Source organism: Xenorhabdus hominickii (genome assembly GCF_002632725.1).
In the GTDB taxonomy this organism is placed as follows: Bacteria; Pseudomonadota; Gammaproteobacteria; order Enterobacterales; family Enterobacteriaceae; genus Xenorhabdus; species Xenorhabdus hominickii.
Genome location: NZ_NJAI01000007.1, coordinates 31,734 through 89,404, shown reverse-complemented (window position 1 = coordinate 89,404; position 57,671 = coordinate 31,734). Strand labels below are relative to the sequence as shown.

29 protein-coding genes and 2 pseudogenes are annotated in these 57,671 nt (G+C 43.3%); 13 read left to right on the top strand and 18 right to left on the bottom strand.

The features are described 5' to 3' along the window. Positions 1-270: 270 nt before the first annotated feature. The gene (locus Xhom_RS49610) at positions 271-2,229 is read right to left on the bottom strand and encodes a pyridoxal phosphate-dependent decarboxylase family protein (protein WP_069315721.1); all 1,959 of its coding nucleotides are present in this window, start codon (positions 2,227-2,229) and stop codon (positions 271-273) included. 500 nt (positions 2,230-2,729) lie between these two features. Then, on the bottom strand, positions 2,730-3,614 hold the full coding sequence (locus tag Xhom_RS49605) for a dimethyl sulfoxide reductase anchor subunit family protein (RefSeq protein ID WP_069315720.1): 885 nt from the start codon (positions 3,612-3,614) through the stop codon (positions 2,730-2,732). A 260-nt stretch (positions 3,615-3,874) separates the two neighbouring features. Here Xhom_RS49605 and Xhom_RS49600 point away from each other — a divergent pair, with 260 nt between their 5' ends. Both Xhom_RS49600 and uspE read left to right on the top strand, forming a co-directional pair. Beyond that, complete coding sequence (locus Xhom_RS49600; protein WP_069315719.1) at positions 3,875-4,630, top strand: FNR family transcription factor; 756 nt, start codon at positions 3,875-3,877, stop codon at positions 4,628-4,630. Between the two features lie 127 nt (positions 4,631-4,757). Continuing rightward, complete coding sequence (gene uspE / locus Xhom_RS49595; protein WP_069315718.1) at positions 4,758-5,705, top strand: universal stress protein UspE; 948 nt, start codon at positions 4,758-4,760, stop codon at positions 5,703-5,705. Between the two features lie 97 nt (positions 5,706-5,802). On the opposite strand, the gene Xhom_RS49590 is transcribed toward uspE, so the two are convergent. The 6 genes from Xhom_RS49590 to Xhom_RS49565 form a co-directional block, all read right to left on the bottom strand. Beyond that, positions 5,803-6,669 carry a 2OG-Fe(II)-dependent halogenase WelO5 family protein gene (locus Xhom_RS49590; RefSeq protein WP_232326282.1) on the bottom strand — a complete coding sequence of 289 codons (867 nt, stop codon included), beginning with the start codon at positions 6,667-6,669 and terminating at the stop codon, positions 5,803-5,805. Positions 6,670-6,819: 150 nt separating this feature from the next. Next, positions 6,820-7,446: a fatty acid desaturase family protein gene (locus Xhom_RS49585; RefSeq protein WP_232326281.1), complete on the bottom strand. Its 627-nt coding sequence runs from the start codon at positions 7,444-7,446 to the stop codon at positions 6,820-6,822. Between the two features lie 442 nt (positions 7,447-7,888). Continuing rightward, positions 7,889-8,980 (bottom strand): amidinotransferase, encoded by a 1,092-nt coding sequence (locus Xhom_RS49580; protein ID WP_069315716.1) that lies wholly within the window; start codon positions 8,978-8,980, stop codon positions 7,889-7,891. A gap of 239 nt (positions 8,981-9,219) precedes the next feature. Next, positions 9,220-10,086 (bottom strand): DMT family transporter, encoded by an 867-nt coding sequence (locus Xhom_RS49575; RefSeq protein WP_069315715.1) that lies wholly within the window; start codon positions 10,084-10,086, stop codon positions 9,220-9,222. Positions 10,087-10,278: 192 nt separating this feature from the next. Continuing rightward, the gene (locus Xhom_RS49570; RefSeq protein WP_232326355.1) at positions 10,279-11,202 is read right to left on the bottom strand and encodes a tyrosine-type recombinase/integrase; all 924 of its coding nucleotides are present in this window, start codon (positions 11,200-11,202) and stop codon (positions 10,279-10,281) included. 549 nt (positions 11,203-11,751) lie between these two features. Then, the gene (locus tag Xhom_RS49565) at positions 11,752-11,889 is read right to left on the bottom strand and encodes a hypothetical protein (protein WP_157104603.1); all 138 of its coding nucleotides are present in this window, start codon (positions 11,887-11,889) and stop codon (positions 11,752-11,754) included. A 570-nt stretch (positions 11,890-12,459) separates the two neighbouring features. Here Xhom_RS49565 and Xhom_RS49560 point away from each other — a divergent pair. After that, complete coding sequence (locus Xhom_RS49560; RefSeq protein WP_069315713.1) at positions 12,460-14,190, top strand: acyl-CoA dehydrogenase family protein; 1,731 nt, start codon at positions 12,460-12,462, stop codon at positions 14,188-14,190. A 141-nt stretch (positions 14,191-14,331) separates the two neighbouring features. On the opposite strand, the gene Xhom_RS49555 is transcribed toward Xhom_RS49560, so the two are convergent. Continuing rightward, positions 14,332-15,303 (bottom strand): helix-turn-helix transcriptional regulator, encoded by a 972-nt coding sequence (locus Xhom_RS49555; RefSeq protein ID WP_069315712.1) that lies wholly within the window; start codon positions 15,301-15,303, stop codon positions 14,332-14,334. Between the two features lie 294 nt (positions 15,304-15,597). On the opposite strand from Xhom_RS49555, the gene Xhom_RS49550 reads away from it, so the two are divergent. From Xhom_RS49550 to Xhom_RS49510, 9 genes are read left to right on the top strand one after another with little or no spacing between them, the layout of a single operon-like run. Then, positions 15,598-17,604 carry a TonB-dependent receptor gene (locus Xhom_RS49550; protein ID WP_084023025.1) on the top strand — a complete coding sequence of 669 codons (2,007 nt, stop codon included), beginning with the start codon at positions 15,598-15,600 and terminating at the stop codon, positions 17,602-17,604. Further along, positions 17,601-18,866 (top strand): MFS transporter, encoded by a 1,266-nt coding sequence (locus tag Xhom_RS49545; protein ID WP_069315710.1) that lies wholly within the window; start codon positions 17,601-17,603, stop codon positions 18,864-18,866. Before Xhom_RS49550 ends, Xhom_RS49545 begins: the two co-directional genes overlap by 4 nt. Continuing rightward, complete coding sequence (locus tag Xhom_RS49540; protein WP_069315709.1) at positions 18,859-20,673, top strand: ABC transporter ATP-binding protein; 1,815 nt, start codon at positions 18,859-18,861, stop codon at positions 20,671-20,673. Before Xhom_RS49545 ends, Xhom_RS49540 begins: the two co-directional genes overlap by 8 nt. Further along, positions 20,558-22,453, top strand: coding sequence for an ABC transporter ATP-binding protein (locus tag Xhom_RS49535; RefSeq protein ID WP_232326280.1), 1,896 nt, complete (start codon positions 20,558-20,560; stop codon positions 22,451-22,453). Before Xhom_RS49540 ends, Xhom_RS49535 begins: the two co-directional genes overlap by 116 nt. Before the next feature lie 51 nt (positions 22,454-22,504). Next, complete coding sequence (locus Xhom_RS49530; RefSeq protein ID WP_069315707.1) at positions 22,505-28,705, top strand: non-ribosomal peptide synthetase; 6,201 nt, start codon at positions 22,505-22,507, stop codon at positions 28,703-28,705. Then, a complete protein-coding gene (locus tag Xhom_RS49525; RefSeq protein ID WP_069315706.1) occupies positions 28,702-40,503 on the top strand; it encodes a hybrid non-ribosomal peptide synthetase/type I polyketide synthase in 11,802 nt (3,933 codons plus the stop codon). Before Xhom_RS49530 ends, Xhom_RS49525 begins: the two co-directional genes overlap by 4 nt. Then, entirely contained in the window at positions 40,500-41,597 is a 1,098-nt protein-coding gene (locus Xhom_RS49520; protein ID WP_069315705.1) for a Gfo/Idh/MocA family oxidoreductase, read from the top strand. Before Xhom_RS49525 ends, Xhom_RS49520 begins: the two co-directional genes overlap by 4 nt. Continuing rightward, positions 41,597-42,400 carry a thioesterase II family protein gene (locus Xhom_RS49515; RefSeq protein ID WP_418384822.1) on the top strand — a complete coding sequence of 268 codons (804 nt, stop codon included), beginning with the start codon at positions 41,597-41,599 and terminating at the stop codon, positions 42,398-42,400. Before Xhom_RS49520 ends, Xhom_RS49515 begins: the two co-directional genes overlap by 1 nt. 35 nt (positions 42,401-42,435) lie before the next feature. Then, positions 42,436-45,345 carry a salicylate synthase gene (locus Xhom_RS49510; protein WP_335673759.1) on the top strand — a complete coding sequence of 970 codons (2,910 nt, stop codon included), beginning with the start codon at positions 42,436-42,438 and terminating at the stop codon, positions 45,343-45,345. A gap of 99 nt (positions 45,346-45,444) precedes the next feature. Here Xhom_RS49510 and Xhom_RS49505 read toward each other — a convergent pair whose 3' ends face one another. The 3 genes from Xhom_RS49505 to pntA all read right to left on the bottom strand — a co-directional run bounded on the left by Xhom_RS49505 (position 45,445) and on the right by pntA (position 51,489). Further along, positions 45,445-48,102, bottom strand: a complete 2,658-nt coding sequence (locus tag Xhom_RS49505; RefSeq protein ID WP_069315703.1) for a non-ribosomal peptide synthetase — start codon at positions 48,100-48,102, stop codon at positions 45,445-45,447. A gap of 455 nt (positions 48,103-48,557) precedes the next feature. Next, positions 48,558-49,946 carry a Re/Si-specific NAD(P)(+) transhydrogenase subunit beta gene (pntB, locus tag Xhom_RS49500; RefSeq protein ID WP_069315702.1) on the bottom strand — a complete coding sequence of 463 codons (1,389 nt, stop codon included), beginning with the start codon at positions 49,944-49,946 and terminating at the stop codon, positions 48,558-48,560. Between the two features lie 10 nt (positions 49,947-49,956). Next, positions 49,957-51,489 (bottom strand): Re/Si-specific NAD(P)(+) transhydrogenase subunit alpha, encoded by a 1,533-nt coding sequence (gene pntA, locus Xhom_RS49495; RefSeq protein WP_069315701.1) that lies wholly within the window; start codon positions 51,487-51,489, stop codon positions 49,957-49,959. Positions 51,490-52,538: 1,049 nt separating this feature from the next. Here pntA and Xhom_RS49490 point away from each other — a divergent pair. Continuing rightward, the gene (locus tag Xhom_RS49490) at positions 52,539-53,516 is read left to right on the top strand and encodes a tail fiber protein (protein ID WP_069315700.1); all 978 of its coding nucleotides are present in this window, start codon (positions 52,539-52,541) and stop codon (positions 53,514-53,516) included. A gap of 25 nt (positions 53,517-53,541) precedes the next feature. Here Xhom_RS49490 and Xhom_RS49485 read toward each other — a convergent pair whose 3' ends face one another. The 6 genes and pseudogenes from Xhom_RS49485 to Xhom_RS49460 all read right to left on the bottom strand — a co-directional run. Next, complete coding sequence (locus Xhom_RS49485) at positions 53,542-54,156, bottom strand: tail fiber assembly protein (protein ID WP_069315699.1); 615 nt, start codon at positions 54,154-54,156, stop codon at positions 53,542-53,544. Beyond that, positions 54,156-55,154, bottom strand: coding sequence for a hypothetical protein (locus tag Xhom_RS49480; protein WP_084023023.1), 999 nt, complete (start codon positions 55,152-55,154; stop codon positions 54,156-54,158). Before Xhom_RS49480 ends, Xhom_RS49485 begins: the two co-directional genes overlap by 1 nt. Positions 55,155-55,205: 51 nt before the next feature. Then, positions 55,206-55,802: a YmfQ family protein gene (locus Xhom_RS49475; protein WP_069315698.1), complete on the bottom strand. Its 597-nt coding sequence runs from the start codon at positions 55,800-55,802 to the stop codon at positions 55,206-55,208. Continuing rightward, complete coding sequence (locus Xhom_RS49470) at positions 55,799-56,935, bottom strand: baseplate J/gp47 family protein (RefSeq protein WP_069315697.1); 1,137 nt, start codon at positions 56,933-56,935, stop codon at positions 55,799-55,801. Before Xhom_RS49470 ends, Xhom_RS49475 begins: the two co-directional genes overlap by 4 nt. Beyond that, a pseudogene (locus tag Xhom_RS49465) lies at positions 56,925-57,335 on the bottom strand (phage GP46 family protein). Before Xhom_RS49465 ends, Xhom_RS49470 begins: the two are co-directional and overlap by 11 nt. Beyond that, positions 57,299-57,671, bottom strand: a pseudogene (locus tag Xhom_RS49460) (hypothetical protein); the annotation flags it as partial. The pseudogenes Xhom_RS49465 and Xhom_RS49460, both read right to left, overlap by 37 nt.

The following is a 57,671-nucleotide window of genomic DNA, read 5'->3' as shown; positions in this document are numbered from 1 at the left end:
TTGATTATGCCAATCAACTTTAATGCCAAAGAAAACAAATATGCTTATGTTGGCCGTGAAGCCCAATAAGAATGGTACGATCTGATTCAGAAGCTGGGAACGCTGTCGGATTTTATTGTTGAAAAAGATTTTTGGACTGTTTGGGTAGGTATAAAATAAATAATATTGAAATATTCGAGGTAATGAAAAGAGCCTGAAAAGCTTTTCAGGCTCTTTTTGCTGGTAGTTATTTAGGTTAATGAAAATGTCAGCGACGTCATATTCAAATTATCATGACCGGACAGCAATAAACGGTTTATCTATACTGGTTGTCCGTCGTACTTTTTTCTCTTCTTCATCAACCAACTGATTCAGTTTACTAACAAAGATAGCTTGAAGTTTCTGCCAAAACTCTTCGAAATGTTCTTCATTACGCAAACAACTAGTCATTACCGCAGCTCGTAATACATAAATGCGGCGGGTTTTCTCCCATTCACTGCGGCTAAAACCACATTTTTCTGCATAATGCTGCGGTGTATCACCATACTCTTTGTAATCCAGTATGGTGGATGATGTAAGAAAATCGTTGGCATAAGCACGCCCTGTATAATATGAACAAAGTTCATAAAGGCGTTTATTGAGGGCATTGTGGCGGGTCAAACTCTCGTTGCCAACTTCTTTGAATGTGAAGTTAATCATATGAAAATCAGGGAATGGCATAATATGCACTTCAAACCGATGCATACCTACTTCTATTGGCGCTAAATTCGCGAGCTTATCCAATAGACGGTGAGCGGTGACAATACCGGCAGCGATGATTTTTCCATATCCATTGATATTCAAAGGTAATAATCGATGGGCAGCCCAGAGAGCCGCTGCTGTCGCTCCTGCTTTTGAGCCTTCCATGATAGATGAACCTAGAATTCCTCTATTGATAGCTGAGGGATTCGTATTATCGTTTTTCTCTTCAAAGACATAAGCCGCCCGGGAAGAAATCAGGTCGAGAATACGTTTGTCTTTCATACAGATGGCACCAGCCGCGTATTGAATAAATCCAACCTTATGCGGGTCAACTGTAATCGAATCAACTTCTTTCAATGCCTTGAAACTTTGGTAAACCTCCGGTTTCGGCCAGCTAATGCCTTCAGGCATAATTCCTATCGTACGATGATGATTAACCAGATCATCATATTCTACAAACTCTCCTTGTTCATTCAGGAGCATAGAACAAGCGTATCCTGCATAAGCTGCATCAACATGGATATAGAATGATTCACCATAAAGCTCCTCACATTCCTGCCTCAATGCGATGACTTTATCAATTTGATCTATCGCCCCAACCTCCGTTGTTCCTACCACAGCAATCATTGCCAAAATTGACTCGCCTTTTTCAATTAAATCAAAAACTATCTTCCTCATTTGAACAATGTCAGTTTGATAGTTTTCATTAACAGGCAATGAAATAATGTTTTCCTGACCGATACCAAAAATATCTGCTGCTTTCATCCAAGAGTAATGCTTGGATTGTGGAACCAGTAGTTTGCCCAATATTTCTGGTTTTACTCCAATGCCACGACACGTCATATCGCGGACTTCCTCGAAAATTCCACGCTGTTGCAGTTCACTGATTAAATCTAGAGTTTCAGCCGTTGACATGTTTCTCAATTGCTGAGGAGATTTATGATTGAGCAGATCTTTTGCTTTTGGATGTTGGGAAATTGCAAAAGGTAACGTTTTTACATTTCTGGCAACCCATAATCCTTCATAGTTAGCTACAGTACCGCCAGAAGTGATGTGTCCCCAAGATTGCTGAGGATCATAACCAAACATGCGGCAGAGATCTAACCCGGATTCAAGTTCCAGCTCTGTTGTTGTAGGAGAGGATTCATAGCTACAGTTGTTTGGGTTGTACATCATGGCCATAACATAAGCAAGGTTAGAAACCATCAACGTATCACTGCTAATATGGCCAAGATAACGGGGAGAAAAGAAAGGGATTGACGTGTTTTTCAGTTTTGCTGATAACTGATTTAAGATCCCTTCTGTCTGGTAAAGTGTTTCTCTGTAATTGTGTTCATAACGGTCAACAGATGTGACCAAGGCCGAATCTTCGGGATGAAAACCTGAGCGCCAATGTATGTGTTCGCTAACTGCATAGTCCATCATCTCTCTAAAAAAAACCGCATTTTCTGATTTTGGGCCCAAAAACAACGCATCTATATTTAAATTTGGATGAAATGGCTTGGTCATAATTTGCGCAACCTTTTAACTGATTTTTTGTGTTTTATAGTAAAGTTAAATTTTATAAATTTATTAATAAATTTTTTTATTTTCTATATGAATGAAGGATTCCTTGTGATGCTGATAAAAAGCCCACAATAACTGTTTGAAAGTATATTGTTTGATTTTTAGGTAATGCACAAAAATCACTCTACTACCTGTGCCAGGTTAATCTATTTTTGTAGATATAAGACATTATTCTATGAATATTAATAATAAGTTAATAATTAACTTTAAATTTGTGCGCTACTACAAAGAAATGCGAAGAATGTCTTAAGGTGTTATGGAGTAAAGATTTATATATGAACTATACAAGCCATACCATTAGGCTCTAATGATGGCGTTCACACATAACAGAAAGCGTGATTTTTTCACAAATTCTGTTATGCAGAACAAAACATAGATAAGTTATGCGATTGGAGTAAGTGAATACAACCAACAAAGCTGTAAATTGAAAAATAAAGAGTATGTTATATATTGCACATAGCAAAAAATGTATATTGATTAGCTAACTCAGCGATAAACATAAAAATTGCACCAAGTAAAATAGAATAATTATTATGCAATGATAAGCTATATTTCTCCTTCCATAAAGCATACGTCCAAACTGTCATTGCAATGATATATAAGCACCATGAAACCATCCTCAGTCCAAAGGCACTTTTGATATTAAGTTCAACTTGGTGTGGAAAAATAGCATTATCATTCACTGTTATGGCTTCCGCTAACCACCCCATATAGGCTGGGTGTTCAATCAAGCGCACTGTTATACTGATAAACACAACCAACAGTGCTGTCATCACCAATTTGATAGGCAATGGTCCTTGAATGTGTTTTCTTAACGGACAACCAATAAATGACAGTGCCAACGCAGGCCCCAATGTAAACACCGCACTGTAGAACAGAAAATAAGTATTAATGTTTGTCCAAGTGACCATCTCACTGTTAACGTAAATAATCGCCATATAATGAAGGCTGATTAAACCAATGATACCTATCCCCAGAAGGATATAAGCATGTACTTGTTTTATGATTACGATAAAAATCGTATATAAAACCAGCAGACCAAAATAGATGGCAGCAAAAGTTGTTTCTGTGTTTACCCATTCCGGCATAACATGACGGAATGAGTGATAAACATTCAACGGGTACTCTAAAATGTTTAGGGAGGCCACTAACTTGATCCCTGCCAACACATTGCTGACTAATAAGGTTCTTTGCACAATGATAGTCATCGAATTGTGCCATGTGTTTAATTTATGCTTAAACCAGTAAATATAAAGTGCACTCATCAGCACAAGCCCAATGGAGCCTTGTACTGCCATTGTAAATGCAATCAACAGCCATTCACTCATGTCAATTCTATTCCATTTCTCTGTAATCAAAAAACATCATCGACGCGTATTACATCCATATCTTATTGATTCAATTTTAGTTTGATTGAGATATTATATTGAATGGGCAAAATTTTACGCAAGTTCAATGTTAATCCAAAAAAAAATTTACTTTTTTTCGATAGTTATGCCGTGATTAATAGGAGTATCTACCTCTTATCAGAGCTACCTAAATATGTTAAATTAGCTCTCATATCAATCACTTCTAATGAGCATTCCCTATGATCCCGGAAAAACGTATTATTCGTCGGATTCAATCTGGTGGTTGCGCAATCCACTGTCAGGATTGTAGCATTAGCCAGCTCTGCATTCCTTTCACCTTAAATGAACACGAACTTGATCAGCTAGATAATATCATCGAGCGCAAGAAGCCTATCCAGAAAGGGCAAACGTTGTTTAAGGCGGGTGATGCATTGAAATCACTCTATGCCATCCGTTCTGGGACAATCAAAAGTTATACAATTACTGAAGAAGGCGATGAACAAATTACAGGATTCCACCTTGCGGGTGATTTAGTTGGGTTCGATGCCATTATTAACACCGAACACCCAAGTTTTGCCCAAGCTCTCGAAACATCGATGGTATGTGAAATTCCGTTTGAAACTCTGGATGATCTCTCTGGAAAAATGCCTAATCTGCGTCAGCAAATGATGCGCTTGATGAGTGGCGAAATCAAAGGTGACCAAGAGATGATCCTGTTGCTCTCCAAAAAGAATGCGGAAGAAAGGCTGGCCGCCTTTGTCTACAACTTGTCCCGCCGCTTTGCGCAACGAGGCTTCTCACCTCGTGAATTCCGTTTGACCATGACACGTGGCGACATTGGCAATTATCTTGGTTTGACTGTTGAGACAATTAGTCGCTTACTTGGCCGTTTCCAGAAGAATGGCATTTTGGCGGTCAAAGGCAAATATATCGCGGTCGAAGATATGGCTAAATTGACGGAATTGGCTGGTAAAGCTCCCGCTACCGCATCCTGATGTCATCTAAATTTTAAGCCAGATCACTATATTTTCCTGATCTGGCATTTTTTTACCCTGTTATAGTTGGTTATATTGGTTTATCTTCTGTATGAAGGGGGCATTCAGCCTCTGCGAGGAACTCAATATGGCAAACTACCAAAATATCTTAGTTGCAATTGACCCCAATCAGGATGATCAGCCCGCATTAAGACGTGCAGTTTATATCGTGCAGCGTAATGGTGGTCGAATTAAAGCCTTTCTACCTATCTATGATATTTCATATGAAATGACCAGCCTTCTTTCTCCCGAAGAAAGAAATGCCATGTGCAAAGGTGTTATTGGGCAACGAGCCGCTTGGATAAAGCAGCAAGCCTATTACTATCTTGAGTCAGGGATTGATATTGAGATCAAAGTTGTTTGGCACAATCGCGCTTACGAAGCCATTATTCAAGAAATCATCACTGAAAATCATGACTTATTATTGAAAATGGCACATCAGCATTCTCGACTGGGATCCATCATTTTCACTCCACTTGATTGGCAATTGCTACGTAAAAGTCCCTGTCCTGTCTGGATGGTAAAAGATCAAGTATGGCCAGAAAGTGGCTCTGCGGTTGTTGCAGTCAATTTATCCAATGAAGAATCTTATCATAATGAACTAAATCTTAAATTAGTGCGAGAAACACAAGATCTTGCCAATCGAATTGTAAAAGAACCACTGATTCATCTTGTTAGTGCTTATCCGGTTGCACCTTTAAATATTGCCACAGAGCTACCTGATTTTGATCCGAATGTGTATAACCAAGCATTGCGTGGTCAACATCTTGTTTCTATGAAGGAATTGCGGCAAAAATTTTCGATTAGTGAGCAGTACACCCATGTTCATGAAGGTATACCGGAAAAAGTCATTCCGGAAGTATGCGATGAATTAAATGCAGGAGTCGTTGTTTTAGGCATTCTAGGCCGAACGGGGCTATCCGCTGCGTTTCTTGGTAATACTGCTGAGCATGTTATTGATAAATTAAAATGTGATTTGCTTGCCATTAAACCAGATGGATTTGTTTGTCCTATTAGTGTGGATGAAGAGCCATAAATTGAACAATTATCGCCAGAAAATGATTGCCCGAAATCAAAATCATGCTTATTTCGGGCAATTTTATAATATACGCTAAATAATATTGTTCCAAAATCTATGTCCACCAAATAAGGTCACCATCTTTGTGGATACCCATAAAGCACGTAATAAGCAACCGTTTTTCCTGCAACTGGTTGGCATTTCCCGTTAAAACAGCATGTACCAAATTGCCATTGAGCAGGATTAAATCCCCTGGAGTTATATCGATAACCATACTTTCATGTTCTTCGAGTAACTCTGCTGGATAAGGAAAACCACTATGTGTTAGCCCAAAAGCTGAACGAGAAGCAACATCTGGATCTATATTCCATACTTTTAATTGTCCACCACCTTGTGGAACTTCTGCGTAAAAATTCACAGCCATCACACGCTGGACACATTGAATTTCAAAACCACTTTGTAATGGGTCGCTAAGTTGAGCTAAATCATCATGAGGTAAGAGAAGAAATTCTCCGGAATTATTCCAGTAAACCGCTTTAGCATTACCAGCAGGAATTCCTTGATATGTAGCTGGCCGAATATGCAATAAGTTCTCTGACCGTGACTCATTTAGTTGATCCACAAACCGCTCCAGAGGATTAATTGCTCCTTGAAATAATTCATCAATTGCAGAGTGAAAATACTCAGCTTCTTTTAGATACTCAAAAGTCGTTTTCTCTATGTGAGAAGCACCAAGAAAATACCCCTCTACCCCATCTATTCCTTCACCATAGCGAGGTTTTCTGGCTGAAGATCGCCAAAAGTTATCAATGATTTTCTTTCGTTGTTCCCATGATAAAAAGTTACGGATTCGACATGCAGCTAGATGACCATTTAAAAGAGCATCAACTGTATCTATTGCTATATGACCTTCAGTCTCATGTATAACAAATTCTGATGCTGTCAGTTTTATTCCTGTTAGTGATAATTTTTTAGGCATCATGGCTATTCCTTTATTTTTTTAAGTAATATGTTATTTATCTTCACCTATTTACGAGGATTACCGTGTCTTTGTTTCTTGCTTTTTATGCAGCAAGCTTCTTTTTCTGTGTAAAAAACCTAAAATTGCTGGCACTGGGCTGATAATTCTTTCCTACTCTTTAAATTTGTCAATGTATCTTTCACGTAATTTAGGTAGAAGGCTCCAATGCGTACCACCTGAAATATGATGTTCCTGATGATATCCATCATTAAAAGTCAATAAATTATATAGTTTCCCATAATGACTGACTGAATTGGTGAATTTACTTTCCGGATTAGCCCCATGATGCTCATAATAATTTTGTAAATTCACTAAAATAAAAGCGAATAAGAGTGAAGGTAAATAACAAAGTAATGTCCATTGCCAAGATATACTGAATAAAATTACTAGACCAATAAACATTGTAATCCTATCCAAACGCAATTGAGCAAATTCTTTCTTTTTATTGATTTCATTTTTTGAAACCAATTTTTCAAAATGATGGTCACGCCCACTAAATGGTTTTGCCCATAAAAATAACGCCCATAATATGTGTGGAATTATACTGTACAAGGTGCTGAAACCTCCAAGAACAGCATAATTCCACAATGTGTTGTGTTCACCGCCTTTACCACCTAAAAAAGTTGATGACCTATCGTTGATAGGATTTCCATTATCATTATGATATTTATGGTGATTCCTGACATGAGTAAAGTTATAAGCTTGAAGGGATTGTCCTATGTTGATGGAGTTCAACATGGAAACGAAACTATTCATAGTTGGTGATATAAACCACGGGGTATGAGTAAAAAATGTGAAATAACGATAATATTATAAGTTGTCATGAATGACAGAATGGTAACATTAACTGACCAAGCTGAAATAGATAAATTACTCCAAGATAATGCCAGTGTTATACTGACAATAATATTTAATAAGCTTAGTATAAACATGATGGAATCTTTAGTTGAATATCTCCAGATTTTCATATTTACCTCACTGCTAATATTTCCGGTAGAGAATATCTCTGTGCTCTTCATCTTTCTAATTACCGCTTTTTTTTCCGCGCTGCAATTTGAAACCTATTGAGTATCAAACTCAATAATTCTATAAAATAAATGAATGATCTCATCACAAAATAAAATTACCTGAATTTTTCAGATACTCACTACCGATGATTTTAAAATTTATTGATGAATAATTAGAAATAAGACTGTAAACTACCACAACGTCTCACATCTAATGTTGCACAATGAAAAGATCCACCAAAGCTATTGAAATTTCTGAAATTACATGGAATAGGCGTAAATCCCCAACGTTTCATTGCTGCTATCATGGGTTCATCTTGTTTTTCAACAATTACCCTATTTTCATCCAACATCAGGATATTCATATTGATCCATTTACTGGTCATATATAAAGGGTGATTGTCCGGAATAATCGGTGCTGGCGCATGTAATACATCCCACCCTTTAAATAAATCAGGAATTTTTGATACTTTTTTAGGATTAATTAGCAGTTTTCCAGGTGAAATAGGAACAAACGTCGCATCAATGTGCATGGGGTTTGGATCATCAAATTCAAATACATGTATTCGATATTCATCACCAATATGTCGTTTTAACCATTCAATCCCAAAATCATTTGTTACATGACTTTTTTGAGCAATAATATCTCGGCCACAACGATAAAAATCAGCCGCATCAAAAGTGGGTTCGAATTCTGTAACAGCAAGAGCGACTTTCTGCTGTTCATTACTCTCTTTTCCCCAATTAAAATTATATTGTTCATCAGTCAGTTGAGGTTTCGGTGCAGCATTCCATTTAGCACCTGCTCTGAAATATTCTTTCAATAAAGACTTATAAGCGGCTGTTTCAAAATAACGAGATCGCCATGCCAATGGACATTCAATAATGTTATCACCAATAACCAAAAGTACATCTCTAGGCATGGCACAATATAATCCTGTACTTGTCCATCCTGGGGCCCCAAATACTAGTGATTGATCTTGTGCGTCAGGACGACGGACTTTAACTCCTTCACTTTCAAGAATATGAACAAATTCTTCCAATTCTCGAGAAGCTGCCTCAATACGTTCTTTGGGAAAAGTACGGCCTGCATTTCGTTGAAAATTGACAATTTGTTGTTCTGGCAGGACAGGCTCTAATGCCATGTGCCATGAAGGAAATCTGGCACCATCAACAATACCAACAATCACTTCTTCAAGCGGGTCCCATTCAGTAAATGCATTGACAGGTGATTTAAATAATTTCGAATGAGGTAAATTTTTCATATTATCTCCTTTCGTTATTTATGTCCTTATATTATAAAGAATGAATTTAGTTAAGGATCTAATGGGATAGGTTCTACCGTTGTATAATAAAAAATCCGATTATGGCCTCCTGTTTAGGTTAATCGGATTTTAAAATTTAGCAACTATAGTTATTTTTAATGGCATTATTATTTTAAATACAACACATAATATAAAAATAAATTATAATAATTATAATTATTTGAATTAACTTAATATTATTAACGGTTTTTTGTTCCTTTCTCACGAAAAATCAGAACTAAACCTAGTATTATTGCAACCATTCCAATCATACTTAAAATAGATAATGCATTACCTAAAAATAAATAATCCATTATTGCTGTTACAGCCGGAACAAGATAAAACAAACTGGTAACATTAACAAGATTGCCTGTTCTGATAAGACGATAAAGTAATAATTGAGCAACTACTGAGATGACTAAACCAAGCCACAGTACGGGAATAATAAAACCGATAACAGGTTCAATATGAAATGGTTTGAAAGGAACAAATAACAAACATACCAGTAAACTTACGCCATATTGTAAAGGTAGAACATCGGAGGGAGGTTGTTGGATCTGTTTCTGAAAGATAGCACCAATACTCATACAAGCCAGTGCAGCTAAAGAAAAAAAAGTTCCTGCAAAAGAAAATTGAGTCATGACTAACCCTTGAAACACAACGAGTATCAGACCAGTCAAAGATAATAGTAAGCCCATCAAACGACGAAACGAGAAATGTCGTTCCATCACCCAAAGTGTAATAATGGGTTGAATTCCCATTACTGTTGCCAAAATGCCGGGAGTAATTCCATTCTCCAATGCAAGAAAATAAAAAATAGAATACCCAGCAATGATCAATAAGCCAACACCCGCAACTTTCTTGGTCGTTCCTTGCATGGGAAAATAACGCTTTCTAAATAAGCAGAGAAGTAATAAGAATAGAAAAGCAATGGCAAAACGTACAGTTAAAATCGCGAAGGAAGAACTATGATCCAGTCCCCATCGAGAAAAGACAGCTCCACTACTCCATAATAAAACGAAAAGAGAAGTTGAACCGTAAGTATTCCAAAGTGTTTTTGAGGTCATAACAAGCACACCTGTAATTTTAACTACATGAAAAATATCAAATTGAACAACGCCAACAAGAATCTTATGTACAAAATAGTACCATGCCTCTGCTGGATAATCATACAGAGGCAAATAGCGTTTTTCGAAATAACGTTTACTATTTTAAAAAAAGAATGTGAAGTGTGGTTGAAAAATAGGAATTAGTCTTCATCAAAAATCCAGATTTCTAGCGGCATTTCGTAAGCGTTCATCTCCACGCCTATCATATTTTTGAGTTGTAGTGATACTTGAATGCCCCATTGCGTCTTTGACGGTCACTATATCTTCACCATTATCCAACATGACAGATGCAAATGTTCTGCGTAGATCATGAGGGGCAAATTTTTCCAATCCACTCTCTATTCTGCGTATCTCAAGAATATGGTAAATCGCTTGATCTGACAGACGATTATCAGTTACATCATCATGGCGACGAATTCGGGTAAAAAGTGGCCCGGGATGATCACCGCGTACTTCATCTACCCAACGGTTTAAACGTTCCCATGTACCTTCCGGCATATAGGATAAACGTTCTTTATTACCTTTCCCCATAACTCTCAGTGCTTGTTCGCGACGAATAATATTTTTCATATCTAAAGAAACAATTTCTGATCGACGCAGCCCACATCCTACAAGCACACCAATAATGGCTGCATCACGCAATCCTTTTGTACTGATATCATTTTCACAGGTAAAGAACAGGTTTTTGATTTCATAACGTTCAAGTGCCCTTCCTTTTGGCAATCTATTTCCTCGGACAGAACGCACTTGTTTTATATGTTGAAAATTGTCGGTATCGAGCTGTTTCATTGACCATGCTTCTAACGCAACCCCCTTCAAAGCAGAAAGATAAGTATTGATCGTTGCAGGGGCTTTACCCGAATCTGAAAGCATTTCCATAATGGCTTGAACATGATGACGACGCAATGCGCTCCAAGTACAGTCCTGCACATTTTGATATCCAAGCATTTTTGCCACGATATTTAAAAATGATTTCATAGTCTGACGACTGCGTTTGGAACCGAGACTGACAAGATAAGCAATCGCAGGATTGTCATAGATCTGTTTTCCCGGAATGGATAAAGACGTCACCATCCTCTGATCTTGTTGAGAGCCAGTCAGTACAATAAGTGATTTTTTATCATCATCATCATTTTCGTGGTTATTTTTATTCTGGTGGTTCAAAGTTACCTCCTGACATCAATGTCTTCAATTCGCCAAAACCACATCCCAAAAAATAAGGGATAAACGGAATCAACATTTCCATCTACTATCCCCTGAATGCCTATTTTTAGTACAGTTCTACAGCGTCTTAATGGTTACGCGCTGTAAAAATTGGGGAACTTTACTCACACCATTTTATTTAAAAAAAGCTACTTTTTCAAATGTATATTTTAATAAGTAGAATGTTTTTGACTGGAGCAACTTAGTTAAGATATTGTTTTAATTAATTATTTTTAATTGACGAATATGTATCCACGGCAGTCTGCAAAGAATGCTATTTTTCCTGACAACCCAATATTCACAGTATGACCACTATCTCCCGTGATTTTCCCAAACATGACACAACGACATCTCAACAAAATCCTTGCTCGATAATAAGTTTTTCATTCATTCGCAGGTGACCATATTTCATCCAGCGGATTACCCAGCTACCACTAAGTCATAAGGATAAAAATTAATTTCGCCCTGCACTTTGATGAGCTGTGCGCTCTCCCCCATAGAAATAAATAAAGTTTTCAGCATGGAAGTAAACGTGTCCTCACCATCAATTATCAACATACATTTACCTGCAAAATGAACTAGTCGATACATACGCTCAGTGGGAGTTGTTAATCAAAATTGTGAAACATTAATGTTAACGACTCAATACCTCACGAACCTTTGAATGCTCCCAAAACTGTAACTTTTCTATTATTCAGTCAGTAGCGCTTCTTTTACTATGTTGATGAATATTCAGCCATACAACGGGGTCCACCCGGAAATTAATGCCTAATAAATAGAAGTCTCTATTTTCAAAAAACGGTGATAGAGACTCAGGAAATGTAGAGTCCGTATTTGGAAATAGTTGAACGCAGCTTGTTGCCGGGAAAGTACAGACAGGGACACCATAATCGATAGCAGTGTATCCTCGCTCATTAACCTGCCTTAATTTTTATTCTCAATATAAAATATAGTTGCACTGATATACGAAAAATTTTGTTATTAATAAAAAGTCTTTTACATGGAATTAATTAGCGTTCATGAAACTCTAAAGATAACTTATCATCAATGCTCTTAACACTGTTCTATGTCAAAAACAAAATTGAACCGTACATATATTTTATTATTAATAAATAAGGCATTAATAAGATGAAATTATTATGTGACTCAGCATTAAAATTAAAACACTATTTGAGTATAGGTACTTCCAATCTGCCGGATAATATTGTCAATATACTTAAAGTGACCTGTAATGATTACCAATCGTCAGTAAAAAAATTCACGGAGTTACTTAATTATATTCATAATAATAATATTAATGTGACATCATTTAATGATCTTGTTACGCTTCATGAGCTAGTGGCTCCGCATGATGGCGCAGTCGTTTCTATGATGTCAATTCATTTTAATCTAGCCATAGGGACGATTGCCAATTTAGGCGATCAAACTCCATATATAGAAAATTTATACCAAGAGCTTTGTTCAGGTCGTGCTATTGGCGTATATTTGGCGACAGAATTAGCTTACGGTAATAATCTGATAGCAATAGAAACACAGGCTAGTTATTTACCAGAAAAAGGTGTATTCATCCTTAACTCTCCCAATTCTGGTGCATATAAATTTATGCCTAATACCATACCATGTGAGTTACCTAAAATAGCTGTGATTTTAGCTCAGCTCAATGTATCAGGGAAAAAATATGGTATTTTTCCATTTGTCGTCCCTCTGTCAGTAAATGGTCAATTAATTACTGGTGTTAAAATTACTTCGCTTGGTGATAAGCCGGGATTTTATCTTGATAACGCAATAACTTCATTTGATAATATTGAAATTCCTTTTGAAGGGCTCCTTGCTGGCAATATGATAACATTGACCAAAAATGGTCAGGTATCATTACATACTAAAAAATTAAAAGAACGGTTTTCATTAGTTACAAACCGCATACATACTGGGAAATTATGTATGGCTGTTAGTTCGATTACAGCGGCCAAATCGGCTCTCCATATCACCAGTACATATGGTCATCATCGACAAACTTTCGGCTACTCTGGTGCTATGCCAGTGATAAATTATTTTCATTTTAGCCAAGGCCTTGCCTGGGATACCCTGAGTACAGTCACACATGCGTTGTATTTAAGAGAGTTAACGAAAAAAGTTTCAGTAATGCTATCAGGATCAGTTAAAAATTTTAACTTTCCAGATGAGCTACTTATTGAAATTATTACTGCAAAATCCTTATGCACATGGCGTACACAAGAAATATTACTTAATTGCCGAGAGCGTTGTGGCGCTCATGGGTTATTTATGAACAACAAAATCCCCCATTATTTAATAGCTAATTTTGGTGCAATTACCGCCGAAGGTGATAATATCGTACTTTCCCTGAAAGCTGGAGAGATTATTTTTATTAATGGAGTAACCATCCGTAAAGAAAATGTTCAGCATGATTTGTTTTTTATTTTAAATGATTACATGAATTCTATATTAAATAAATTAAATAAACTGATAATCAATGGAGAAAAAATAAATTTTGATTTCATCAATAAGCATGACACCGATTTTATTGAATTAAGTCAAACATATGCTGTTTTATCTTTAGTGACAACAATCATAGACACATATCACATGGATGATATTGATATGATCATCGAAGGTTATCTCCTTGATTGGGTTCACCGCAACATGAGCAAACTGTTACAAAATGAAGTTATTGATTTGCAGAGATCTAAAAAAACAGATGAAAGACGAACAGAATATATACGTGAGTACGCAGAAAAAATTAATGATTATATTTCCAGTTTTGAAGTGGATAAATTTGGAATTGAAACACCAATATCAAGTAATGACTATATATCATGGTATGCAAGAAGCCATAATTAACCATTAAAAAATTAATCATTTGTTATACAAGAAAAATAACGATATCGTTATTTTGTAGCCAGGTCGATTAGGTAAAAATATTTATATTCATATGTAATACCGCCCGCTGTTAAGCGGGCGGTAGAGCACGATTTGCTGACTTTACATAACAATATGCTCGGTCAATAATGTATGGTTAACGGCATATTTTGCTTGCCATGCTTTAGGGTTGATCAAATAGTGTTGCCGGAAACGTTTAGAAAAATGGCTTGGGCTGGAATACCCCACTGCGGCTGAAACCTCAATGACACTCATCCCTTTCTTCAATAAATCTTCCGCTGTAGTCATACGAACGTTTTCCAAATATTGATGAAATGTACGAAAAACAACTGCACGGAATCCCTCTTTTAATTTCCGTTCATTCAGACCAACTGCTCTTGATAATGATTTTATTGTCCAAGGGTAATGATAGTCGCTGTTAATTATCTTTATTGCATTGTAAACCGCACGACGCTGCAAGCCGTTAATCGCATTATACTGGCAGTCATAAATTTGAGCAGTCACACAAGCAAGTATTTCCAACGCTTTTGCCTTTAAATAAACCTTTCTGACACTACCATTTAATTGACATTCTTCTATTTGATTGACTATCTGCATAAATGGTGGATAGATAGGACGAGCCATCATCAAGACATCGCTATAACTCGCATTTTTTTCAAAACCAGTTGTTAGTTTGGTAAAAGATGGCAACTCCTGAGCTTCAATTTCGTTCAGAGAAAAACGGATATCAAGAATATGCCATGCTCCACAGCCAAAGAAATTTATGCCACGCGTCATCTTAGGCGAATAGAAAAAAATCATTGTTCCTGGATTAATATCTAAATCATCACCATTCTCAATCGCCATTTTCCCTTTCCCGCTTAGAACAAAAGCAATTGATACTGTTGGCGGCCCTTCACAATATTCAGTGAAATCTTTATTTAGCTCAAGACGAATCCGGTTTATGTGAATTCCGTCAGATAGTTCCTCTGTTAACAACGAGGGAGTTATGTCATTTTCCTCCACCTGTGAATGTATATAACTGCAATGGCCAGCAGTGAAAACTCCCAATTTCTCGCTATAGATCGTCTTCATGAGATCCCCTGTAAAATTAGCATCAGATTCCATTTCAAATGCTATTTACATAAAAAAAACAGCATGTTGTGTGTGTTAAGAGCATTATGCTTTTATTTTATATATATACATAATGTAAATATCACGCAATTTATCATTAATGATAATCATTATCAATAGTACGCATTGCGCTACTTTTGTCCCTATCCCGTTAGCCCCGATTTTCTACTATCGTTAGTCTCCCAGAGATGTTTTTTGTTTTACCACACTTGTTTTTTGTAAAACATAATTTGACAAGGCATAACGAGTATTCATATGAAAAGAAAATATGCTAAGGCATCTGTCTTATGTTGCCTGGTTTCACCTATGGCTTGGGCAGAACATGCACCTGAAGCTAAAGAAGATGTTTTGATCGTGACGGCTAACAAACGAGAAGAAGCATTAAATAAAATTGATGGCAGCGTTTTGGTTAAAACTGGCGAAGAACTTGAGCAGGCGGGCATCACCCAAGTGCAGGATCTTGAACGTGCTTTCCCCGGTTTACAAATCCGCTCTCGTGGCAATCGAACCTATTCGGCAACCACAATTCGTGGCATCAGTTCACCTGATTACTATTCACCTTCCATTCGAATTTATGTTGATGGCGTTCCTCAGGACCACCAATTTCTAACACAAGAATTAATCAATGTAGAACGTGTAGAATTATTACGAGGCCCTCAAGGCACCTTATATGGTGGAAACGCCCAAGCGGGTGTTATCAATATTGTTACCCGTTCGCCCAAAGAAGGTCCTTGGCTTAACTTATCTGGTAATTATTCCAGATTGAAACAAGGCGGTTCCTTCAGTGGATCAACACCTCTTATTGAGGGTGTTCTTTATGGCAGTACTAGCCTACGCTGGGTAAAAGAACCCGGCCAAATTGATGCCCCAAATCGGGGTGATAAAAATATTGATTCCAGCAAAACCTGGTTGGGTAAAGGACAACTGACATTTGCACCAGATGATTCCCCTTTCAGCGCTGAACTTAGCTTTGCTCATGAAGATCTTAATTCTCACGAAGAACTTTATTTAACTGACGAACAATTCCGGCGGAAAAAGTTTGATGGTGCTACCCCTGATTTAAAACGACGAGTCAATAGTTATGCACTGAAAGCTGAATATGATTTCGGTGACAATGCATTGACCAGTGTCACTTCTTATCAGGATCGCGATATCTTCCGTAATTTCGTCGGGGGTAAATGGAAAGAGAAACACGACGCCACAACCCAAGAGTTGCGTTTAAATTCCAACTATTCAAATGGAATAACCAGTATTCTCGGCGGTTGGTTCTCAGATGAAAATAGTAAACATCTGGTTGGTGCTTATCCTGGTTACTACAGTGATTCCCTTAACACGATTAAAACAAAATCACTGGCGCTGTTTGGTGAAGTTAAATTACCGGTTGCTTCCCAATGGGATCTGACCCTTGGCGGACGTTTGTCGCATGAAAAATCGCAGATAGCCTATACAGGCCGTTCTGGCACGATGGCGGTTGATGCGTTTAATAATCAAGTTTCCAATAACGAGTTTACACCTAAAGCGGCTTTGGGCTGGCAATTCACGCCTGATACCCGTTTCTATGTTTCTGCAACTAGAGGTTATAAACCCGGCGGGTTCAACAATATTGTTTCCTCTGCCAATGATAAAAAATCTTACGATACCGAAACCTCAGATAATTATGAATTCGGTTGGCATACATCTTTCTTTAACAATGCCATGACGTTAAACAGCGCAGTTTATTATATCCGTTCAAGAGATAAGCAGATCTATGTTGGGCCTATTGCCATGCAATCCATTCGCAATGCCGGAAAAGCAGAAAGTAAAGGGATTGAACTGAGTAGCCAGATCAAACCAATGCAAGGACTCAGATTTTCTCTTGGCGGCAGTGTAGGTAAATCAAACTTCACTCATGCAACCGATACCATAAATGGCGTAAGTTACAATGGCAAACGTCTGCCATATGCGCCAGATATCATGCTTAATACAAGTGTCGACTATCTGATTAATCAGACAATCTTGCCAGGCAACCTTTATGTAAATGCGGGCGCCCGCCACTATTCAAAAAGCTACTTTAATGAAGCGAATACCCTTGAACAAGGAGCATATACTCTTTATGACGCCTCATTAAGTTTAGAAATGGCTCATGGTGTTAACGTCAAACTTTATGGCGAAAATCTGGGCAACAAAAAGTACCGAGTCTCTAGTTTCCAGCAAGGCCCCAGTACGCTCAGTATGATAAGTAAGGGCTTGAATGTTGGGCTGGACGTGAGCGTTGCACTATGACGCAAACGCACAATATTTCAAATTCCCGTCACGTCTCGTTACTGCTTCTGACTTTGGCTGGTGTTTACACCATCCAAAGTACCATTGGCATGTTAACGTTACAAAGCATGCCCGCATTTTTGCGCAGCCACGGTGTAACACCAGATAAGATAGGGTTACTTTATCTGTTGATGTTACCCTGGGCATGCAAGTTCCTTTGGGCGCCGATTGTAGAGCGCTATCGTAAAACAGGTTCGGGGGATACTCACCCTCGCCGCCTCATGCTCTGTGGCAATCTGCTAATTACCCTGCTTTTCTGTGCTATGTCATTGGCAAACCCCGCTGAACATATGCCGCTGATTATTACGGCTTTGTTTCTGATAACACTTTGCCTGACCGTCGTAGATACCACCACAGATGGTCATGCTATTGACCGGTTATCACCACAACATCGTCCCTGGAGCAATGTCATGCAGGTCGGGGGCGGTTATCTGGGGGCCATTATCGGCAGCGGCCTGTTTTTATATCTGACTTCACTGTATGGCTGGCACATTGGTGCAGGTGTATTAACCATTGTGATTTTCTTGATGTCACTGCCTATTTTGTTCATCCGAAAAACTCAGGAGAAGCAAGAACCGGATGTTTCAAAGGCTATGATTTCAAAAGATATGGCAAAGCCCTCTCTGAAGAGTGCATTACGCCGTGCTCCGGTTAAACAAGCACTGGTTTTAATACTGTTATGTATGGTAGGTACGCGCCTGTCACTCGGAATGCTCTCCCCATTTTTAATCGATCGCGGAGTAGATCTAACTCAGCTTGGCATTATCGCAGCCAGTGGTGGTGCATTGGCCGGATTATTTGGTGTCCTGTCTGGCGGCATCATTGTACGCAAGCTAGGAGCTATTCAAACATTATTGGGCCTTATGCTGCTTGAATGTGTGGTCTTAGCGGGGATTTTCTGGCTTGCCCAACAATCAGAAACTTCTCTCTCCCTACTTTCAGCCATATACATTTTCATCACGTTAATCACCGCGGCTAAATTTGTTGCTTTGTATACCCAGATGATGTCTCTGGCAGCAGGTACACAGTCTGGTGTGGATTTTGCATTGATGCAATCCGCAGATATGAGTATAGCGATCATCTGTTCAATGCTGGGCGGGCTAATTGTGACCAAAGCAAGTTACGCTTCCCTTTTCGCTCTTGCATCACTCTTCACCCTCACTGGCCTGTTCTGGATATTACGCAAGCGCCGAGATTTCCAAAAGGAAAGCACCTATGCTTAGTTATGACTCTTCTGCGCAGAACTCGCCAGAGCAACGCGCTGCTGATGCCGGTGTCATTAAGACATTATGGGGTATGATGCGCCCATACCGCACGCTGAGTTACATTGCAATTTTGCTTGCCATCGTTTCTGCTGGTCTACAAATACTACCGGCAGCGGTTGCTGGGTTAATTACCCAATCTATCTATGACGGACAATATGACACGTTATTGAGTTACGGTGTCACGTTATTGGGTTTTACCTTTGCTGCTATGTTGACTTTCAGTGGCTCAACATTTGTTTCTCATTTGATTGCCGCCGATGTTCAGGCTGATGTTCGTCGTAACATCAGCAGTAAGTTGAAGTCTGTTCCCCTAGGCTTCTTCATGCAGACTGACAGCACCGAAATCAAGAAGATGATGTTAGATGACGTCGAACAGCTTGAAGATGGTATTGCCCATATCATTCCAGAGATGTCCGCAACCTTGTTTGGCCCGCTGATCGCATTGAGTGTTATGTTGGTCATCGATTGGCGGTTAGCATTAGCGGCATTCGCCCCAACTTTGGGCGCTTGTTTATTATTCATCTATATTCAGATAAAAGTTCAAACCACAACTCAGCACTTTTACGCAGCCCAAAATCGTATTGCTTCGACCATGGGTGAAGTTATCAATGCTATCCCTGTGGTAAAAACCTATTCAGGCGGCAATATTGCGCTACAGCGAGCTGAAGAAGCATTCACTGCCCTGACACGTATTATCGATGTCTGGGTTGAGAAAGTGCAGGTAAAATCCAGCCGTTTTTTTGTATTATCGAGCGCTAACTTATTATTTGTACTTCCATTGGCAGTCTGGTTATTTAACCGACAAGAAATCTCTGTATTTGAATTCACCTTCTTTATTCTGGCCGCTATGGCATTCGGCAATATTGCTTCATCCATGTTCGCGGTGATGACACGTTTGCAACAGCAAGAAGCATTAATCACACGTTATCACTGGTTAATGAATCAACCTGAATTAACACCATGTACTCAGAGTCCAACGACTAATGCTCAATCCCCTATCGATCATAGCGTTACCTTGCATAATGTCAGCTTCTCCTATCAAAATGGGCAGGATAATGCATTAAATAACATCTCGTTTTCCGTACCTGCCGGAAGTTCACTGGCCCTGGTAGGAGCCAGTGGTTCGGGTAAATCGACTGTAGCCAGTTTGATTGCTCGTCTTTGGGACCCGAAACAAGGCAAAATTACCGTTGGTGGTATTGATATCCGTAATATGGATGAACCCACCCTGCGTAATAACATTTCTTTTGTTTTTCAGCGTGTATTTCTGTTCAACGATACGATAGCCAATAATATCCGACTGGCCCGCCCTGATGCATCCCAAGCCGAGGTTGAAGCGGCAGCCACCGCAGCACAGGCACACCAATTTATTCAACAGCTACCACAAGGTTACGATACTGTGCTTAACAACGGTATCAGCTTGTCTGTGGGAGAAAAACAGCGTATCGCCGTTGCCTCCGCTATCCTGAAAAATGCGCCAATTCTTGTCTTGGATGAAGCCACAGCTTATGCCGATCCTGAATGTGAAAAAGAGATGCAACAAGCACTCAATGCACTATGTCACACCAAAACAGTGATTGTTATTGCCCATCGCCTGCCGACTATCCGTCATCTTGATCAAATACTGGTCTTAGATAAAGGACAAATTATTGAGCAAGGTACCCATGATGAATTGGTTTCACAGCAAGGCGCATATGCCAAACAGTGGGCCGCTTGGCGGGGAGAAACTACCGGAACAGGAGAAAATTATCATGGGGCTATTTAATCGTCTCCAGCAACATTTGCCCCCGAAACTGCAACGGGTTTGGTTCTGTGGGTTGTTATATAAGCAGCTTGATATCATTGCGATTATTGCTCAACTTGCCATCGCAGCTTGGGCTATCACCCATCTGGAGGATACTCATCTGAAAGAGAGTGGCAATAATATGCTGCCGTTTATCACTCTGACGTTATTGATTCTGTTACTGGTGCTGCGGTTCGCTTTTATGTCTCGCGCACTGCGTAAACTCACCATTGCTGCTTATGGATTGGGTATAGAAATCCGTCGTTCTTTGCTACAGCGGCTTGTCAGTATGTCTGTCGCAACAATCCGGGGGCTAAGTGCCGGAAAAATAGCACTGACATTATCCGAAGATGTGCAATGGCAGGAAAATCAATCCGCCTATACCACACCACAAATTACCTGTCAGATTACGATGCTGGCGCTCATTTATCTGGCTTTATTCTGGTTTGATTGGATTGTTGCTGGCAGTGCCCTATTGGTATTGATGGTTGGTCTAATCATTCTGGGCGCAATCCGTCAAAAGCTAAATGAAATATTGCGTCGACGGGCAGCGATGATGGCTGACGTGTCTGAATCGATCGTAGAGTATGCACAAGGCATGGCCTTTATCCGCGCAGCAGCGGCGACCACAACGGTAGAGCAGCGTTTTGACCAAGAAATTGAGCAATTACGTGTTGCATTCCGCCGTGGAGTATTTAAAAGCATACCGCTACTGAGTCTGTTCTACATTGTCATTGATACCAGTGTGGTGGTTGGTATTCTAGCCGGAGCACTACGTTTCCATTCTCCGGAAGCACTCACACTTTCCGAAATGCTCATCACGATTTTGCTGCTGTTTGCCACGATTACCCCTTTACGCGGGATCATTCCCCTGATCAATGTGACCGCATTGACACAAGTGGGCGAAATGCATATTGCAGAGATAGAAGCGGTTGAAACGCAAGTTTCCGGGCCATTAGCAGCACCAGCCAAATACGATATTGAAGTTAACAATGTTTCATTTAGCTACCCAGGCACTAGCCAACCAGCTATCCAAAACGTTTCATTTTATGCGCCACAAGGCAGTATGACCGCCATTGTGGGGCCAAGTGGCAGCGGTAAATCCACGCTGGCCTATTTATTGCTCTCTTTTTATCAACTGGGTAAAGGTGAAATCCGGCTGGGTGGTGCTCCTATCCATCATTATCAGACCCAAGCCCTGTATGACACCGTCACAATGGTGTTCCAGGAAACAGCACTCTTTCAGGATACTGTCGCGAATAATCTCCGTTTGGGCAATCCGAATGCAACTCAGTTGGAATTGGAACAAGCCGCCCACCTTGCCAATATTCACGATACGATTATGGCCTTGCCACAAGGGTACGACACCCTTTTAGGTGTGGATGGCGGTACATTGTCCGGTGGTGAACGCCAGCGTCTTGCCATTGCTCGCGCTATTCTAAAACAGTCTCCTGTTTTATTCCTGGACGAAGCAACCGCTTCACTGGATCCGGAAAATGAGCGATTGATACAAGAAGCGTTTGATTCTCTTACCCAGAATAAAACCGTTTTCGTTATCGCTCATCGGTTAAGCACAATAACCCGCGCTGATCAAATATTGGTAATGGATCATGGAACCCTGTGTGATAGCGGTACCCATGACGAATTACTGAATCGCTGCCCGCTTTATCAATCTCTCTGGAAAAATCACCTTGGTTCAGAAGAGCATTGGCACTTACATCCGAAACATTTACCCGGAAACATTCACCCGAACAAGGTGTGATCCACTCATTTTTAACTTATTACGTGACTGCCATTTTTATAGGATTTTTTCATGCACATGGACCTTCTCTCCCCTGATTCGCTGCGCCAACTCATATCTGGCCTGTTTAATCAAAAGAATATTTTGGTGGGTGATGATGACGATTTAATTCGTAATGGATTGGATTCAATGCAAATAATGGCATTGTTAAATCAATTTAGACGCCAGGGGCATCGCGTCACTCTGCGCGAACTTTACCAAGAACCGACACTGCATGCCTGGAGCCAGCTCTTACAGTGCAATACACCACAATGTCATGCACCTGTCACTCAAACAGTGTCCCAAGATACAACGCCACAACCACGAATTGCAGATGCTTGCCCTTTCCCATTGACGGCAGTACAGCATGCTTATTTTGTCGGGCGTTCACCGGAACAAACGTTGGGAGGAATTGGTTGCCATTTGTATCAAGAGTTTGATGGTATCGGGCTGAAACCAGAACAATTGGAAACTGCGATTCATGTGCTGATTCAGCGGCATCCTATGTTACGAGTACGTTTTTTGCCAGATGGACGCCAGCAAGGCATGACCCATGCTTATTGGAAAAAATTAACCGTTCATGATTTACGCAGTTTGACAGAAAATGAACAGCAACGAGCTCTGAGCAACATACGTGAACAACTGAGCCACCGGGTATTACAGGTTGACGAAGGAGAAACTTTCGATATTCAACTTAGTCTGTTTGGTGACAATCAACACCGGCTGCATACCAATATCGACCTGTTGATCATGGATGCGGCCAGTTTCAGTCTGTTCTTTACCGAACTGGCCGCAGTAATTGCCAAACGCAGCCTGCCTGCTATTTCTTCTGACTATGATTTTTGCAGTTATCTAACGCAATATCAGGGCCAATTCGGGCAAGCCCGACAGGATGCCGAGGTATTTTGGCGTAGTCGGTTAGATACTTTGCCTCTTGCTCCCCAACTTCCTCTGGCTCGGGACCCAGCCCTAATAAAAGATGTCCGGATTCAGCGCAGACGTTTCTGTTTAGCACCTGAGCATTGGGAACGTTTTAAACATCTCGCACAGCAAAATGGGGTTACGCCAACCATGGCATTGGCGACTGCATTTGCCGCTTTATTATGTCGCTGGAGCAATTCAACACGCTTGTTGTTTAACCTAACGCTATTTGACAGAGCTTCACTGCATCCTGCGGTTGACAACATTTTGGCGGATTTTACCAACATTCTGCTGTTAGACATTCCCGGTGATAATTTACCGTTTTGCCAACTGGCTAAAGATGCACAGGCAACATTTGCCGAAGCTTACGAACATCGTCACTGGTCTGGTGTAGAAGTTTTACGTGAACTCAAGAAACGAGGTAACCATCCACACGGGGCGCCAATTGTATTTACCAGCAATTTAGGCCGTCCTTTATATGGTGAGAATACCCGTGATGTTCTGGGAAAACCAAGTTGGGGAATATCACAAACACCTCAGGTATGGTTGGATTTCGTCGCTTTTGAACATGAAAACGCGCTCAATATTCAGTGGGATAGCAACGATGAACTCTTCCCTGATGGCTTAATGGATACCTTATTCACTGCCTACCAAGGGCTTATTGAGAATCTGACAGAAAATGCTACACAGTGGAGCGAAAAGCTACCGGATCTGATGCCTGAATCGCAATACCATCTGCGTCATCAAATTAATAATACAGTTGAACCACTACCCGATGCCTTATTGCATGAGGACGTGTTTGCACAGGCAGAGCGCACTCCTAATGCTGTTGCGTTGGTAACTCACAATCAAAAAATGAGTTATGGCGAACTCAGTCTGGCAGCCCGTCAGTTAGCCGCTGTATTGCAAGAAATGTCGGTGATGCCGGGAGGCCGGGTTGCGATTAGTATGGAAAAAGGCATCGGACAAATTGTCGCTGTATTAGCCATACTCTATGCTGGCAGTGTTTACGTTCCCGTCCCTGTGGATCAGCCATTAAGCCGCCGTCGAGCTATCTGTGAAAGTGCCGGAATCAATATCGTTATCACTGATCCTGCACAGCAAAATACGGTGTGGTCACAGGATGTACACTGTGTTTCATGGCATCAGGATAAACAAGTATCCCCTTTAGCCAGCATGGCTAAACGTGAGGTAACCGATCCGGCCTATATCATCTATACCTCGGGTTCAACCGGGATACCAAAAGGTGTTGTGATCAGTCACCAAAGCGCTCTCAATACTTGTCTGGACATAAATCGTCGTCATCAGGTTCAAAGCAGTGACCGGTTGCTGGCACTCTCTGCCCTGCATTTCGACCTCTCTGTTTATGACATTTTTGGCATTCTCAGTACCGGTGGGGCACTGGTATTAATTAATGAAGCACAACGTCGTGATCCATCAACATGGGAAATGTTGATCGAGCAACATAACATTACGTTGTGGAACAGCGTACCAGCACTGTTCGATATGTTGCTGACCTATTGTGAAGGGATAGAGGTTGATGCGCCGAAAACGCTTCGTACCGTTATGCTGTCCGGTGATTGGGTCGGCTTGTCACTGCCTGAACGTTACCAGGCATTCAATCCTGATGGTGTACTCAGTGCCATGGGAGGAGCAACGGAAGCTGCTATCTGGTCGAATGAATATATTGTCAAAAAAGTTGACGCACAGTGGCGCTCTATTCCTTATGGTTATCCTTTGGCTAACCAGCGTTACCGTATCGTGGGTGAAGATGGCCGTGATTGCCCTGACTGGGTTGTTGGTGAACTTTGGATTGGTGGTGTCGGCGTCGCATTAGGCTATTTTAATGACGAAGAACGCACTGCGGCGCAATTCGTCGTTGATCAGGGAGAACGCTGGTATCGTACTGGTGATCTGGGCTGTTATCACCCCGAAGGCTGGCTTGAGTTTGTGGGACGCCGCGATAGTCAGGTCAAAATTGGTGGTTACCGCATTGAGCTAGGAGAAATAGATGCCGCCCTCAATCAAGTAACCGGTATTAGTAAAGGAGTTGCGTTGACCAGTGGCGAAAAAGATAAATCGCTGGTGGCGTTCCTTGAATTGGAAGGCGATGTTTTATGCCAACGCGTAAATCGTGCTCCACAGTTACCAACAAACTATCGTGAGCTGTTTCCTGCAATGCAGGCAATAACCAATAAGACGAGTCAACCTGATGATAGCCGCGAATTCCAAGTTGCAATATTCTTGCTGGAACATCTGTCTCGTTATGGTATTACGTTTACTTCACCACAATCGCTCACCGATTGCCTGAAACACTATCAACCTCAACCGGAATATCATGACTGGTTTGCCCGTATGCTGGCGTACCTTTGCCAGTGTAATCCATTGGAATGCAGTCTATTGGTTGAGTCTGCACATCACATATATCAGGCCGGATTGTCATCTTCTATATTAAGTCAGGCACTCAATAATGAAGCAGGATATATTCCTGAGCGTTGGCATTCTACGCTGCGTAATATTCTTACCGGACAACAAACAGCCGTCACATTACTTGATGATCCGCAATTCGCACCAGAGCAACAGCTCTTTGTATTGCCAGAAACTCAACAATGGCTGGCAGGATTAAAACAGGTCATTATTGCCCTTTCCCAACGGTTACAGCGCCCAGTTACCGTGATGGAGTTCGACGCCCGCAGTGGTCTCTGTGCCCAATGGCTGGCAGAACATATTACTGATCAACATCTATCCTATATCGGCTTTGAACGTTCTCAGGCAATGATTAACCAGATGCAAACCCGATTAAGTAACCACGCTCATGCATCAATAAAACACTGGCCTGAGCAAATTCCTGAGTCGCTACAACATCAGGCAGATATTATCCTGCTAAACAATGTATTACACCGAGAAACAGATCCAGCAAACTGCATCAAAGCGTTGATGCCTTTGGCACAACCCGGTGCATTGGTATTAGCAGTAGAGTTACATCATGCTTCCTCTATCTCTCTGATCACAACCGAGTTGCTCTCACCTCACGGTATTCAGCTACGTTCTGCATCACAGTGGTTATCTCTTCTCCCATTACAGACGGATACACCCATTACCTTTGGTAGCCTTAGTCTGTTATTGATGCAAGTAAGTGACAGCGTCACTATCCCTGATAGGGAAAAAATTAAGTCCGTACTGGCCCAATATTTGCCGGGATATATGATCCCACAGCGCTTGCATGTTATTCCCCGTCTGCCTCTGACACCTAACGGTAAAATCGACCGTAAGGCACTGGCTCAAGGTTTGCTGTTCAGTGCGAAAACCGAAACTGAGACAAACCAGAGTGACGTACTTTTGCTGAATGCAGAGGAACAAGCGGTGGCTGTCATTTGGCAACGATTGTTGAATACTGCGCAGCCAGATCGTAACAGCGACTTTTTCCAACTTGGTGGTGACAGTCTTTTAGCGACACGCCTGATAGGTGAACTGGCACAACAAGGTTTGAAAGGTGAACTCAGCCACCTTTTCCGTCATCCGCAATTAGCGACATTCACCGCGACACTTTCTCCTCTGCTTGATCCTCTGTCTGAAATTTCATCATCTAAAGAGCAGGATAAAGATGAATATCAACCTTTCCCATTGACCGAAGTTCAGCAAGCCTATCTGGTCGGGCGCCATCCTGGCTTTACCCTGAGTGGTGTTGGTGCGCACTTCTTTATCGAATACCGGATAGAACAACTGGATGTGCAACGTCTTAATCGGGTATTAAATCGCCTGATCCTGCGCCATCCGGTACTCAGAACTATTGTGATAAATGGACAGCAGCAGATATTAAAAAATGTTCCGCTTTTCTCTGTTAAACAACACCAATTTGCTGTTCTCAGTGAAGCAGACACACTACGCGACCGTCTGTCACATCAGGTATTGGATGTCAGTCACTGGCCGGTATTCGATTTCCAACTGGCACAAGACAACAACCTTGTCTCCCGGCTATTTGTCAGTCTGGATAATTTGCTGTTAGATGGATTGAGCATGCAAATATTGCTGGCTGAATTAGAACAGCTATACCTTGACGAGCAACACGAATTGCCGCCACTGAACGTCACATTCCGGGATTGTGTGTTACGTCAGCAACAAACACCGACGCATCAGAATTCGCTGCAATATTGGCAGGAGCAAGTAAAGACATTACCACTGGCTCCGCAATTACCATTGCGTATTGCACCAGAAAGTGTTCAATCACCGCGTTTTGTTCGCTATAGCGATCGGTTATCTGCACATGAATGGAATCAGTTAAAGCAACATGCTGCACCTCATCAGATAACCCCTTCTGCGCTCCTCATTGCGGCTTATGCGGCTGTTCTGTCCGCTTTCAGCACCAAGCCGGAATTAACCCTTAACCTTACTCTTTTCGATCGCCCACACTGGCACGAAGATATTAAACATATTCTGGGAGATTTCACTTCACTGTCACTACTGGCCTGGCACCCGGAGAAAAACTGGTTATCAAGTACACGACGGTTGCAACAACAGTTATGGCAGGATCTGGATCACCGTCATATTTCAGCGATCAAAGTGATGCGTGAACTTGCTCAGAGCCGTGGCCCTGATGCTGCCATTATGCCGGTCGTTTTCACCAGTGCTTTGGGAACCCATGAAGGGAAATTCCTTTCACATTCATCATGGATGAAACCGGTTTGGGGTATCTCGCAAACGCCACAAATCTGGCTGGATCATCAGGTTTATGAATCTGATAACGAGCTTTGCCTGAACTGGGATGCGGTTGAAGAATTATTTGAGCCACATCAGTTACAAAACATGTTCAACAGCTATATGGCGCTATTGCGCACCCTCGCTGCACAACCAGAGAGCTGGCATTCTGCGTTGGAACAACTGATACCACGCCAGCAATGCCTGATGATTGAAGATAATACGGTTGAAGATAACGCTACTGTGGCTATTGCGTCATCACCACGTTTGGAAGGATTCGATCTACAAGTACGCCATGAAATATGCAGTGAAACATGCAGCGAAATTCAACGCCTGTTTTTATCTGTCATAAATCAACCTATCAATGCACAACAGAACTTTTTCGAGGCTGGAGCCAACTCACTACAACTAATTCAATTGCATAGTCAATTACAACATGCGGGTTTCCAGCATCTTTCCGTTACTGATTTATTTGCTTATCCAACACCAGAGACGCTCAGTTTGCGTTGCCGAAAAGACACCCAAGACGAAAATTGCCAGTCGATTACTCTTCGTCAGCGTCAACAACAAAAGCGTTTGCAACAACGGGAAAAACGTCATAAAGGAGCTGCACAATGACTGATTTAACGCCTCACTACGATAATTGTGATCCCATCGCAGTGATTGGCCTTGCCTGCCGCTTTCCGCAGGCACCTGATAGCGATATTTTCTGGCACAACCTGCAACATGGGGTTGAGTGTACTACCACACTCTCCCGTCAAACATTATTGGATGCAGGTATTCCTCCTGAAGTCATTGATAGTGAAAATTTTGTCAACCAGGCAGCGATATTGGAGAACGCGGAACAATTTGACGCTACACTGTTTGGCTATTCACGTCAGGAAGCAGAAATGCTCGATCCTCAGCAACGTCTGTTCCTGCAAACAGCCTGGCATGCGCTTGAACATGCCGGTTATTCACCGCGTAATATACACCTGAAAACAGGTGTTTTCGGTAGTAGCCGGGTCAGTACTTGGCCTTCATGGTCACAATTCACTATGACCGATGTTGGCAAAGTGAAAGGGCTACAGGCGCTGATGAGTAATGACAAAGATTACCTTGCGACTCGTACTGCTTATAAATTAAATCTGAAAGGCCCCGCCTTAACAATACAAACAGCGTGTTCAAGTTCACTGGTTGCTGTACATATGGCTTGTGAAAATCTGCGTTCCGGTGAATGTGACATGGCACTGGCTGGTGGTGTGGCAGTTTCTTTCCCACAAGAAAGCGGCTATTTGTATCAACCGGGGATGATCTTCTCACCTGATGGACATTGCCGTCCCTTTGATAGCCAAGCAAATGGCACCTATGGCGGCAATGGTGTTGGTGTTGTCACGCTGAAACGTCTGAGTGATGCGTTACGCGATGGTGATCCTATCATGGCGGTATTGCGTGGCAGTGCCATTAATAACGATGGCAACGAAAAAGTTGGCTTTACTGCCCCTTCGGTTAATGGTCAGCGCAGCGTTATTACTGAAGCATTACAACTAGCAGATATCAGCGTTGATGATATCGGCATGATTGAGGCACATGGTACAGGTACACCACTTGGTGATCCGATAGAAGTTGACGCTTTACGCAGCATATTCTGTGACCGTAGTGTAGCAGTACCGCCTTGTTATCTTGGTTCAGTAAAAAGCAACATAGGACATCTTGATACTGCCGCAGGTATTGCCAGCTTGATCAAAGCAGTTTTGTCTGTCTGGCATGGTTACATTCCACCAACGATTAATGTACAGCAACCAAATCCGGCATTACGACTGGAGCAAAGCCCATTCAAGCTGGCAACACAAGGGCAACAATGGCCGCAAGAATTGCGTACCGCTGGCGTTTCTTCATTTGGTATTGGCGGCACCAACTGCCATATCGTAGTGCAATCATTGCCTGAAGAATTGCATCATCGCTGTGTCAATCATTCTCAGGATCAGACACAAACCACGCCTTTGTTGCTCTCTGCCGCTTCTGAATCCTCATTGTGTCAATTGGCCCAACGTTACGCGACTGCATTGACATCAGAAAATCACGCCTATCTGGCCTGGACTGCATTGCAGGGTCGCGATCTTTCACTGCCCTGGCGTTTAGCGCTGACATTAACCCCACAAGATGCTGAAAAAAGTGCAGCAAGCTTGTCTGCCTTTGCGAATCATAGCCCAACACCAGATATTTTTAGCGGACAAGCCAGGAGAGGAAGTAAACAACTGTGGCAATTCAGCGGTCAGGGCTGTCAATGGTCTGGCATGGGAAAAGTCTTGTATGCCAGTTCTCCTGTTTTCTCCGCTATGCTGGATCGTTGTTGTATCGCTTGTGCCTCTGAATTGACTCTGCCATTAAAAGCAGTGATGTTCGGAGAATATGATGCCGCATTAGCCACCACTGAATACGCACAACCAGCAATTGTGGCGCATCAAATTGCGTTGGCTGCACATTGGCGAGCGCTTGGATTAAAGCCTGATTATGTACTGGGGCACTCTGTCGGAGAATTCGCCGCTGCCGTTGTTGCCGGAATTTTTACGCCTGAACAAGTGATGCCGTTAGTCGCAGTACGGGGCAAGTTGATGCAAAAATGCGCCCAAGAAGGCGCAATGTTGGCAGTGTTTGCCAACGAAGACGATATTCTTCCCTTGACTCATTCACTGGTATTGGATTTGGCGGTTTGTAATGGCCCACAACACTGGGTTTGGGCTGGTACAGAAACGGAAATTAACACACTGGCACAACGTCTGGAACAGCAGCAGATTCGTTACCAGCGTCTTAACGTTGCCTGTGCAGCACATTCAGCCATGCTTGAACCAATTCTGGAGGAATTTTCTCAGCGTCTTTCTCAGCATAATAGCCAGTTACAGCCTGCATCGGGAGAAATTCCGCTGATTTCTACCCTAACCGCTAATATTGCAACTTCTGAGCAATTAGGTTCACCAGACTACTGGCGTAATCATATGCGTCAGACGGTGCGTTACCATCAAGCCATTGAGGTTGCTCGCCAGCAAGGTGTGGCATTATTCGTAGAGTTCGGCGCTGATGCTCAGCTAACGGGCATCGGGCGGCGTAGCGGTTTACCGCAGGAAACATGGGTTGCAGGTGCACATCGTCAAAGTTCCCCAGAGACAGATCAGCAAGCTGCGCTAATGCAATTTTACTGTGCCGGTGCACAACTTGATTGGCAGCGTCTTTTCCCGTTTAGTGGGATAAAATGCCATGCACCACTCTATCCATTTGATAAACAGCATTACAGCTTCGCCGCTGCCAAATCTGAACAACATTCAGCCAATACTAATGTTGGGCTTGATGTCAATTCTCTGCTTGATCCTGCCATTGAGCAAAACTTCAATGCAGCAATACTCCGGGCGCTGTATACCGATGCTCTGATATATCAATGTCATGGACACGAAGCTGAACAAGGTTTCAGTGCTATCGACACGATTCGCGCCGGCCGATTGCAACCTTGCTGGCGCCCTTTGCTGGAGCAATTATTGAACCATTGTGTTCAGCAAGGCTATTACCAGAAAGTTCCCGGGCCAACAGTAAGTAAAATATATCGTCCTCACCGTGTCTTGCCGTATGCCAAACGCCGCTTATTGGAAGCGAATTTACTCACTGATTTTCCTGCATTGATCCATGCTGGTGAACGCTTATTCGCACTGATGAGTGATCGGACTGATCTGCCCCGCCAATTAGTGGTATCTCCGGCTACGACAAAATCATGGCTTCCTGCACCACAACCATGTCCTGATACTCACTATGCCCTGAATTGGTGCACAATAAATACTGTAGATAAACCAAATACTGCGGATAAGCAAAGATCTTCAACGGCATATACCCTTCGTTCGTCAACAGTGAATGGTTCGATTATTCAATATTGGCGTCAGGCAGGTATTGATTTGCAACCTGAAAGCGAAAATACGTTATTACTGCTCCAGGGCCATGATGTTGTTGAATTGTGTGATCAGGTCATTAGAGAATTAAAACGTGATGAAAAAATATCCTTAACCGTTGTAACTTGCTGCGCTCAATCTGAAAGTACCTTATCAAAAGAGGATATCAATCCCGCTCAATATGCTATCTGGGCATTGTTGCGTGTTGCGGTTGAAGAGTATCCCCATCGGCGTATTCAGGCGATTGATATCGCTGATATCAACGATACTGACGCTTTGTCATTAGCATTTGGTTATCTGGATAAACAGCATCGCTGGCTGAGAGTACGCGGAAATCAAGTCGCTACCCCTATTTTACAGCGTCAACCTTTACCATTATCGCAACAGCCGATGTCGATTCCTCATCGGGGCTGGCATATTGTTACCGGTGGCATGGGGGGGATCGGGCAAATTTCCATTCGTTGGTTGCTGACTCAAGGCGCTCGTAAAATTGCCGTGTTTGCCCGCCGCAAACATGCAGAGTGGGATGCTGTTGTACAAGAGTTATCACTGAATACCGAATGCGAAATACGCTGGATTAATGTTGATGTCACTGACACACCAGCCTTGTTAAACGCGGTGCAAACACTGGCACAAGAAGATGGTATCGCGGGTGCGATTCATGCCACTGGTATTGCTGATCACACCCCGCTGGCAAAACTTGAGCATCAGCATCTGTCACAAATGTTAGCCGTCAAAGCCCAGAGTGCCTTAACATTGCAATCTGTACTTCAGCAACATAATGCGCAATATCTGCTGCTGCACTCTTCTGCCGCCTCAATGCTAGGTGCTCAGGGTCAAGGAGCCTATGCAATCGCCAACGCTTGTCTGGAGTCTTTAGCGCTGACAGCAACCGAGCCATTGATGGTAAAAACATTAGTTTGGGGCGTTTGGGGTGGCATTGGCATGGCCAGCGACCGACGATTAGTGGAAAAATTAGCACAAGATGGCATGTTACCGTTCAGCGTCAATGAGGGTATTTGGCATCTCAATCAATCTCTGCATACCACCTCTCCTTGCTATCTGGCAATGCGGTTAGATGAACATCATCCTGATATTTTGCGACGCTTACAGACTGGCACCGCCCATACGGTTGCAACATCTTCACTCTCCGCCGGTAATACACTTTATCAAGACAGTAAACAACGGCTTAACTGGCTGCGTAATAGTATCGCGACATTATTGCGCTTAGAACAGCCTGAAAGTTTGGAGCCACAACAGGATTTATTGCAATTCGGTTTGGATTCCCTTCTGTTCCTCGAACTGAATACAGTGATCCACCAGCAATTTGGTTTCAGATTAACCGCAGAATTGGCTTATCAGAATATGACGCTGGAAGGGATTAATGCACTCATCGGAGACGCATTGCCTGAGCACCCTATCTCCTCTGTTCAATCTGCGATCATGATTGACAGTACTCAACATCATGAGCCATTTCCTCTGACGCCAATTCAGCATGCTTACTGGATTGGCCGTACTCAAGCCATTGATTTTGGTGGTGTGGCTTGTCACGTTCTGTTTGAATGGGATCTGGCCCTGAATGGTTTTGATATCTTACGTTTTGAGAAGGCATGGAATGCTTTAATTCAGCGTCACGGCATGTTGCGCATGATTGTGGATGAAGATGGGCAACAAAAAATTCTGCCTGAAACGCCTTGGTATGCTTTATCACAAGATGATTTGCGAACACTAGACGATACCACCTGTGAGCAGGCTTTGTCTCGGCGTCGTCATGCTTTATCCTATCAAGTGCCACCTGCGGAACAGTGGCCACTATTTGAAGTTTCTGTTTCGCTGTTACCGAATGAGTGTTGCCGCTTACATATGAATCTGGACCTGTTGCAGTTCGACGTACAGAGTTTCCGGATCATGATGGACGATCTACAACGGGCTTATCACCAACAACCATTGGCTCCACAAGCATTTACTTTCCGCGATTATGTGATGACAGAACAAGCGCAACGCGAAAGTAAAGAATGGCGAGCATCATGGGCATACTGGCAAGAACAATTACTCTTACTGCCACCGGCACCTAGATTGCCGTTGAACCCACAACTGCCTCAGCGTAGTCAGCCACAATTCACGACTTATGAAGGTCGGCTGGCACAATCAGACTGGCAACGACTTAAACAAAGCTGGAAAAAATGGGGTGTGACACCATCTGCGGGTTTGTTGACACTGTTTGCCCATACGCTTGAATGGTACAGCCGTCATCCGCTGTTTACCCTCAATCTGACTTTTTTTAACCGACAGCCTTTCCATCCAGAGGTTCAGGAGCTGATTGGTGATTTTACCTCAGTCATGTTGATGGATTTTGATTTACGCAAAACAACTTCCCTGCGTGCCAGTATGGAAAAAACGCAGGCCTTGCTTTGGCAGCGCCTGAGTCATAGTCATGTCAATGGGGTTGAAGTGTTACGGGAACTTGGTCGCCTGCAAAATGGTGAAACCCAAAACAGACAACCACTAACGCCTGTCGTTTTCACCAGTATGTTGGGAATGGCACAAGAAGGTGTCGCAATCAAACAATCCATCACTCAATTACTGGGTGATCCGGTCTTTGTTCTGAGCCAAACCCCACAAGTGTGGCTGGATCATCAGGTTATGGAAGTGGACGGTGAGCTGCTGTTCAACTGGTATTGCATGGATGATGTGTTAGAGCCGGGGGTTATTGAAGCACTGTTTGCCGCTTACAACGCGTTGTTAATGCAAATAATACAAATTTGCCACCAGCCTGAACGCTTAGAGCATCATGATCTTTGTTCACCACCTGCCGGACAAACACGTTATGACTTCTGGCCACAACATCCTGAATTTCGTCAGACTGAACAATATCTGCGTTCTCAGCCTGAAATACGGCTGGCAGAAATTCAGCCACGTCAGGATGACACTCATGGTTACAATTTATGGCTGGTGGCAGAAGATAATTTGTCATTATCATTGCCAGAACCACTGGTTATAAACACCGAAGTCTTACCGCTACCAACATTAGCGGAACAACAAGCATTTGAACATTCTTGGCAATATATTGAGCAACAAGCATTATTGGGTCTGGGACAAACTTTACTGCGCCATAACTTGTTCTCTTATTCAACAGAATGTCACTCTCGTGAAGAGATCGAACAACGCTTACAACTGGCACCACAATATCAACGCCTGCTTGCCCAATGGCTTGCGTTATTAAGCAAACAAGGATTTATTGAAAAAATCGGTGACGGATACCGTTGTTTGCAACCTCTCAGCCAGATTCCTGCCCCTACGGCAAAACTGGATGATGCCGTGTGGTGCCAAACTATCAGCCGTTATATAGCAACATGTATTGAACAACATGATCCCCTGCTTGCCGGACGAACCAATGCTTTGGAATTGTTGTTTGCCGATAAACAAACCACAACCAGCCTCTACAGTGAGAACCCTGCGTTACGTTGCCTGAACCAAACTGCTGCTGAAATTGTCCGGCAATTGAGCCAGACATCCGAACATTTCACGGTACTGGAAGTGGGTGCCGGAACAGGAGCCACTTCAGAAAGAGTTCTTCAACATAATTCTCAATCCATTGAGAGTTATCACTTTACTGATGTTTCACCACTATTTTTGGATGATGCACGCCAATTATTCAACCACTACGGCGAAACCGTAAAATTTGCTTTGTTCGACATTAATCAGCGCATTGATTTTAGCCAACATCCTGAATCTGGTTATGACCTGATTATGGCGGTTAACGTCTTACATGATGCCATTCATCTGCGAAATACCCTGAAACGCCTGTCCCGATTACTGAAATCCGGCGGATGGTTGCTGATTATTGAATCCACCAAGCGCGAAAGTGCCATGCAACTCGCCAGTGTCGGATTTATTGAGGGCATTAACGCCTGGGCCGACGATCGCGGTGATGATAAAAATAATAGCGCATTGCTGGAACTTGCCGACTGGCGTAAGTGCCTGGAAAAGTCCGGTTATCGGGTTTCACTGGAATGGCCGGGACAAGACGGACCAGAACTGCATCAACAACTGATTCTGGCGCGGGCAGAACAGCAGGCACGGCTGAATATCAGTGAAATTGCGGCACAATTTTCTACCTTGCCTTACTCATTGCATATTCAGCAGCAAGAGCAGTTACCGTTGGCTGCATTACCATCAATAACACTGCCATCGATAGTGACCACCAAAGAGAGCACAGTACAACCGTTAACCACGGAAGCGGTGCAACCGGAAACAAAAGATGATCCACTCCATGATATTGAACAGCAGGTAATTGCGCTCTGGAGTTCATTGTTGCCTCAGTTAATACAGCGTCACAGTGACTTTTTCCAAAGTGGTGGTGACAGTTTGATTGCGACCCGCATGATAGTGCAACTACGCCGCCAAGGTTACAAACAAGCCAATCTTCAACAGTTGTTTGAACATCCTAAATTGAGTGAATTTTGCCGTACTCTGCGGGTTGTTGAGACAAATTCAGTGGCATTGGCAACACCGCATCAAACTGAGCCAGCATCAGAACAGATGCTGCCACTCACCCCCCTGCAATATGCTTATTGGTTGGGAGAGAGCCAACTGTTCCAGTTTGGTAATGGTATCGCCCACTTCTACGCTGAACTGGCTATCGACAAGCTTGATCTGCCTCGTTTTACTGCCGCCTGGAACCGTGTGATAAACCATCATGCGCAATTACGCGGTTATGTGAAAGAGGGGCAATATCATATTCTGCCGGAAGTTCCCTGTTATACACCGACAGTTATTGATTGCCGTAACATGATACCGAATGAACGTGAAACACAACTGAATAACGCCCGCGAGACTCTGCGTATTCAAGGTGTTCCCAGCAACAACTGGCCGCTGTTTGATTTAACGCTGTACCATACCGATGACCGGACGCATCTATTGCACCTGACCATCGACCTGCTGGTAGCGGACGGGAAGAGCCTGACGTTGATTTTGCGTGATTTACACCATTGGTATCAGCAATCTGATTGGCAGCCAGAGCCACCGACAGCGGTTATTGGTGACTATATTCAGGCACTGGAGAATGAAAAAACCGAAGAAACCTGGCAACAAAGCCGACAATACTGGTTAGATCGTTTGCCTTCACTGCCCGATGCACCAGTATTACCACTGAAAGATCACCAGTCACAGCAACTGGATCAACAGTGCCTGACAGGATATATCAGCCCACAACAATGGCAGTGTTTGCAGCAACGCGCAGCAGAACACCGGGTATCGCCATCACAAGTGATGCTCACACTATTTGCTCATGTTTTGTCAGTATGGAGTAACAGCGAGCATTTCACTATTAATGTTTTGCATGGCAACCGCCTGTTAATGCCACAACATTGCGATATGTTAGTCGGCAATCTGTCTACTACCTCATTGTTGGAAGTGGATTTACGTAATATCACAGGGTTCAACGATGCGATAAACCAGATACAAAAACAATGGTTAGCTGATCTTCAACATGCGCTGTTTGACGGGCAATTGGTACTCAGAGAAAAAAATCAGCACCGCCACAACCTGAACGCCGGCATGCCGATCGTATTCAACGATACAACTGGTACTGCGGGTAAAGGGCCATCAGGATTAGGAACACTGAATCTCTTTGGTGCGCAAACACCCCATGTTTATCTCGACTGTATGCTCATTTCCGGCGCAGAAGGCAGTGTCACCATACAATGGGCGATCTTGCCGCAACTGTTCCAGCCCCAAGTTGCAGAAAACATGTTTGCCCATTATCAAGCCAGTATCGTTGCACTGCTCGAACCGGATTACCAATGGAGCACCCCGCTTCCTGAATGGCTCCCGGCAAATGATCGCGCTTTGTGCCAGAACAGTAATGCGACAAAGAGTGATTTTCCACCACACACCCTTTGCTCGCTGATTGAACAGGCTGTGAATCGTTATCCACAACATACGGCTGTGGTAGATGCTTCTCGCCAGATCGACTATCGCACTTTGTGGTCACAAAGCCTGACACTGGCGGCTCATCTGCAAGCACAGGAAAATCAAGATTCATCTTTGATTGGTATAGTGATGGAAAAAGGCTGGGAACAGGTTGTCGCGGTTATTGCAATTCTATTGGCAGGACGCGCTTATCTGCCTATTGATGCCAGCTACCCACAACAGCGGATTCATCAGCTATTGGCATCAGGGAAAGTTGATACCGTATTGACACAACCCAAGTTTGCACAACAGATGGGCTGGCCTGACAATGTGCAAGTCCTCTCTCTGGATGAAACGTTGCTTAACAACTTGCCAGTCACCAGCGGGCCGCGTTTATCTGTACAACCTGAAGATCTGGCTTATGTCATATTCACCTCAGGTTCTACCGGAAAACCGAAAGGCGTGATGATAGATCATCAGGGCGCAGTCAATACGATTATTGATATTAACCAACGTATCGCACTCAATGAGCACGATAGCGTACTGGCAATCTCAGAGTTAACCTTCGATCTCTCAGTCTATGATCTATTCGGCACGCTGAGCCGTGGGGCAAAATTGGTCATGCCTTCTCCCGGTGACAGTAAGCAACCCGACAAATTACTGGCATGGTTACAACAAGAATTGGTTACTGTTTGGAACTCAGTTCCGGCATTTGTGCAACTGCTTGAAGAATATGCCCTCAGCTATCCGCATTCCCTGAACAGTCTGCGCTGGATACTAATGAGTGGTGATTGGATACCGACTCATTTACCGGCCAAATTACATGCTCTTCATCCCGCACTTAACTTGCTGAGTTTGGGCGGTGCAACCGAAGCATCAATCTGGTCTATTGCCTATCCTATCACACAGGTCGATCCGAATTGGCGCAGTATTCCATATGGTAAGCCTCTGGATAATCAGACTTTCTATGTGCTTAATGCAGCACTTTCGCCTTGTCCTGTCTGGGTAACTGGTGAGCTTTATATTGGTGGGCAAGGACTGGCTTTGGGTTATTGGACTGACACTGAAAAAACAGAACTCGCATTTATCACGCATCCTCAAACGGGTGAGCGGCTTTATCGCACAGGTGACTTAGGGCGCTGGCGGCCGGACGGTAACATCGAATTTCTGGGGCGCAATGATCACCAGATTAAAATTCGGGGCTACCGGATTGAATTAGGCGAAATTGAGCATCGTTTATGTGAACATCCTGCAATACAACAAGCGTTAGTGTTTGCACATACGACACCAACCGGCGCATTACAACTGGTTGCTGGCTTACGTTTAACTAACAACGCACCAATATCTACCGAGCTTTTACCAGTACTGCCTCACTGGTTGCAGCAAACTCTGCCGGTTTGGATGTGCCCACAGAGATTTGTCATTCTCGATACGATACCTGTATCCGACAACGGTAAAATTGACAGACGCACATTGGCTACTCTGGTTGAAAAAGCGCAAGAAGTTAACTCAACGCCATCAGCGGCTCTCAGTACAATAGGACACACGATATTAAGCCTGTGGGAATCAGTATTAGAGCAACAAGGTATCAACGTGCACGAGAGTTTCTTTACCCTTGGGGGAGATTCTTTGGCAGCCGTACGGTTAATGGTGAAAATCAACCAGACATTTAATCGCCAGTACCCGCTCAGCCTGCTACAAACTTACGATACCGTACATTCATTGGCTGAATTTATTGAGCATCAACCGGAAAATACTTTCCAAAGTGTGATACTGAACGAGGGAAATGTTGAACAACCTGCATTGTTCATCGTCCATCCTATTGGCGGACATCTGTTGGGGTATCGTCATCTGGCGGCTAATTTCGGCGATCAACGCCTGATTGGATTGGCATTTTCACCAGATAACCTGAATATCGATAAGCCTTCCGTTGCAGCATTGGCGGCTGACTATATCAATCAAATCCGTACCTTCCAGCCTAAAGGCCCTTATACACTGGCTGGCTGGTCTTTCGGCGGATTGGTGGCCTATGAAATGGCACATCAATTACGTGTTGCGGGTGAACACGTTTCTCATTGCATCCTGATTGATAGTTTCTCCCCAAATACACGCTCTGATCTGACGCAGGATGATATATTCTGCCACCGTCATTTCCTGCTCGATTTACAGGGACAATTCCCAGACTTGGCACTGGATAACCACGCGATCGCAGCCGATACTGAAACATTCCTGCAAGCGCTGCATGAAGCCTTACCGCAATCAGTACAGATTGATGGCTCACTGACTGAGCTTTATACCGTATGGCACCATAATCTGCGTGCATTACTTGACTATTGTCCACCACAAAGTTCACAACCTTTCAGCCTTATCCGGGCCATGCAGGCGTTACCTGATTTTATGGATTATCTCGATCCAACAACAATCACCTCAATGGATCTCGGCTGGCAAGCGTTCGGGCCAGTCAACGTGACACAACTTGATGGTAATCACTACAGCTTATTCCAACACAAACATGTCAGCTCTCTGGTTATGTGTCTGAAAAACATTCTGTGTTCAGTCCCGACTATTGAGCCTGTTAAGGAGAACATATGATAAAGCCACGGCGGGTTCTGATTGTAGGTGCCAAATTTGGCGAACTGTACCTTAATGCGTTCCTGCAACCTCGGCCAGATCTGGAACTGGCCGGTATTCTGGCACAGGGAAGCCCTCGCTCACAGCAATTGGCCCGTGATTTCAATGTGCCACTGTTCCGCTCACTGGATGAATTGCCGGATGATATTGATATTGCTTGTGTGGTCATACGTGCAGAAGTTATCGGGGGCAAAGGTGATCAATTAACTCAGGCATTATTGGCACGGGGTATTTCTGTTATTCAGGAACATCCCCTTGATGCAGAAGCTATCAAAAGACATCAGGCAACCGCTGATAAACATGGTGTTATATTTTGGGTCAATAGCTTTTACAGCCAATGCCATACCGGCAGAAGCTGGTTGCATGCGGCGCACCAGATCAGTCAATTATCACAACAACACCCGATAAATGGCTATCTGACAACCAGCCGTCAACTACTGTTTTCCGCCATTGATCTGTTGTTACAGGCCTGTCATTGCCCGGAACAAATAGAGATAACCTATATGGGGCAACGGGGTCATGCATTTCATTGCTTTGAACTGAGTTTGGCGGGAACAACCATAACGTTGGATGTTCAGTCCTATCTGGACCCCAGAGATCCCGATATGCATAACCTTGTCATGCACAAGATGACGCTGATTTGGCCTGCGGGTTATCTGACGCAGGAAGCCAGTTATGGGCCGGTGATCTGGACACCGGTTCTTCATGCCCCTAATCATCTGAATAGTGACCAGAGCCTCTATCTGACTGCCAGTCAGCCGGATGGAGCTTATCAACACCAAACAACATCTCACGTTCTTTGTCCGGCAACCAAAGACTGGATGACAGCATTTGAATGTGATGGTGCTGAAGGCGTGGCATTTCTACTCAACACCTTAAGTTCTGTATTGAATGGCGCACTTTGCCCCCCTGCTTTCAGTGACGGCTACCAATTACGGTTAGCAGGCTTATGGCAACAGATTTTGCGCATGATGGGAGAACCTGTTACTCAGGATTTACAGCCCCCGGTCTGGATTGATCCGGCTCAATTGATGCTCATTAAGGAAGAATGCTGATGAAATGGGCACTCCCTGCGCATCCGATGATTCGCCCGTGTCTGACACCCCGTGGCGAGCCCAAATATACCCTATTAATCTGCCCCTTTGCCGGGGGCAGCAGCAGCGCATTTCGCCAATGGTCTACTCTGGAAAACCCAGATATCGCCGTTTCATTGGTGATTTATCCCGGACGTGACAGCCGCATGAATGAACATGCAGTCACCAGAATTGCGCCATTAGCCCAATCACTTTCTGATCTGATCGTGTCACTCACGCCAGCACAGAGAGAGAACCTGATACTGGTTGGTCACAGTATGGGGGCCCAGGTCGCTTTTGAAACTTGCCAACGCCTTGAACAACATGATTGTTCTCCTAAAGCACTGGTACTTTCTGGGTGTCATGCCCCCCATCTTCAATCCCGCCGTCAATTGAGTGGATTACCAGAGCATGAATTCATTGAACAACTGATTGATATCGGTGGTTGCAGCCCGATGTTACGGGAAGATCCCGGATTACTGGCGCTGTTCTTACCCATGCTGCGTGCTGACTTCTGGGCTACGGAACATTATCACCATGTTATTCAATCCGATTCAGTAAAACTGCAAACACCAACCCTGTTGCTTTATGGTCACGAAGACAAAGAGGCTTCCGGTCTGGAAGTTGAGCAGTGGCACCATTGGCTTGCCGGTGACAAGCAAAACCTTTCGTATTGCTGCCAAGAGATTGCCGGCAGTCATTTTTATATCACGCAAGAGCCGCAAAGTTTTATTCGTCACGTTACACAATTTATGCAATATGTTTATCCACAGGAGTTCGCATAATGGCACCTTATTCAATCCCAGAAAAAAATCTTACTATGACGCCAGACTATCATTGGAATGGCGAAACAATAGACCAACAGCTTGCAGGATGGTCGAGTATCTGGGGTGATAAAACAGCGCTGATTTATCAAGAGCAACAATTAACTTACCGTGAACTCCATCAAGCTGCGGAAAGGCTGGCAAGTGGATTATTCCAGCGGGGGATCCGTCGTGGTGACAACGTTATGGTGCAATTACCTAACCGGATCTCTTTTGTTGTTACCTGTTTTGCCCTATTCAGGCTAGGCGCTCATCCAGTGTTACTAATGCCGACACAACGGGCACATGATGTTCATGCACTTTGCCAGATTGCCCACCCAGTGGCATATATTATCCCTGATTGTATTCACGGTTTTGATTATCGGGAAATGGCACGGGAAGTAGCGGCATCTTGCCCTGATATGCAGCATGTTATCGTTGATGGGGAAGCGGAGGAATTTATTGCTTTATCCTCCATTGATGGTGAACCGCTTGATGTCTCTGGCCCATGTTACGGCGATATTGCCGTACTCCTGCTTTCCGGTGGAACGACAGGTACACCGAAATTAATTCCACGCACTCACGATGCCTATACTTATGATTTTGTACTCTCAGCTCGCCTGTGCTCAGTTAATACCGAAAGTGTTTATTTAGCGGTACTGCCTGTTGCACATAATTTCACCTTAGGCAGCCCCGGAATTCTGGGCACACTTTCTCAGGGAGGATGCGTACTCCTAAGTGATACCGCCAGTTGTGATGAAGCCATGCCATTGATAGAACAGCACAAGGTGACACATGTAGCGTTAGTCCCGGCACTTGCCCGACTCTGGGAGCAGGCCCGTGATTGGGAACAGAGCGACCTTTCATCCCTGCGCTGTTTACAAGTCGGTGGAGGCAGGCTCACACCGGAACTGGCAAAACAGGTCATGACACGCCTTGGGCCTTTGCAACAGGTATTTGGCACAGCGGAAGGATTGCTTTGCTATACCCGACTGGACGATCCCTATGAGGTCATTATTAACACCCAGGGGCGCCCATTATCAGAAGAAGATGAGATCAAAATTGTTGATGCCAATCTGCAACCTGTTGCATCCGGTGAGGTAGGCGAACTGATTACACGAGGCCCCTATACCATCGCAGGGTATTACCGGGCAGAGCAACATAATACTGTCGCTTTCACCATTGATGGTTTCTACCGTACAGGCGATCTGGTTCGTATGAGACCAGAAGGTAACCTAATCGTTGAGGGACGAATCAAAGAGCAGATCAACCGCAGTGGCGAAAAAATCTCGACACAAGAAGTTGAAACATTACTGCTGCAACATCCAGATATTGATGATGCAGTTGTCATCGCTGTTCCTGATGAACTCTTGGGTGAACGAATTTGTGCTTGCATATCAAAAAGTAGCAACCAACCGGAACCCACACAGATACAGACATTTTTACATCAGAAAGGCGTTCAGCGTCATAAAATCCCTGATCAATGGTTGTTTGTGGCGTATTGGCCATTAACCACAGTAGGAAAAATCGACAAACGTCAGTTAGTACAGATGGCACAAACAGAACACGGAAGCCCAATGCAACAATATCATGAACACACTATCGCTATTACCAGCACTCCATTAGATCTGGTCACCCACTTGCTCGCAGACAATGATGTACAACCTTGTACACTCTATGAAATCAAAGGGGAATGGTCATTAGGGATAGGCTGTGCAGCCACCATAAGCGCAGATGCATCTGGACAATTGATTGATTCAAAAGGAAATCATTATCCATACGATATCAATACATTAAGCCAGAAACTTGAGCAGGTACTCAACACGATTCCTATTAAAGACTGGCGTGCTTATGGCAGAACACTATTTGAGTTTTCCCATATGACATACGGGATACCATTAGATCCATCATTAGAACAGCAAAATGAAGCATTAATAAAAATCACTGTTCCACAGCATGAATTACGCATAACTCAAGGACAAGTTCTGATACGGACGCTGGAAGAAGACCAAATCCCAATATTGAGAGAAAAAGTCAGGCTAGCTGAGCAAGCAGGCACACCGGCTTTCCCATATACAAAAGAGCTGGAAATTATCAATACAACAAACGCTAGAAATAATTATCAAAACAGTGTTGCAAGTGCAGTCAAGGATATTACCGCAGGCCACTATCAAAAAGTGATCCTGTCACGCAAGGTTGAACTTGGTTCAAATGTTGATATAACACACAGTTACTGGCTAGGCCGTCAGGCTAACACCCCAGCCCGCTCTTTCTTCTTACGAGATGAAGAATTTTCTGCTTACGGTTTCAGCCCTGAAACCGTAGTTGAGGCAGATGGTTTCGGTTGGGTTAATAGCCAACCATTGGCAGGCACCAGAGCATTGACACATGACAAGGAGCAGGATCAACAGTTGCGGGCTGATTTACTTTCTGATCCGAAAGAAATCGCTGAGCACGCTGTATCTGCCAAACTCGCATTAGAAGAACTGGCCCCGATTTGTCAGGCAGACACGCTTTGCGTATCAGAATTTATGGCTATTCGTGAACGTGGTTCGGTACAACATTTGGCATCACGAGTAAAAGGATTGCTGCAAACGGACAAAAATCGTTGGGATGCTTTCATTGCCCTATTTCCGGCAGTTACCGCTTCAGGGATACCGAAAAAGCTTTCATTGGAAGCCATCTCTCGTTATGAAGGTGAACCGCGCCGGCTTTACAGTGGTTGTGTCATGTTGTTGGATAGCTCAGGCAAACTGGATGCCGCGCTGGTATTACGTTCTTTCTATCAACATAAAGGACGTAGTTGGCTTCAGGCTGGTGCGGGGCTGGTCAGAGATTCAAAACCAGAAAGAGAATGGCAGGAAACCTGTGAAAAACTTGAGTGCATTATGAAATACGTACGCCCTTATTCCGATAAAAAAGACTAAGAGTCTATTGGGATAAGTCGTAATAACACTTCTGGGAAAACCGAATTATTCGAGTTTTCCCAGGGTGATTAATTTTTTCGGATACTCCAAATAAAAACATCAGATAGGAGCTAAATTACTACAATAAATGTGCCCTATTTTTTTCTCTGGCGAAATTTCCAGCGCAGTTACCATTTCCTGTAATATCATTAAGAACATGTCACAAATTAATACAGGTTCAATCCCTCGCATCTCCTGTGCAATTTGCACATTAATCACAAAATCTTCCGCAAGATCATCAATGCTAATGTAAATCGGATAGTGTGTCCGCTCCGTAATTCCAGCATAATTGATTTCATTCGCAGGGACAGGATTTTCTGCCTGAAAAGGATGTGCCGGAATAGTGTTGTATAGTTCACTATGGTAGTAATTCAGTAATGAGTTAAATAATGATGTTGTTCCCGATGCTTGTATTGATTGTCGCGCCGATTCTAATTGTTGATCCAATAATGATGCCCACTCGTACTCCACCAATTTCATCAGGCTGCCTTGCGCATTCCAGAGACAGGTAAGCACAGACTGGCTATCCAAGTGCAATTGAAGTGGCAATATTTTGATAAACTGCCCCATTGCTTTTTCGACATCCTCACACATCAACCTACGCCCCAGTAACACGGTGCTAAATACAACGTCATTACATCCTGTCAGGCAAGCGATCACTTTTGCCCAAGACAAGTGAAATAAAGCGGCAGCCGTGACTCCGTGTATTCTAGATTGTTGCCGGATCTGATTACACAAATTCTCTGGTAATATCCGACGAACTTCCGCAACAGCCCCTTCTCCCCAATGCTTGCTTAAGTCAAATGAGGACGGAACAGATTTGTCATCCCGTAACAGGACTTTTTCCACTATGTCTGAGTCTTTCTCCGTTGGCTCACAAACTTGCAATTGCATTGCCAATTCAGACAATACTGGATTCTGGTACAGAATGTGTGCATCCGCCGTGAATCCACGACGACGTAAAGCTAACGCCATTTTTATGATTAGTAATGAATGACCACCCAGATTAAAGAAATGGGAATTTCTGCTGATGGTTTTAATACCTAATAATTCACGCCACACTTCAGCTAGCACCTGTTCAGCTCCCTCTTTCGCTGGGGCGAAATCCTGCTGTCTGAGTTTTCCTATGGAAATAACCGGAAAGACTTTGCGGTCAAGTTTTCCACTGGCAGATAAAGGGAAGCTATCGACGATGACAATGGCTGCGGGCCGCATGTAGTCGGGAGCCACAATTTTCATAAACTGCTGAATGCTCTCTTTGATGCTGCTCTGAGAATGGTGCAGGGAAGCTTGTTCCGAGGCAATGACAAAACTAACCAAACGCTTGTCTTCAGAACTCTCACCTTGCGCCAGTACTACCGCATCACGCACTGCGGGATGTTGCATCAACAAAGCTTCAACTTCTCCTGGTTCAACGCGGTATCCACGGATTTTGACCTGAAAATCCATCCGGCCAAAAAGTTCCAACAATCCATCTTCCCGCCATCTTGCTAAATCACCAGTACGGTACATTCGTGTGGGGGAATTTCCATTCACGGCAAGATAGACAAATTTGGCAGCCGTTTCTTCAGGACGTTGATGATAGCCATGCGCCAATTGTCGCCCTGCAATGCAAAGTTCTCCCGGTGTGTTATCCGTAATGGCACGATTATTGGCATCCAATAAATGGATTTCAACATTATGGATTGGCGAACCGATGGTAGGCAACACAGGCCAATTTTCCGCTTTTCCTTCCAAGGTATAAGCTGTCACAACATGTGCTTCTGATGGGCCATAATGGTTATGCAATCGGCAATGGGGTAATATATTGAAAAACTGCCTGATAGCGGTTGTAATCACTAATTGCTCCCCCGCGGTGATCACATCAATAAGGTTTTCCGGGTAACATTTCTGTGCAATAGCGGCCATTGCTAAACCATTCAGTGCGACATAGGGCAGAAATATTCGTTCAATCCGTTGCTCTGCAATAAAGGATATCAACGCCAATTGATCCAGCCGTAGGTGGTTGGAGATTAGTATCAATTCGCCACCACAGGATAAGGTGGAAAAGATTTCTTGAAACGAAATGTCAAAACTGAGTGGCGAAAGCTGCAAAGTTCTTTTACCAGAATAATCGCCTTGATTTTGGAGCTGCCAAACCAGCAAATTTACTAAAGCCTGATGAGGCATTTGTACGCCTTTGGGTTTTCCTGTCGAACCCGAGGTATAAATAAGATAAGCGAGATCTTGGGGGGAGCAATTAACACTTAGATTTTCTGCCTCACTATCGTTATTGTCATTTTCATTCCTAGAGGAAAAATCATGGTGAGCTAAATCAATACAGGTAATTGTCTCTGGAAGTGAGGAAATTATATCATCACGAGAAATAACCACCGACACATTGGAATCGTTCAGAATATAAGCTTGACGTTCGGTAGGATAGCTGAGATCAATCGGTACGTAAGTGACCCCTGCTTTCAATACACCAATAACCGCAACAACGGTATCAATACTACGTTCTAAGCAGATCCCTACTGAAGAAATTTTATCGCCATCATGATGATAACGATGAATGTGATGTGCTAATCTATTTGCCCTACGGTTTAACTCCCGATAAGACAGTAATTGCTCCCCAAATCGAACAGCGACAGAATCTGGTGTTTTCAACACCTGTCTCTCAAAAAACTCATGCACACAACAATCGGAAGAATGATTTTCTGTCAGAGAATCAGCAAGCATACTTATTTCCCTTTAATTTAATAAAATACTGGACAATAGAACCCCATTAACCGGATAAAACATGTCAGACTTGAGGGAGCAATAAATATTTGAGAAATGGCTTATGGGATAATTGGTTAGTTTTGAAAGTTCTTAATTAAGAATACATTAGTAATATTTACACCGTATTTAAATAACAAAAAATAATATTTCATAACATTGCTCTCATCTATGAGGCCTAACTTATTCATTATTTATAATGAGTTAGAGACTATCCTATTAGGATCTAACTCATAAAATTGACAAATATTTTCTTTCTCTGACTAAATAGGCTGATATTTAATAGCTGATTATAATATTCAGCCAACTTGTCAACGGCTTATTCATGTTTGGTAGTTTGTTAGATTTGAGAGGAAGTAAAAAAGAGCTCCATGTTTTAACACGAAGCTCTTGATATAAAGTCTGTTTTATGGCTGCTATAAAGCCCGAAGAATTGCTTCAACACTCGCTTTAGCATCACCAAATAACATCTGTGTATTCTCTTTAAAGAAGACTGGATTTTGTACTCCGGCATATCCTGTATTCATAGAACGTTTAAACACTATGACATTTTGTGCTTTCCAGACTTCCAAAACTGGCATTCCTGCAATCGGACTGGAAGGATCGTCCTGAGCTGCAGGGTTAACTGTGTCATTAGCTCCGATAACCAAAACTGTGTCTGTTTCAGCAAAGTCATCATTAATCTCATCCATTTCCAAGACAATGTCATAAGGAACTTTAGCTTCAGCAAGTAAAACGTTCATGTGACCAGGCAAACGTCCCGCAACCGGATGGATACCAAAACGAACATTAATCCCCTTCTCGCGTAATTTTGCCGTGATGTCATGAACCGGATATTGTGCTTGGGCGACGGCCATGCCATATCCAGGAGTAATAATCACTGAAGTTGAGTTTTTTAGCAGTTCAGCAACGTCTTCTGCTGTTGTTTCACGGTATTCTCCCATCTCTTGTTCATCAGTTACTGAAGAACCATCTGTACCAAAACCGCCAGCGATTACGCTAATGAAAGAACGGTTCATCGCTTTGCACATGATGTAAGAAAGAATTGCACCTGAAGAGCCCACTAAAGCACCAGTAACAATCAGTAAGTCATTGTCCAGCATGAAGCCTGCTGCCGCTGCCGCCCAACCTGAATATGAGTTCAGCATGGAAATAACCACTGGCATATCCGCACCACCAATAGATGCAACTAAGTGCCAGCCAAAAGCAAGTGCAATGATTGTCATTGCTAGCAAAGTGAAAATTTGTAAACCAGTACTTTCTGCTTTTATAAAGGTGACCATCAGAACAAAGGAAACAATTAAAGCAACCAGATTGAGTTTATGGCGATGTGGCAACATCAATGGTTTGGAGGAGAGTATCCCTCGCAATTTACCAAATGCCACAGCAGAACCTGTAAATGTCACAGCACCAATGAATATCCCGAGGAAAACTTCTGTCAGATAAATATGATGCATAATAATATTGACGAAAATGTCATGGCTGATAAAGCTATTGAAACCCACCAAGACCGCCGCTAAGCCAACAAAACTATGCAATATAGCGACCAGCTCCGGCATCTCCGTCATTTCCACTTTTTTAGCAAGACGAATACCAATAACAGCGCCGATGACCATTGCCAAAATAATCCAGCCAACGTTACCGGCATCAGGTCCCAGAATTGTGGCAATCAACGCAATTGCCATACCTACGATACCAAAAATATTACCCCGTTTGGAGCTTTCATGGCGGGAAAGTCCAGCAAGGCTGAAAATGAAGAAAATAGCGGCAACAATATATGCAGCTGTAACCATTCCGTTCGACATAAGCTACCCCTTATCCTTTACGAAACATTTTCAGCATTCGATGTGTGACAGTAAAGCCACCAAAGATATTGATGCTGGCAATTAATACTGCAATGAATGAGAAGAAACTCACCCATCCTCCTTCACCAAGTTGTAATACTGCGCCAACGATAATAATCCCGGAAATAGCGTTGGTGACAGACATAAGTGGTGTATGCAATGAATGAGTAACATTCCAAACAACGTAGTAACCTACAACACAAGACAGAACAAAGACGGTAAAATGGGATAAAAACTCTTTCGGAGCGACACGCGCTAGACAGCCATATAGAATTATTGCTAATGCGAATAACCCATATTTCAGCCACGGAGATTGCGATTTTTCTGCTGGCTTATTGTCTTTTTTCTCCGATTCAGGTTTAGCTATCGGTTGAGCAGAAACCTGGATTGGTGGCGCGGGCCATGTAATTTCTCCGTTTTTAATAACAGTGACACCACGTACAACGACATCATCAAAATTAATGGTGATTTCACCATTTTTCTCTTTACATAGTAATTTCAGAAAATTGACCAGATTTGTTCCATAGAGTTGCGATGATTGAGTAGGTAGTCGGCTAGGCAAATCGGTGTAACCGATAACTTTGACTCCATTTGGTGTCACAACAAGTTTATCGGCCTCGGTGTATTCGCAATTACCCCCATTTTGGGCAGCCAGGTCAACAATTACGCTACCCGACTTCATGGTATCAACCATTTCTTTAGTGATAAGGCATGGCGCAGGTTTACCTGGAATCAATGCAGTTGTGACGATAATATCGACTTCTTTTGCTTGTGCAGCAAACAATTCCATCTCTGCTTTGATAAAAGCTTCCGACATCACTTTTGCATAACCATCACCACTACCAGCATCTTCTTTGAAATTTAATTCCAGAAATTCGGCCCCCATACTTTGCACTTGTTCTTTCACTTCTGGGCGTGTATCAAAAGCACGGACAATGGCACCAAGGCTACCCGCAGCCCCAATCGCTGCTAACCCTGCAACCCCTGCTCCGATGATCATGACCTTAGCTGGTGGTACTTTACCTGCGGCTGTAATTTGTCCTGTGAAAAAACGTCCGAATTCATGGGCTGCTTCAATAATGGCTCGGTAGCCTGCAATGTTTGCCATAGAACTGAGCGCATCGAGAGATTGGGCACGGGAAATTCGTGGTACTGAATCCATTGCCATAACCGTTATCTTACGCTCTGACAACTTTGCCAGTAATTCTGGGTTTTGCGCTGGCCAGATAAAACTAACTAGCGTAGCACCTTCTTTCATCAAGGCTATTTCATTGTCTTTAGGGGCATTAACTTTAAGAATGATATCTGCTTGCCAAACTTGATGATGCTCTACAATATCAGCTCCTGCTTTTTGATAAGCAACATCGCCAAAGCTGGCAAGTTGCCCTGCTTCTGTCTCAACTGTGATGTGGAATCCTAATTTACACAATTGCTCCACGGTTGATGGAGTGGCAGCAACGCGAGCTTCATTGAGAAGGCGCTCTTTTGGTACACCAATATGCATAATGTTTCCTTCTTTGAAGATGAGATATTGCCGATTATTACTTGTTGAAATCTATTTAACGATTAGATTGCGTTTATTACTACCATCAGTAAAACCTATCAATAAAATGAAAAATAGTAACATCATGAAAATAGTATTAATGAATTGTCATCATTGCGTAAGAAAACATATTGTCAGAGAAACAAAATGACCTTTCAATGTAAACGATACTTCAGTTTGTATAAATCACTACATTTATTAAAATTCTTGGTTCTATATACCAAAAACTAATAATCGTTTATTTGCAAAGCATAATTTCGTGCGACAATTGGCATTAAATGTAATACTCATGACAAAAAATAATAAATAAATAAAAACAATGAATTACATTTAATTTTTCATATAAAATAAAATATATGTACGCAACCATGTACACGCTAAAAGCGTACATAATGTGGTACATAAAAATTGATTTTATACTTATTAGATAAGAAAAATTGGGAGCGGTTTCAAGGTGAGAATAAAAAGGAAAGATAATCATCAAAGGGCTGCTTTCTGCCCTTTAACATGTGGGGATCACTACAGGGAGGGCTTGAATCTAAGCTGTCATATTAAAGGTACTGGGCAAAAATAATAAATTAACTTACTTTCAGTGTATTACTGGAAAAAGAAACTTCCCTCCTGTTTTTAGCTCTCTATTTTTTTAACGCTTCTCCATGAATTACCACCTTAACGAGCCTTCAAATTCCATTTATATAACATATTGATTTTATTAATTTTATACATAAAGCCAGAAATTAAGAAAACTAAGAGGTTAAATACAGGAAATCTCGCTTTTATCATGCTAAATTTTATCAGTAGAGGAATAGATTTTATTAATTCCCCACCTGTCATTTTATGTCATCCTGCCATCAAAATATGCCACTCACCCATTACAGTTAATCAAGCCGTACTCTCCAATATTGATGAACCGATTTTATTGATGTTCACTGGCGGAGCAGTATCCCACCGCCTTCATGTTATTTAGCAATCTTAGCAATCTGTATTGTTGATGAACTGAGGGAATAAATATGCAAGATAAAAAACCTGAATCAAAAGCATTAGAAGACAACGTTGTAGTTGTGCCAACTCGTGAATATGTTAAAAGCGCGATAGAAGAACATGCCCAGAGCCGCAACCATCCAGATGCAACATTGCAAGATAAAGGATTTGTTGTCCTGAGTAATGATGTCGGTAGTGATAGCGAAACTATGGCGGCAACACCAAAAGCAGTGAAGGCTGCACATGATTTGGCGAATGCCGCGAACAATAATGCCAATGCCCGCGTTCCAGTCGGACGTAAAGTTAATGGCAAGGCACTGTCTGCTGATATTAGCCTTAGTGCGGGGGATGTTGGAGCCTACACTAAAACAGAGACTGATTCTAATATCAGCGAAGTTAAAGCATTGGCAATCACCGCAAATCAGAATGCTGTCAATGCAAATACTAACGCCGAAAGTAGGTTAGCTAAAAATCAAAATGGAGCGGATATTTCTGATAAGGATACGTTTGTAAGCAATCTTGGTTTAGAGAAAACCGTAGAATTGGCAAAAAATTCCATTCAAGGTAAGCAATATATCTATGACCTAACGGTTCAAAAAGCAGCTTGGGTAAAAATTGCTGAGGTGACGATGGCCTCTCCAAGCACCATTAATATTAATCTAATTGGTGGTTCTGGATACAATGTTGGTCATTTTGAGCAATGCACTATCGCCAATATAGTCTTAAGAACAGGGAATAACTATCCTCACGGAATCAATGCGGTGATGTACACAATCAATAGCAGTGCACCTACTGATTTGGCAACTATCAATACATCCGGTGATAACTATGATATCTACATATCAATAGGGCCTTTTGCCCAAGGGATCATTTTAAATGCTTTTGCGTCAGGTTATGCAACGATCCATAACCTATCAAATATGGCGAATTTTCCAGAAGCTCCCAAAGGGGTGGTTAAAGGGAAAGTTTATGCTTATGCATTAACTGACATAACCCCAGCGAAATAAAATCAGGGGCACTCAGCCCCTATTATCACTTCGGCTGTTCCGGCCATGCGATATCCGGTGCAGTAGTGCAATCCACCCGGTTGAGCAGCACCCGGTATTTCTTCCATGCAAGCAAAGCGGCTTTCTCGGCATCGGTAGCGATACCTAAATCAACCGCGTCCTGCCAGATATCAATTTTCTCTCTGGCTGTCCACAGGAATTGCCGTTTTTGTTGTTCGGCATCCTGAACCCGTAACTGCTGTACTTTCTGAACATCGGTTACCCACTGTTTACCGTCCCAGTTATCGAACGGGGTCTGTGGGGCTAAAAAGGTGAGTCCGACGGCTATGTCACCAATTTCAGTGATTTCTACCGGTTGACGGGTTTGGGTGCGATACGCCATTTTACCGCAGTAATCAGGGACATATTCCCAGGATTTATCGTCAACGGTTCGGAAAATTGTCATATCCGGTAACGGAGGTAAAGTCGGTTCATCCAGATATGCCCCCGCAGACAAACTGAGTCCTTCCGACGTACGCTCCACTCTTGCACCGACGTATTCCCGGGTTACCGTGTTGGCACGGTAAACCTGCGCCCAGCCATAAGACAAGGCAAAACCCTTTTCATCAAATTGTACGGGGGGTATTGTGGGTTGGTTCATTATCTCCCCCTGATTAAAAATATCACGGCCACGTTTTTCATGCGGTTTTCAGTTGCGGTCGGGACGACATGCGATGCCCGAAATTCCCTGTCCTCATAGGTATAGGCATTGGGACGGTCTGATTCACCATAAACCGCAATTTTGCCGCCCGTGCCGCTCGTTGAAAACGCCCCGGTGGTATTGTCGTAAATCCCATCTGTTTTACGGCTGCCGGTCCTAATCACTCCGGTGATATCCCGGATAGCATCTTCCTGAAACGAGCCTAATTGCCTGCCACTGCCCGAATCTACCCCGCGATCATTATCCCAGCCACGAGGCACGTAACCCCGCCAGTCGGGTAATCGTCCGGACGGGTAGTGTTTGAGTAATTCAGGGTATTTTTCGCGGTCAATCCATCCCCCTGCCATTGACAGGAAATTATCGGGATAGGACACCGGACTGCACCACATCAAGATGCCCCCGATAGGCACAGCTAATAATTCAGCATCCACTTTCCTGATACGTTCACTTATTAATTGTGAAGTAATATACTGACTCATCACCTCATCCTGAGATATCCCGGAGTGTTGAGTAATGGCGGATTTCGGTATGGCACTGACGGCAAGGTCTACCGTATCGGTCAGCCCCAGATTGTAAACAAAACGCTGTTTATTCTCGATATCCGCCCCGTTCTGGTTCTTTGCTAATCGGGCGTTGGCGTTGTCATTAACCTGATTAGTTAATTTTTGACTGGCAGCTAATTCACTCGATTTCCCTAAACTATCTGTCAGGGTCATTTTACTCTTGGCTATTAATTGAGATATTGCCTCTGATAATTGAGCATCATTATTTTTATTTAACTCGATCCCCGCTTTGGATATTACGTTTATCATTTCTCGCTGGATTGTATTAAACCACGCAGCATCTAATAGTGTTGGTGTTACACCCGCAGCGACATTGCCGTTTGTATACTCACCATTGCCATCAGCGGTATTTGTAATATCACCGATTTTTTGCATAAATAATCCTCACTCAATGAAAGTGATAATAAAATTAAAATTAATGACTGATTACGGGTTATAACCGAATTGCAGAATAGTGTGAGACGGACTGATTTTCTGAAATGGGCATTCCAGTTTTTTATTTCCCCATGACCGCAACGGGTCACCACAATAACTTCCGCCCGCCACCGCGTAATTAATGGTGGCTGTCGGGGAATTAATCCGCCAGACAAAGGGCCAGTCCTCCCCGTTCAGGGCATCACCACACACAGACAGACCCGCTCTGGCCTGCCTGAATTCCGTAATGGTAATTTTAAACCCGAGTTCAGTCGCCAAACTGATAAAATAGGACTTTGACTGGCCCCCTGTTCGTAATAATTTAGATACCACCGATTTTTGCCGTAATGAAATACTGTCAATTTCCCCCATGGCACACTCATCAGGTAATCCCAGTGATTTTTCCCATTCTGATAACATAATGGTGGCGGTTGCCGGGAAACTGCCCTCCAGCAACAAATGCGCATCCTGATCACTGCGGTGATAACTGTGCGCGATAGCCCTCATGGTGGCACTCATCACTGAATGGAGATTTCGCGTCCAGGCCATACCCGTTGGCAGTAATCCGTTGAGTGCTGAGGTGTATTCACTGACGCTGTATTGTTTCATGTGTATTTGACCTCACCCCGCACAGGCAAATGCCCGACAGACAACTCCATATTTTTTGTCGGTGACGTGATAACAAAACCGGCCGTGCCCGGCACATCCGCAATCGCATACTGCAGATCGGATATCAATATTTTCCCCGTTCCGTCCGGGTTTCCGCTCTCAAACAACACCGTATCAATCGCGGTGGCGATGCGGTTGGTGATGTCAGTGCCCACCTGAGCGAGGCCGTTAATCGTGAAATCAACGGGTCGTTTTATCGGCGACAATACCCAGATTAGTGCTGTCACCGGCCGTAACGGGTAAATATAATCAGCAACACGCAACTGATCCCCGGAGGCATGAACAGCATAGGGTTCATGTGATGAGACACCGTCGGTACCCATGGGGAAACCGTCACGCCCATTATTGTCACACATAATATACACGCCCACCGTGCCCGCCCCTGCTGCTCGGGGTTTGACCCAGACACGGGTAACCCCGGGGACGGCGAGTGCCCACTGTTTATAGTCATCATCCGACCCCCCTTGAGGTGATCCCTGATAGGCCAACAGCATTCTGGAACGAAAATCGGCCTCACTCTCGATATTTGCGCCGCCCGCTATCGGTGAAATTGCCGTGCCCTCAACATCCACCCCGGCCCTACTCTGGTCCAGCATTAAGACCGTACCGGCAGGCGCATTACCCGCCGCACCCCCGCCTGAATTATCGTCGGTAACATCGGGCAATAGCGCGATGAGAACAGCCTGTCCCTGCCCATGATGAATCCGGGTTTCATTGACCGTTTTATACTGGTAACCATCGCCCCGGTTGAGTATCGTACCGGCAGGAATAATCAGCCCGTCCGCCCCGGTAAATTGATAGTCCTCACAACGTGCTGCCGTCGCCGGTTTTTGGAATATCTTTTTCAATGCGGCCCAACCTGACAACCATTCATCGGTTGCAGTGAATGGCGTGGTTTGTTTCGCGATATAATTCAAATAGCCATAATGCAGATGTGCCATCCCCGCATCCATATCGGCCAATACCCCCATATTGGAAAACCGTAATAATGGACCTGTTTCCTGTAATTCTGACTGCAAATAACTGCGGTTTTGCTCCCGGAGTTCCGTCAGCGTTTTTCGTTTAAACGGCATTGTCCCTCTCCCATACCCAGAAAAACCGAACGCCCTCATCATCACGGCCGGGACGCTGGTAACGAATTATCATATTCAGACGATTTGGCCAGACAATCTGAGTCCGAATATCGATGGACTCCGCAACACCATCATCCAACATCTATTGCAGCGCCTCACGCGCGTAATCCTCCGCCGCCAGTGCGACGGCAGTGGTGAGCTTCTGTCGATGCAGCAACCATAAACGGGAACCTATCGGATAATCAGCGCCGTTATCGCCCCACCATCCCCGGCGATCAGTGCCGTCAATGTCATCATCCGCCCGCGCCTGCCGGTCAGTAAACAAACTGATAATAATCGCGGTTTGCAGGTCGTTACCGGTGACTAAATCACCGTGGCCAACCAGCCAATCGGCATGGATATTTTTGACATCCCACGCTGAGGTACCGTCGCTCCTGTCGTTTGGCTGGTCACGGTCGAATCCCCTGACCTCACGCCCGGCACCGGATGAGTATGTTCGTTATAGGTATCACGGAGCTGTTTCATGGTAGTTTTGTTGCTGTTACAGTTATCAATAACATCGCCCTTGACCTCTAATACCGGCGTATTCAGCAACACCTTTGTTGATGCATTAACGGTCGCTTCAGATGCGTTATTGACCGTGACCGGTTGCCCCTGTGCCTCGACGGTGATCCCCGATTCGGTCAGCAGGATATGCAGTCCCCACTGGTTATACACCACCACTTCACCGGGATTT

Coding starts and splice junctions, on each gene's coding strand:
- Xhom_RS49575 (WP_069315715.1), bottom strand. CDS start 10,086: ATGACCTCAAAAACACTTTGGAATACTTACGGTTCAACTTCTCTTTTC.
- pntB (WP_069315702.1), bottom strand. CDS start 49,946: ATGTCGAACGGAATGGTTACAGCTGCATATATTGTTGCCGCTATTTTC.
- Xhom_RS49515 (WP_418384822.1), top strand. CDS start 41,597: ATGAAATGGGCACTCCCTGCGCATCCGATGATTCGCCCGTGTCTGACA.
- Xhom_RS49550 (WP_084023025.1), top strand. CDS start 15,598: ATGAAAAGAAAATATGCTAAGGCATCTGTCTTATGTTGCCTGGTTTCA.
- Xhom_RS49505 (WP_069315703.1), bottom strand. CDS start 48,102: ATGCTTGCTGATTCTCTGACAGAAAATCATTCTTCCGATTGTTGTGTG.
- Xhom_RS49475 (WP_069315698.1), bottom strand. CDS start 55,802: ATGAAACAATACAGCGTCAGTGAATACACCTCAGCACTCAACGGATTA.
- uspE (WP_069315718.1), top strand. CDS start 4,758: ATGGCAAACTACCAAAATATCTTAGTTGCAATTGACCCCAATCAGGAT.
- Xhom_RS49545 (WP_069315710.1), top strand. CDS start 17,601: ATGACGCAAACGCACAATATTTCAAATTCCCGTCACGTCTCGTTACTG.
- Xhom_RS49555 (WP_069315712.1), bottom strand. CDS start 15,303: ATGAAGACGATCTATAGCGAGAAATTGGGAGTTTTCACTGCTGGCCAT.
- Xhom_RS49565 (WP_157104603.1), bottom strand. CDS start 11,889: ATGTTGATAATTGATGGTGAGGACACGTTTACTTCCATGCTGAAAACT.
- Xhom_RS49610 (WP_069315721.1), bottom strand. CDS start 2,229: ATGACCAAGCCATTTCATCCAAATTTAAATATAGATGCGTTGTTTTTG.
- Xhom_RS49600 (WP_069315719.1), top strand. CDS start 3,875: ATGATCCCGGAAAAACGTATTATTCGTCGGATTCAATCTGGTGGTTGC.
- Xhom_RS49490 (WP_069315700.1), top strand. CDS start 52,539: ATGCAAGATAAAAAACCTGAATCAAAAGCATTAGAAGACAACGTTGTA.
- Xhom_RS49590 (WP_232326282.1), bottom strand. CDS start 6,669: ATGATGCCTAAAAAATTATCACTAACAGGAATAAAACTGACAGCATCA.
- Xhom_RS49480 (WP_084023023.1), bottom strand. CDS start 55,154: ATGCAAAAAATCGGTGATATTACAAATACCGCTGATGGCAATGGTGAG.
- Xhom_RS49585 (WP_232326281.1), bottom strand. CDS start 7,446: ATGTTGAACTCCATCAACATAGGACAATCCCTTCAAGCTTATAACTTT.
- Xhom_RS49540 (WP_069315709.1), top strand. CDS start 18,859: ATGCTTAGTTATGACTCTTCTGCGCAGAACTCGCCAGAGCAACGCGCT.
- Xhom_RS49560 (WP_069315713.1), top strand. CDS start 12,460: ATGAAATTATTATGTGACTCAGCATTAAAATTAAAACACTATTTGAGT.
- Xhom_RS49510 (WP_335673759.1), top strand. CDS start 42,436: ATGACGCCAGACTATCATTGGAATGGCGAAACAATAGACCAACAGCTT.
- Xhom_RS49580 (WP_069315716.1), bottom strand. CDS start 8,980: ATGAAAAATTTACCTCATTCGAAATTATTTAAATCACCTGTCAATGCA.
- Xhom_RS49570 (WP_232326355.1), bottom strand. CDS start 11,202: ATGGTGACGTCTTTATCCATTCCGGGAAAACAGATCTATGACAATCCT.
- Xhom_RS49470 (WP_069315697.1), bottom strand. CDS start 56,935: ATGCCGTTTAAACGAAAAACGCTGACGGAACTCCGGGAGCAAAACCGC.
- Xhom_RS49485 (WP_069315699.1), bottom strand. CDS start 54,156: ATGAACCAACCCACAATACCCCCCGTACAATTTGATGAAAAGGGTTTT.
- Xhom_RS49525 (WP_069315706.1), top strand. CDS start 28,702: ATGACTGATTTAACGCCTCACTACGATAATTGTGATCCCATCGCAGTG.
- Xhom_RS49530 (WP_069315707.1), top strand. CDS start 22,505: ATGCACATGGACCTTCTCTCCCCTGATTCGCTGCGCCAACTCATATCT.
- pntA (WP_069315701.1), bottom strand. CDS start 51,489: ATGCATATTGGTGTACCAAAAGAGCGCCTTCTCAATGAAGCTCGCGTT.
- Xhom_RS49605 (WP_069315720.1), bottom strand. CDS start 3,614: ATGAGTGAATGGCTGTTGATTGCATTTACAATGGCAGTACAAGGCTCC.
- Xhom_RS49520 (WP_069315705.1), top strand. CDS start 40,500: ATGATAAAGCCACGGCGGGTTCTGATTGTAGGTGCCAAATTTGGCGAA.